Origin of the sequence: Microseira wollei NIES-4236 (assembly GCF_020521235.1) — a bacterium.
Taxonomy (GTDB): domain Bacteria; phylum Cyanobacteriota; class Cyanobacteriia; order Cyanobacteriales; family Aerosakkonemataceae; genus Microseira; species Microseira wollei.
Map to the genome: position 1 here is coordinate 1 of NZ_BLAY01000010.1, position 57,671 is coordinate 57,671.

Consider the following 57,671-nt stretch of genomic DNA (forward strand, 5'->3'; position numbering starts at 1 on the left):
ATGGCTGTGGTGGTATAGAGACAGGAGGGAGCATGTATATCAACTCTGGGGCGGGAAGCCAATCAGAAAACCCTTCTGAGTTTGATGTCTATCAGTTTCCCCTGAGTGGCTACAGTCGATCCAATCTCCCCAATCAGCCAGGAATTACCACGATTTTCTCAGACGACAAGACACCAATGCGGGATTCTCATGGCATGATTGCTGTTGGGGAATACCTGTGGGTAGCGGATCGGGGTTTGAATCTGATTGAGGTGTTTGATGTTACTTCAAATAATCGAGTCAATACTATCGATCTCATAGGCGAGACTCCCGATTTGATCGATATTTCTCCTGATGGTAATCAAGTCTATATCTCTCTCAGAGGGCCTAATCCCCTCAGCGGATCTGCCCATGTTGCTGCTGGGACTACTCCTGGACTGATGGTGATTGATGTCCTAGAAGGGGGTAAAACAGGACTGATAAAAGGAGTCATTCCTATTAGCAACATAGATCGAGGTATTGAACGAGCAGATGGACATGGAATCCGTGTCCGGCAGATGCAGCGCGTTCCCGAATCCATTTCTACCCTCAGTCTCCTCGCTCTCGGCTCTCTAGGCGCAGGTTCAGTTTTGCAGCGCCAACAGAAGCAGAAATCAGCTATCAGCGTTACGGACAAAGTTTAAACGGAAGTTGCCCCTTTAGATCCTATTCCCGTGGCTGATAATAGGGACAACCTTGGCATGGCCCATCGGGGTTAACCGCGCAACGCAGGTAGGCGGAACGGGCATTAAATTGACAGGTAATATCGCCGATTAACTCACCTACGCCTTCGACGTATTGTACCTCTGGCGGCTGATGAGGCATTCGCAATGGCATCATGCTTGCTCGTTCCATCGCCAATCTTAGCTGTTCTCGCGCCCGTGTTTCTGCTTGACGCATGAACCACACGGACAACACTGGTGGGATTAAGCCAATGGTAAAAACAACGATCGTTTCTAACACTTTGCTTGATTGGGTAATTGGTAATTGGTAATTGCTAATTGCTAATTGCTAATGTTTATTTAATTGCGTTTAAACTGGCGATCGCATCATCCATAATTTATGATTTTCTGGTTTAAGTTTTGATTAAATTTCTGCATATAGATAGATAGACAATTTTAAAAATATGTGCTAGATTCTGTGGGAATTTTTGGGCAAGCTAGGCGCAATTGAGAAACAGGGAAGAAACGTTTCGCACTGGCGTTGAAAATATGGTGGATGTGTTGGGGATCCCATGGTCGAGGAGCGATTGTTTAGCCAAGATTATAGACTTGCAAATCGATGATGTCAATGCTGCGTCTGGCAAAAGTCAGTAGGGACAAGGCACGATCAATATTGTGGATTTTTTTAAGCTATTTGAATTGCCGTGCCACTATGCTGATTCGGACAGTAGGAATTTTCCCATTCTTGGTATGAGCGCGCATTACTCTTCTGGTTCCACCCCCAAGGCGCGTAACTGAGCCGCCAAACGTTCGGCTCGCTGGCGTTCTTGTTCGGCTCGCTGCCGTTGCAGTTCGGCTTGTTGTAGAGCCAATTCTTTCTGCTGTCGCTCTTGTTCTGCTCGTTCTTCCCCAGTTAGTAAAAGATTACCTTGGTCGTCCCACCAACGCAGCCAGGGTAATTCTGCATTCTGATATCTTCCCTGCCAAATACCTAACTCTACTCTCAAGGGAGGGATGGGATAATGACCTCGTTCATTTGCAGGTAATAGCTGATAACGACCTGCGATTAATTGATAAACCTCTACACTGGCGCGCGTCACCTCATAAATGCCGTAAAACGGGACGCGAATTGCTTGCTCGTACACCCAAAACTTACCAGGTTTTCTCGCCTCTTCTTGGTTAGGTGGAGGCGGAGGAGTTCTATCTCGTTCTTCCTCTCCATCCCCAGAAACAAATTCGAGGACAATTAAAGGCGCAACAATTTCTTGCCACATCACATAAGAACGCCGCATTTGACCGTTTAAAGTAGGCGGTACGTTCGGTACGTAGAACCAATCTGGTGCTTCTGCGCCTCTTTCTGGTGGGTCAGTTAAGCGCCAGTATATCCCACTATCTTGACCGATGCAGTATTGTCCATCTGGATGGATTTCCTGCAATTTTGACCCAATAGAATCGGTTAATAAAATACTCTGGGGATGTTCCTGAAAGTTTTTCACAAACCTGCCATCTTCCTCCGGCAACTGGGTATGGTCGGGAAGCGCGATTGATGTGAAGGTAGTGGAAGTCATAAGAACTCCGGGGTTAGGGTGCGTGACAAATTGTTCGAGATGGAACGGCGCTCAAGCGCCTACTACGAACGGAACGGAACTATGCGATCGCATTTTCTCCCATATCTCACGCACCCTACTATTTTAAACCGATTAGCTATTAGCCATTAGCCATTAACCATTAGCCATTAGCCATGAGCGACTAAGACTTAGGTTTATATGTCGATGCTACGTGCAATTCTTTCATTTGTTTTGCATCGACAGAGGAAGGTGCATTTGTTAGCAAACACCTGGCTTGCTGGGTCTTCGGAAATGCAATTACATCCCGAATCGATTCTTCTCCTGCTAATAACATTACCAATCGGTCTAAGCCGTAGGCAATGCCGCCGTGGGGTGGGGTGCCGTATTCAAATGCTTCTAATAAAAAGCCGAATTTGTTGTAAGCTTGCTCTTGGGATAATCCAATAGCTTCAAACACTCGCTCTTGTATTTCTCGCTGGTAAATCCGCAAGCTACCTCCGCCGACTTCTGTGCCGTTATAAACCAAATCGTAAGCTTGGGCGCGTGCGGTTTTGAGGTCGTTGATGTCTGAGGGATTGGGTGCGGTAAAGGGGTGGTGCAACGCTTCGAGGCGCTTTTCTTCGGCGTTCCACTCGAACATGGGAAAATCGGTTACCCAAAGTAAGTTAATTTTATTTTGGTCAACTAATCCCTGTTCGCGTGCGATAACTTGACGCAAGCGGTCTAAGGTTTTATTGACTATATCAGTTGGGCCTGCACCAAATAGTAATAAGTGACCTGCCGTCGCACCCGTGCGTTTGAGGATTTCTTGTTTTTGTGATTCGCTTAGGTTATCTTTAATCGCACCAATTGTGTCGATTTCGCCACCTTCGCGCACGCGGATATAGGCGAGTCCTTTTGCACCTGCTTCGCTGGCTTCTTTGAATAAGTCGCCGTCTGGTTTTATCCGCACGTTGGAGATAGTATCGTTCCCGCCGGGAATGGGTAAAATTTTGACAATCCCGCCGGAAGAAATCGCTCCCGAAAATACCTTGAACCCCGAATCTTTCAACAAGTCGGAAACGTTGACCAATTCTAACCCATACCGCGTATCCGGTTTATCGCAACCGTACCTTTCCATTGCTTCTGCATAAGTTATGCGCGGGAAAGGTCGAGGAATGTCAATCCCTTTGACTTGTTTGAAGATATAACTGACTAATTCTTCGTTGAGTTGGAGTACTTCTTCCTGAGACATGAAGCTCATTTCCATGTCCAGTTGAGTAAATTCTGGCTGTCTGTCGGCGCGCAAGTCTTCATCGCGGAAGCAACGGGCAATCTGATAGTATCTGTCTAAACCAGAAACCATTAACAACTGCTTGAATAATTGCGGTGATTGTGGTAATGCATACCACTCGCCCGGATTGGCTCGCGACGGAACGAGGTAGTCGCGCGCGCCTTCGGGTGTAGATTTGGTGAGGACGGGGGTTTCGACTTCGATAAAGCCTTTTTCGTCTTCCAGGAAGCGGCGCATCGCTTTGACGACTTGGTGGCGCAGTTGTAAGTTGGAATTCATCCGATCGCGCCGCAAATCCAAATACCGATATTTCAGCCGCAAGTCTTCCCGTACTGTTTCTGTCTCTGCCGTCGATACTTGGAAAGGCAATTGCTTGCCAACTGTATTTAGCAGTTCGATTTGATCTGCGTATATTTCGATCTCGCCCGTGGCTAACTTGGGATTGAGGGATTCTTCTGGACGTTGAGTGACGCGCCCGGTAATTTTTACGACATATTCGTTACGCAGATTTTCGGCTTTGGCGTAGGAGTCGGGGGTGCGTTGCGGATCGCTGACAATTTGGACAATACCTTCGCGATCGCGCAGATCCAAGAAAATCACGCCCCCATGATCGCGGCGACGATCCACCCATCCGCAAAGGGTAACGGTTTTTCCAATATCTTCGCTTCGGACTGTACCGCAATAATGGGTTCGCATAAGTAATGTATTTGGGTAGTAGGTAGTGGGTAGTTGGTAGTGGGATGGACTCCCTACAGTGAGAGTCGGATCTAGGATCCTAAAGCAAAACCTTTTGATTATCTAACATTATTGACATTGTTTTAATCACCAAAAAGGGGTGCGGCGTACCGCACCCCGACAAATTTGGGCTGGTGAGCAGGTGTGCAGGTGAGAAGGTGAGCAGGTGTGCAGAGGGGCAAGAGGAGAATTTGAATATACAATCTCACTGGCTCACCCACCGGGGCCCGAAGAGTTAAATTGTCTGTTTTTCTGACAGGTTATTGGTAAAACCCGCCCCTACATTTCTCACCCGCTCACCTGCTCACTCGCTCCCCTGCTTACCTACTTGCGGGGTGCTGTCAGCTTTTCCCAGGCGGCTTTGGCAGCCTCGCTTAAGCGATCGCCCCATTCTTTAACTTCATTTAAGATCGATTCCCAGTTTTTCTCGGCTTCCATCTGGATCAGTTTCATCGAGTATTCTACGCGATCGCGCTCCAGCAACAGTTGATTTTGTTCGAGGGTTTCCCTTGCTTTCCGCACCGCATCCAGATACGCATCCCGCGTCATCGTACCAACTGATTGCGCCGTTTCCGTCGCGGCGGCAGCTTCTGCTTGTGCCCGTTTTTTAATCGCGTCGATTAGTGCTTTGGTTTCGCGCTTGAGATCGTCGGATTCCCCCGCCATTTCTTTTTCTACCAGGGCGTCTGTCTGGGGGCTGATTTCTACAATCGCGGATTCTGTGTTAGGAGTTGGTTCTGTCATACTTTTTTCTCACCACTTAAAGAACTAATATCGAGAGCCAGACATTTGTTGCTCCAGTTTCAGCAATGCTTGAATGCGTGCTTCTGTGGAGGGATGGGTAGAGAACAATTGGAAAATAGATTCCCCTGAGAAGGGATTGATAATCAGAAGCGGCTCAAATGCTGGGTTTGCTTCGATTGGCATTTCCCTGGCACCGCTTTCTAAGCGTTGCAGCGCTCTAGCTAAGGCGCGCGGGTTACCAGTGAGTTTAGCAGCACCAGCGTCAGCAGCGAACTCTCTCGTGCGAGAGATTCCCATTTGAATCACGGTTGCCGCAATCGGTGCGAGGATGAAAGTCAACAGCAATCCGATGGGATTGGCACCTTGATTGCGATCTCGTCCTCCGGAAAACCACATGCCGTAGCTAGCCATTTGAGCCAAAATTGACACTCTCAGCTCTAAAGAGACTGAGATTCTGCGGACAGAGAAGGCAAGAGCCAAAGCCTAACTCTCGCTGCGGTCGTCAAACACCGCCTACCCAGTAAGCCTAAGTCTAAGCCTAGATTGCTGGCTACTTTACGCAAAATATTTGCAGAAGCATTCAGATCGGCATTAACAATCGAGCCGTTGGAAGAGCAATACAAGCCACGATATATACGCTTACCAGATGCTTTCCACCCTTCTGGCTTTTCGCCATACTTGGGCAGGGAGTCACCATCAAGAAAGCTGGCCTGAGAAGTGTAGGCTTCTTCAGTTTCTACAAATTTAATATCGTGCAAGCTACAAAGTTGCTTAAGTCGTTCCTTTAGTTTTCCCAAAGGCATTTGAACAAATTTCTGATTCTCGATTCGACCAAGATTACCGCTTTCCTTAAAGCCTTCGTTCCAGCCAATAACTAAAGTGCCGATCTGGTACTTCAAGCAGTGTTGAATAACAATCTTAGCCGCCTTATTGATCCCATCGCGCATTTGATGGTTGCGCTTGCGAGTAATCCTATCGAGCCATTTATCCCAATATCCCTCTGGCTTACCTTCTTTGCGAGTTGATACCTTTTTGTTCCACAATTGATTCATCGCCTTCATAGCACGAGCATCAATTAAAAAGGAGTTACCTAGATTATCGACACAGGCAGCGAGATTGTCGGCGGTTCCTAAGTCTATAGACAAAGCACGATTGATATCCAAATCGTGCTTTTCTTTTTTGATCTCGTAGGATAGCTCAAGATAAAATGCACCATTCTTGGGTAAGATGGTGAACTCTTTAACCGTTGAAACCTCGATATTAGAAGGCATGGGCAAGTAGAATTCCGATAACCCAAACCACCTTCTCACGGTTAATCCCAGAGAAAACTTCAAGCTACCATCAATAAGAACTGGCTTTTGACCACCAGAATTAGGATAGGTAACTTTGAACAGTTTTGAGCCTTTGAGATAGTTGGGCGGGCGTGGTCTAAAGTGCAGTTCGCCTTTAAAATATAAATCCCTCAACCCCTTAAAAGACTTGAATGCTTCTGCAACTGACATCAACGTTTGTTGCATGGGGGTTGAGGGTATTGATTGGGCAACCATTGATTTTGATACCGACGGTTCATAAATTAAATCAAATTTTCCAGATAGTAGTTTTCCTGTTTTGAAAAATATCTGTCTGGCGAAGTATACGCCGTTGTTGTACAACTTTCCCGATTGTTGGCACAAGTATTCAAGTATTGTCTTGGTTTGTTTGTCGGGATGGAGTAATATTTGTTGCACTCCAATTGCGTTTTTAGCTTTAGCCATCGTTGTTACTTTGGCGTTAGTTTGTTGGTTTTAATAATAATCGATCGCTGTAGTTATGTCAATTGGTTGAATTCGATAAATGTTGCAAAAAGTTGTCACTTTTGTAGAGCTAACAGTTTTGCTGTACTGAAAATCATCTCAGATAAATTCTGAGATACCACGGCGGTTAAAACCGCTCGTGTCGCTTTCCTCTCAGCTCTAAAGAGACTGAGTTTCCCGCTTCCCGTGTTTCTTATGAAATTGCACCGGCGATGGTAGCAGCAACGGCTTGGGTGAGCGTATCTCGATTGTAAATATGGCTGAGTTCGTGGGCAATGACGGCTTCGAGTTCATCCTCTGGCAGGATCTGCATAATGCCTTCAGTGACAGCAACGGCTGCGTGTTCCGGATCTCTTCCCGTGGCAAAGGCGTTAGCGGCTCTTGTGGGAACGATGTAAACTGCGGGCATGGGGAGGTTGGCGCGATCGCACAGTCTTTCCACCATTTGGTACAATCCGGGCGCTGCCCTTGGACTTACCGGCTGCGCCCCATAGGCAGCGATTGCTATTTTATCGCAGAAATACCAAGACCCCAGATTCGTCACCGCTGCCAGGACGATTCCCATGACGATACCTGTTGTCCCGCCAACGATCCAGTAGCTAATAGTAATCAGTAGCGCACTTAACAGACCCAATAAGGCAACGGTTTTAAATTGATTCATTCCAAAAACCTCCTTTTAATATCGTCGGCTTGACAGCCTCATCTATTCCACCGACGGGAGAGTATTTTGTTTAATTTTAAAACCTACTATTTTACTTTACACGGCGGAGAACTTCAACTCGCCGGTACGGATTTTCACACTTGTTACACAAAGCGTGGGTTATTAAGAAACATTTATGAAGCTAGATAAAATCTGATTGACAGGTCAATTCAGTGAAATTACGATTGCATCAATCGGCTTGGTGTGAAAATCAGTAAAACTGCGGTTTAATCGATCGCCAAGTCGCCAGGGTGCAGCAAATTAGATTCATTCACGCTCGCGCAGGGGCGAAACTGAGCATCGCGCGGCGCGAGACACTTTAACTCAACGATCTGGTAGAAAAATGAAATCTTGATTCAGAATCTACCCAGAAAATTTGATTCGGCGGTATGAAAAATTAACTAGACAAAAAAATTGCGTGAAATTACGATAGGCGCAAGCCGAGCGGAAAAAATAAGTATAAATACGGAGAAAACGCTGTCTGATTCCGAGCGATCGCAGAAGTTGCTTCGTAAAGAACAAGTTAGGAATTAAAGCTTCAACCTTGACTGGCATTGATACACAAGTTTTGAGAGGAGGTTTACCAATGAGCAATAGAACCGAATTTGCGCCCACAGAAAACCTGGGGCTGTTAAAACAAGAACTCGAGCGAGCTACGCAAGCTAAATATGCCCCCCTCTCCTTGGCTCAAGAGCGATTGTGGTTCCACGAGCAATCAGTACCTGGCAGTTCGATATACAACATTCCAGTCGCTTATACCTTGACGGGTAGGCTCAACTTGACAGCACTGGAGCAGAGCTTGCGGGAAATTGTGCAACGCCATGAAGTTCTGCGAACAACTTTTTCGATAGTAAATGGGCAACCGATTCAGCTCATCTCCCCAGAGGTAGAGGTAACGCTGCCACTGGTAGACCTGCAAAAACTGCCGCCCCAACAGCGACAGGCGCAAGCGCAGCAGTTGGCACAAGAGGAAGCGCAGCAACCCTTTGACCTGATAAGTGGGCCGTTATGCCGCTTCAAACTGCTGCGAAAGGAGGAAGGGGAACACTTATTGCTGGTGACAGTACACCACATAATTTCTGACCGCTGGTCTTTGGTTATATTTATGCAGGAACTGGCGACACTTTACGAAGCATTTTTGAGCCAAAAGTCCTCGCCACTTGCCGATCTACCCAAACAGTATGCAGATTTTGCGATTTCCCAGCGAGAGTGGATAGAAGGTAAAAAGTGGGAGTCGCAGCTAGCTTACTGGCAGCAGCAGTTGACAGGGAACGTCCCCCCGTTAGAGTTACCGATTGATCAAGAGCGACCTTTAATACCAACTTACCGAGGGGCGCGTCAATCTGTGACGATCGGCAAGAAGGTAACAGAAGAACTGAAGAAATTGAGCGCGAGGGAAGAAACGACTCTGTTCATGACCCTGCTGGCTGCATTTCAAATGCTGCTCTACCAATATACAAAGCAGGAAGACATGCTGATATGTTCCCCGATTGCCGGTCGTCATCGCTTCCAGACTAAAGATTTGATCGGCTATTTCATTAATATAGTGCCGCTGCGTACAAACCTGGGAGGCGACCCAAATTTTGGCGAGATATTGGGTCAAGTGCGCCAAGTTGTATTGGGAGCATATAGAAACCTGGATCTGCCTTTTCAAGCGATCGCAGATTTGCCAAATTTAGCACGCACCCCCCTAACTCGCGGTTTTTTTGCCCTGCAACCTGCTGCAAGTCAAACTCCCGATCTGCCTGGTGTAAAAGTTAGTTTCCAGGATATCCCCAACGGGACAGCCAATTTTGATTTTTCCCTATGTTTGGAAGAGACGGGAGAAACTCTGACTGGGTTTGTAGATTACAAAATTGACCTGTTCGATGGGACTACCATCACCCAGATGTTAGAGCATTTTCAGAGGTTGTTGGAAAGCTTGGTTGCCGATCGGGAGCAACGCCTCTCGTCCCTGCCGTCCTTGAGAGAAACACAACTCGTACCGCCCAAGAAAACAGAGTTGGAAGCCACATATGTAGCGCCTCAGAAAGAGATAGAGCGCACCATTGCTATTGTCTGGCAAGAAGTACTGCAAATAGAAAAAGTTGGGATTCACCACAACTTTTTCGACCTCGGCGGTCAGTCACTGGCAATAGCGCGAGTCGTCGGCAAACTGCAAGAAATTTTTCACAGAAAAATATCGGTGGTGGACTTATTTCAATATCCCACCATCAGCGCCATGTCCCAATATCTCAGCCAGGAAGATCGGGGGACAACAGCTTTGAAGCAGATCCAGAACAATGCTCAACGGCAAAAACAAGCGATCGCACGGCGCAAACAACTGATGCAGCAAAGGACATCGACCCATTAACTATGAAAAAATTACTGACGGGTTTGGCTAGTTTAACCTTAGTCGTTGGTAGTCTCGAACCTGTGAAAGCAGCCGTAATCGTTCTCGAACCCACAGCCGGACCTCTTTCTATCTACGATACTGGTGGCATCCTCAACTACAGCCCTCCAGGTCTCGACTGCACGCGTGCTAGCCTACCCAACATCCCAACTGATAGACCCTTCTACATGGGAGGACTGGAAGTAGCCCCCGACGGCAGCGGCGTTTTCGTCACTCAGTCGAATAATATTCCTTGTAATGACTTTTTTGACCATCCCAGTACCCTGAACCGATTGATTAAATCCACGGGTCTTGGCACTGCCAGTCAGGTTGGACCAATCCTGGAAGCCGGAAATAATGGCACCTGGGGAAATGACTTAACGTTGGGTCCTGAAGGGCTGTATTACATTGCAACAAACAAGGGCGTTTGGGGTTTCGACCCGGCAGGAGGGTCACCAAGGCAATTTGCTGGCGGGGAAACCATCTGGACAGCCAGTGGTTTGACCTTCACTCCAGACGGAAACACAGCTATTTTATCTTCCGATTGGCCGAAAGGTCTGTGGAGCGTTCCCAAGGGTGGCAGTATCAATAATCTTGGGCGGCTGATTCCGGTAGTACCCCAAGAAGCCTGGGACGATCACGTGGTGACAAAAGACGGCAAGCTCTTGATGATGGGTGATAACGCGAGTGAGCTGATTGAAGTATTGCCTGACGGTCGCCTCGAAGATGTTTTCAGGTTCCGCGACTATATAGATGTGCGTTCATACTTTAGAGGTAATAGTTATGGTTCGAGAGGGACTGTCGATCCCATAACAGGTGACATCTTCTATGCAGTAAGTTTTGAGAGTCCTTCATCGTCAATTATCCGCATCAAGTCGGATTTTAGCGGTGCCACCCCCTTCGCTACCGGATTTGCCGAAGACCTACGAGATTTGGATTTCGGGCCATCCAGTTCGGGTGGAACAGGTGCAATCAGTCTCTACGTATCAGAAAATAACCGAGCGACAGGTGTTGGTACTATCTATGAAATCGGCGTGGGGACAACTGCAGTCCCCGAACCATCTGAGACTATTCTGGGGTCAATTATGGTTCTGGGATTTGGAGTTTTGTTTAAACGAAAGCTCTCTAAAAAACAGAAGAAATTAAAAAAATAATCATAATTAAAAATATTAATACAAAAGAAATAGTGCCTAGATAGCAAAATAAGTAAAAAAAATAAGCTTCACTCAACAAGACAATAAAAAAGGAAAAATAATGGATAACTTAGAAACATTTGAATCAATAGAACCTATAGCTATTATCGGGATGTCGGGTCGCTTTCCAGGGGCGAAAAATGTTGAGGAGTTTTGGCAGAATCTCTGCAACAGTGTCGAGTCTATTTCATTTTTTAGCGATGAAGAGTTAGCAGCGGCAGGTGTAGACCGAGCTTTGCTGAACAACCCCAACTATGTCAAAGCGAATGCGGTTTTAGAAGACATCGAGATGTTTGACGCTGCGTTCTTTGGTTTTACGCCAAGGGAAGCGCAAGCGATGGACCCGCAACAGCGTCTTTTACTAGAGTGTGCGTGGAATGCTCTAGAAAATGCTGGCTACGACTCGCAAACATACCCAGGTCGGATCGGCATCTATGCGGGTAGCTCTATGAGTAGTTACTTGTATAGAAACCTTAGTTCCAATCCGGATCTGCTCAAGTTGGTAGATTTCGATTGGCTCCAGCAACAAGACCCAATTTCGCTAGGTAACGATCGCGATTACCTCACAACGCGCATTTCCTATAAGCTGGGCTTAACTGGGCCGAGCATGAGCATCAATACCGCCTGCTCTACCTCATTGGTCGCCGTGCATATAGCCTGTCAAAGCTTGCTGAATTATCAATGCGAGATGGCATTGGCAGGTGGGGTTTCGATCCAAGTTCCCCAAAAAGCGGGTTATTTGTACAGAGAAGGCGGCATCGCTTCCCCCGACGGACACTGCCGCACTTTTGATGCTAAAGCACAAGGCACGCTGTTCTGTAGTGGTTTGGGTCTGGTTTTGCTGAAGCGATTAGAAGATGCTCTGGCAGACGGGGACTATATTTATGCCGTTATCAAGGGTTCGGCGATTAATAACGACGGGACGCAGAAAGTAAGCTACACGGCTCCCAGCGTAGATGGGCAAGTAGGGGTAATTACTGAGGCGCTAGCAGTTGCCGGTGTCTCGCCGGAAACTATTTCTTATATGGAAGCCCACGGAACTGGTACTGCTTTGGGCGATCCGATTGAAGTAGCGGCAATGACGCAAGCGTTTCGCGCCAGTACCGATAAAAAAGGCTTCTGTGCAATTGGTTCGGTTAAACCCAACGTGGGTCACCTAAATCGCGCCGCCGGTATCGCCAGTCTGATCAAAACGGTAATGGCGCTCAAACACCAGCTGATTCCACCAAGTTTGAACTACGAGCAGCCTAATCCAAATCTCGACTTTGCCAACAGTCCCTTTTTCGTCAATACAACCCTGCGCCAATGGCAAGCTAATGGCACACCTCGCCGTGCTGGGGTAACTTCCTTGGGATTTGGTGGCACAAATGCCCATGCTGTTCTAGAAGAAGCTCCAGTGACGGAACCTTCCGATGCTTTTAGAACTTGGCAATTACTGCTGCTTTCGGCTAAAACCGATTCTGCCTTGGAAGCGGCGACGAAAAATTTAGCCGCACACCTGAAGCAGCATCCGGATCTGAATTTGGCTGATGTCGCTTATACCTTGCAAGTGGGGCGTCGGGGTTTTAATCATCGGCGGATGTTGGTTTGCCGCGATTTGGCAGATGCTGTAACTACCCTGGAAACTTTAGATCCGAAACGGATTGTTACACAGTTGCAGGAGCCGAAGGAACGATCTGTCGCCTTCATGTTTTCCGGGCAGGGGTCGCAGTATGTCAATATGGCTCTGGAACTGTACCAACTTGAGCCGACTTTCCGCGAACAAATCGATCTCTGTGCGGAAATTCTCCAACCTTATTTAGGTTCACACCGGAGATTAGGGGAGGCAGAGCCTCCCGGATGTCGTTCCCAGGTTGAACCTGGGAACGAGAGGAACGAGATGATCGATTTGCGGGATCTGCTCTATCCCGCCGAAGAAAAAGCCCAGGAGGCGGCTGAGCTACTCAAACAAACTTCTATGACTCAGCCAGCGCTGTTTGCGATCGAGTACGCTTTGGCTAAGTTGTGGATGTCGTGGGGAATACATCCCGCCGCGACGATCGGGCATAGTATCGGCGAATACGTCGCCGCTTGTATTGCAGGCGTGTTCTCCCTGGAAGATGCTTTATCTCTGGTTGCGGCACGGGGGAAGATGATGCAGCAGATGCCTCCAGGGTCGATGATCGCCGTTCCTCTTTCAGAACGGGAATTGCAACCTTATCTGGGTAACAATCTTTCCCTCGCTTTAATTAACGGCCCATCTCGCTGCGTGGTTTCGGGTACTGGGGAAGCTATCGATGGGTTAGAGAAGCAACTAGCCGCCCAAGGCGTGGAAGGTCGCCGCCTCCATACTTCCCATGCTTTCCATTCCGAAATGATGGAACCAGTGCTGGATTCTTTCGCAGAACTGGTTAAAAAAGTAACTCTTAATCCCCCGGAAATTCCTTACGTTTCCAACGTTACGGGGACTTGGATTACAGATGAACAGGCAACCGATCCGAATTATTGGGCAAAACACCTGCGCCAAACTGTGCGCTTTGCTGAAGGTCTGCAACAGTTGTTCCAAGATGCGGATCAAATCCTGCTGGAAGTTGGCCCTGGGCGGACTTTGTCTACGTTAGCGCTACAGCATCCAGAGAAGCCATCTGAGCAAGTGGTGCTGACTTCGGTGCGCCATCCGCAAGATAGTCAATCGGATCAGGGTTTCTTGCTCAATACCTTGGGTAAACTTTGGCTGGCTGGGGTACAGGTGGATTGGTCGGGATTTTACGAACGCGAACGTCGTCACCGCTTGCCCTTGCCGACTTATGCCTTCGATTTCAAACGCCATTGGATTGAAGCGAATGAAGTTTCGATTCATAAAACCCAAGTTTTGTCAAGGGCGATAGGCAAAAATCTTCACCCGCTTTTGGGTCAAAAGTTGTCCCTCGCGGGGACTGAGGATATTAGTTTCGAGGCGCTTCTTAGCCTTGATTGGCAAGCTTTTCTGAAGCACCATCGCTTCTTTGAGACTGCGATCCTGCCAGCTTCGGGTTATCTGGAAATGGCTTTGGCTGCTGGCGCGGCGGCGTTAAAGTCCGATCGGCTATTGGTAGAAGACTTGGTGATTCACCAAGCACTGGTGCTACCAGAAGATGAGGTTAAAACTGTGCAGTTAATTTTGTCCCCAATTGGGGATAAAATGTACTCATTCCGCATTTTTAGCTTTACTGAGGATGAAAGTGAGAATCCTGGGTGGATGCTTCATGCTTGCGGGCGAGTTTTGGTGGCAGATGAAGATGCGTCTAGGGTTGACTTAGCTGGTTTACAAGCGCAGTGCGGTGAAGAGTTAGCGATCGCATCCTACTACCAAAACCTACAAGCGCGTGGCCTCAATTACGATCGCTTGTTCCAAGGGATTGAAAAACTCATGGTTTCCCATTCCACCAACGGTAACGGTGGGGGCAGTATAAGTGCCTTAGCTCAAATCCGATTACCAGAAGAATTAGTTGCCACAGCTTCTGACTACCAGATTCACCCTATCTTATTAGATGCTTCGTTCCAGCTTTTAGGCGTTGCTTTCCCCGATGACAAGCAATTTACCTATTCCCTAGTTGGGTTAGAACGCCTGCAAGTTTACCACCGTCCCGGCACTAGCTTGTGGAGTCAAGTTGTAGTGCATCCGGCGAAAGATTCGCAAACTATCAGCGCCGACTTGCATCTATTTTCCCCAGATGGACAGATAATCGCCAAAATCGAGGGAATCAAGCTGAAACGCCAGCGTTGCGAAGCCTGGCGCGAAGCTTGGCAGGATTGGTTATATGAAGTGGAATGGCGTCCTGTGGCTCAAACTGCGGAGGTTGCATGGGATTTAACGGCATCAAATCCGAGAAATTGGCTAATTTTGGCGGATAGTCAAGGAATCGGGCAGCAATTGGCGACCAAGCTGCGGTCGAAAGGAGAGATTTGTACCCTTGTCTTTGCAGGGAAACAGTACCAACAGTTATCTGAGCAAGAATTTAGCATCGATCCAACTAATAAAGCCGACTTTCAGCAACTGCTAGCAGCAGTGGGTAAAGAGGACAGGGAGACGCGGGGACATGGGGACACGGGGAGTGTCTCTCCACAACTCGACCCGTCTCCCCATCTCCGCGTCTTTGCGTCTCCCTTACACGGGGTGGTGCATTTGTGGAGTTTGGATGCAGTAGATGCAGAATCTTTAACGAGTGCAGACTTAGGGGTAGCTTCCCATCAAGGATGCGGTAGTACGCTTTCTTTAGTTCAATCTCTCGTTTGTGGATTGTCGGAATTGCCTTCGCTGTGGTTGGTGACGCGGGGTGCAGTACCGGCGGGGTGTAATATGCCGGGAGTGGCGCAATCTGCTTTGTGGGGAATGGGTAAGGTTATTGCTTTGGAACACCCAGAACTGCATTGCGTGCGGGTGGATTTAGATCCGAATTCACAGGGGAATGAGGCGCAAGAGTTATTTGAGGAAGTTTGGTTAAAGACTGCTGAAGATGAAATAGCTTGGCGCGATCGCATTCGTCAAGTATCCAGGTTAGTCCACAGTCACCAAACTAAAAATCCTCCCAAAAACATTACTTTCCGCGAGGATAGTACCTATCTAATTACCGGCGGTACGGGTGGTCTAGGTTTGCTGGTGGCTCGTTGGATGGTAGAAAAGGGAGCGAAGCATTTAGTACTGGTGGGCCGCAGCGGAAGCGGTCAAATTGAAGAGTTAGAGCAAATGGGTGCTGAAGTAGTTGTGGCAAAAGCCGATGTTACTCAGCCAGAAGAAGTTGCTCGGATAATCAGGGAAATTGAGCAGTCGCAACGACCTTTACGCGGAGTAATTCACGCCGCCGGGGTTGTGGATAACGGCACCCTGGCACAGCTAGACTGGCAACGCTTTGCCAAGGTATTGAATCCCAAGGTAGCAGGTGCTTGGAACCTCCACCTCTTGACTCAGAACCTGCCTTTAGACTTCTTTGTCATGTTCTCTTCTGTTGCCTCGCTGGTGGGTCATGCAGGTCAAGCCAACCATTCGGCTGCCAATGGGTTTCTCGATGCCTTAGCCTACCATCGTCGGTCTAAAAAGCTACCGGGATTGAGCATTAACTGGGGCAGTTGGTCGGAAGTCGGGGCAGTCGCCACGTCTCAAGCTGCCACCGATTATATGAAAGCACGGGGAATGGAAGCGATCGCTCCCCAACAAGGATTGCAGGTACTGGAAGAATTGTTGGGACAAAATGCGGCTCAAATTGGAGTGGTATCGGCGAATTGGTCGAAGTTCCTGGAGCAATTCCCCGCAGATGCTTACCCGCCTTTATTCTCCGACTTAGCTAAGGAGGCAAGGCAACAAGCAAAAGGCCAGCCAACGCGATTGCAAACTGCGGACTTGATGAATCAATTGCAGACAGCAACACCAGAAAAACAGCGGGAACTTTTGGTTGTTTATCTGCAAATTCAAGTCACAAAAGTTCTCGGAATCGATGCATCCAATCCGCCAGAAGCTCATTATTCATTGAACGAACTGGGACTTGATTCTCTAACTAATATCCAGTTACGGAATTGGATCAGGACTGACCTTAAGGTAGATTTGCCGATGAATAAGTTCGTTGTCGAAGCCAGCATCGATCAATTAGCAACTGCTTTGTGCGAGCAATTAGCTTTGGCGAACATCACCTTAACAGAAGCACCATCTGCTGACCTTAATGATGAAGAAGAAGAGGAAGTAATCAGACTATGAAACCGACTGAACTTTTGGTGGAATTATCCCAACGGGGTGTAAAGTTGTGGGTTGAAGATGACCAGCTTTGCATCAAGGCTCCCAAGGGTGTATTGACTGGGGAATTGCGCGATTCTCTAGTCGAACACAAACCAGAAATCCTGGCGTTGCTGCAAAAGTCTCTGAATGCCAACACCTCCAATCAAACTATATTGCCCATCTCGCGAGATGCAGATCTGCCCCTGTCCTTGGCTCAACAACGGCTGTGGTCGCTAGATCGCTTGGTTCCCGATACTTCGGTTTATAATCTCCCTCTAGCTTTTCGCCTTGAGGGTTCCCTCGATGTGGCGGCGATGGAAAAGAGCGTGGGAGAAATTGCCCGACGCCATGAAATCCTGCGAACCAAGTTTCCAGGAGTAGATGGAAAACCCGTGCAAAAGATTTCCTCGGCAACAACCTTTCACCTGCCAGTAATAGACCTGCAAAATCTCCCCCAAAATCAACGGGAAGTCCAAGCCACACAGATGGCTTCTAAAGAGGCTCAGCAGCCGTTTAATTTGGCAGAGGGGCCATTGTGGCGCGTCAAACTTCTGCGCCTAGCCGAAGAGGAACATTGGTTGTTGGTGACCCTGCACCACATTGTTGCCGATGGCTGGTCTTTAACTTTGTTCTTGCGAGAACTTTCAGCACACTACAAAGCATCACCCTTGCCCGAATTACCCATCCAATATGCTGACTTTGCCTCCTGGCATCGGCAGTGGGTGCAAGGTGAAGCTATCAAGTCTCAGCTAAACTACTGGCAGCAGCATCTGGGAGACAGCATTGCCCCACTCCACCTACCTGCCGACCGACCTGCATCAATTATCCAGACTTACCGAGGGGCAATTCAACGTTTAGTACTAGCCAAAAATCTCACCGATGACTTGAAGTCTCTCAGTCAGCGGGAAGGGGTGAGCTTATTCGTCACCCTGTTGATGGCGTTTAAAACATTGCTCAACCGATATACGGGGCAAGAAGACATCGTTGTCTGTTCTCCCGTTCTCGGTCGCAACCAATCGGAAATCGAGGGTTTAATTGGATACTTCAACAATATATTGCCGCTCCGTACCGACTTATCTGGCAACCCAAGTTTTCAGGATTTACTGCGTCGAGGAAGCCAAGTTACTACAGCAGCTTACGAACACCAAGACCTACCTTTTCAGGAATTGGCAGAGTTAGTTCGCACGCCGTTGAATCGAGTCATAGTTGGCTTACAGAAGGCTCCAGATCGGGTTCTAGATTTACCAGGCATCACCGCGAGTCGCCTCGATGTCCACCGAGGGATGGTTGATTTTGATTTGTCCCTATTCGTGGAAGAAAACGGGGACATTCTGACGGTGGTGATGGAGTACAAAACAGATTTATTCGATGGCACTACCATCTGCCAAATGTTGGAGAATTACCAGAATTTGCTGCAAAGCTTTGTTGTCGATACTCAACAGCAGATCTTGTCGCTTCCCCGCTTAAAGGGAACACAAACCGAGCGGCTAATTGATGAAAATGGTGTTTCAGATAGCTGCGATCAAGCGCAAAAACAAATCTTTGTTGCTCCCCGAAATGGGTTAGAAATTCAACTCATAAAAATTTGGGAGAAAGTTTTAGACATCCAGCCAATTGGTATTCGGGATAATTTTTTCTCCGATTTAGGAGGAACCTCGTTACTAGCGGTAAAACTGTTTGCGGAAATCGAGAAAGCCTTTAACAAAAACCTGCCCTTGTCAACCCTGCTTCAAGCACCAACCGTCGAGCAATTCGCTAACTTAATTAGCCAAGAAGAATGGTCGGGTTCGTGGTCTTCATTGGTACCGATTCAAACAGGTGGTTCTAAACCACCGCTGTTCTGCATTCATGCGGTAGGGGGTAACGTCCTTACCTACGTAGCTTTAGCGCGCCATTTGGGGTCGGATCAACCAGTTTATGGAATACAGGCGCAAGGGATTGATGGCAAAGGAACCTTCCACAATTCCCTGGAAGAAATGGCAGATCATTACATCAAAGCAATCCCTACTGTGCAACCCGAAGGCCCTTATTTTTTGGCAGGTCTTTCCGGTGGGGGCATCATTGCATTTGAGATGTCCCAGCAACTGGTCGCGCAAGGTGAGAAGGTAGCCTTGCTTGCTTTGTTTGATTCCTACAATCCCGAATACTTAAGAGCGCGTTGCATAGCCGATGACAAATACAGGACAGAGAATTTTTCAATTACAAGGTCTATCCTCGAAAGATTGGGCTGGTACTGGCAACTTCAAGCTCAGTTGAAGCGCGGTTTAAGAGTTTTGAGTCATTTTTCACAACTCGAACCTCAAGAAAAGTTGTCATATCTTCTGGAAAAGGCCAACAAGTTCAAGGAGAAAACTCAGCTGATGCTGGAGTTGATTGCCTACAAATTAGACCCGCGTCCGGGACGTTCCTTGCCTTACCTGATGCGAGAAGCAGCGATTACAAACACCTATAATAAGGTGGTGTTTAGCTACACGCCAAAAGTCTATCCAGGCAAAGTAACCCTCTTCCGCGCCAGTGAAAGCGTCTTTATTTCCAGCGAGGGAGGCGATAGCGACGAATTAGGCTGGGACAAAGTTGCTGCCGGTGGATTGGAGATTCATAAGGTTCCCGGCGATCACACTAGCCTAGTTGCAGAACCTCATGTCCGGGTATTAGCCCCAAAATTGAAGGCTTGTATAGATCGCTCTGTTAACCCAGCACACCAGTCTAGCTGTTTGATCTGATCAACTACCAGTTGAATGCTTGCCCAGTCGTTGCAGCATTTGGTATAAAGAGGGCGCAATGCTTGCGCCCTCTTTATTAACGCAAGTTGCTAGTTAATAGTTGTGACATTGGTAATTGGTAATTGGTAATTGGTAATTGGATTCATGGCTCAGTCTACTCTTGACAATTACCCATTACTCCAGAAACCCGGTTTCTTCGTAGAGAGAAACCAGGTTTCTTTAGCGTCAAACCCACGATTTTTCCGAAAAACCGGGTTTCTTTGCCAAGGGAGGTAACTAGCAACTTGAGTTAATAAATCAAGTTGCTAGTTACCTCTCTGGGAGCGGCTAATGGCTAATAGCTAATGGCGAGATTGGTAAAAATCCTTTATTAGCAAGCTTGCAAGCTTGCAAGCTTGCAACGCCAAAGTTTATAACTAGCAACTTGAGTTATTACTCAATTCCCTTAGCGATTAGATCGAACATTTGATAAGTTTTTAGTTGAATCAAATCGAGGGATTGCTTTTGCGCTTGGGTCCATTGCTGGTTAGAAAGTTGCAAAAGTTCAACGGCTAACGCAATGTTATGCAAGTTAGTTAATAAATCGTTCGTTACCGTATTGAGCAAACCTGTTTTGCTCTGGCTGATTTTTGTAATACTCGCGTTTTCCATGTCACATTGTTCCCAGTATATGCACAAGAGGAGCTTTTTCTACAATAAAAGCTTCATGGATGATATCGAGTTTGAGTAAAAGTTTTATTTAGGTATGATTTGTATTATTTATAAAATAATTATAGAATTACGATCAAAATAGCGGCGAAGCATAAGTTATGGCAAAGCGATCGCTCCAAGTATCCCCAGAAGGCATCAAACAAGCAAAGCAGGCATTTACTAGCAAGGGATGGACGCAAGCAGATTTAGCCAGAGAAGTTGGTATAAAAACTCGCCAACCAATTGGGCGATTTTTCGCAGGTCAACCTGTAGATCGCCAAGTCTTTATTGAACTGTGTTTCTTGCTGGGCTTGAATTGGCAAGAAATTGCCGATATACCCAAAAGTGCTGTAACCTCTGAGGAAAGTAACGATTGGGACATCGATGCCAAGGTAGAAGGGGCGCGAGGGCAATACGGCGAGAAAATTGAACACCAGTGCGGCACTCTCCGCCTATTGGACGTTGCCCACCCAGTGAATTTAGACGATATTTACGTTGAAGTTAAGATTCTAGAACAGCCGGTCCCTCGAAAGTGGTTAGAATTATCTGACTGGCAAACCGACTGGGAAAAACTGCTCCCAGAAAGAGTAGCGGCACTTGAGGCCGTGGCAAAGTACGGCAAATTAACCGTACTGGGAAAACCAGGAGCGGGTAAAACGATATTTTTGCAATATCTTGCGCGCGCTTGTCAGCGAGGCGAGTTGCCAGATTCCCTTCTCCCTATTTTTATGCGACTGAAGGACTTTGGAGAAGATACCAGCAACGGAATGTCTCTTCTAGAATACATCAGCCAAGAGTTAGAAATTTGCGGCATAGGGGCAAAAGAAGTCGAAAAATTGTTGGAAAGTGGCAGAATGCTGATCTTGCTCGATGGGTTAGATGAAGTTCCCCAAAAAGACAGCGATGCTATATGGCAAGAAATTCGAGCCTTTTCCCAGAGATATTACAAAAATAAGTATGCAATCGCAACGAGAACAGCCGCTTGTAACTACCAGTTGGAAGGCTTCGCAGAAGTCGAAATTGCCGATTTTAACCAAGAGCAAATCGAAGCTTTTGCGAAAAAGTGGTTTGTCGCAGTAGCTAAAAATAACCAACAAGCAGGAATAGCCAAAGCATCTGCATTTATTGACAAGTTGCACCTCCCAGAAAATCGCTTAATTCGAGAACTTGCCGCCACCCCGCTATTACTCCATCTCGTCTGCTTGGCGTTTGATAGCAAGGCCAACTTTCCCCGCCAACGCTCTAAAATTTATCGGGAAGCTTTGGATATTCTGTTATTCCGATGGGATGCAGCTAGGGGAATTGAACGAGATGAAATTTATCCTAATTTGTCTTTAGCAGGCAAAATTAAGCTGTTGAGTTATTTGGCAGCGATTACGTTTGAGCGGGGCGATTATGTTTTTGAAATCTCGAAAATTCAGCCGTATATTGCCGACTATTTGCGTCAGTTACCCGACGGGGATACCGCTTCGGAAGCATTGGAATTAGCAAGCGTTGCCCTGCTGAAATCGATTGAGGCGCAACATGGGTTATTAGTTTTGCGATCCCACAATATTTATGCTTTTTCTCACCTAACTTTTCAAGTATATTTAACCGCCAAACAAATTGCCAATGCCGGTTTTACCGTCAGGGCGGGTTTTACCAATCAATCGCCAGCAGATGGGAAATATCTGGTTAAATCCGCCCCTACCCATATTACCGAGAAACCCTGGCACTCAGTCTTTTTAACCGTAGCTGAAATGTTGCCAAATGCTGCGCCTTTATTGCAGATGATGAAAGAACAAATTGATGGTATTTTAGCAAGCGATGAAAAATTGCAGCAATTCTTAAAATGGGTGAGTCAAAAATCTTGGTCATTCCAAGAAAATCGCCAACTCGCTGCCGTGCGAGCCTTTTATTTTTCCCTTGCCTATGTCCTAGATAGTTATTTAGCTTTGGCTTTAAACATGGGCAAACTTGACGTTCAATTTCCCCCCTTGCCTGACTTTACCCTACCGCTTTACCTCAACTTTGCTCAGACGCTTGACTCCAACCTTGCCCTCACACCCAACTTTAATTTTGCCATCGAATTTGACCGAAAATTGAGAGCAACTGATTATACACTTGACCCAGCTTTGAGACGTTTATGCGAGCTTGAATTAATTCTAAGTTGTGTCCTTAACTTTGACTTGGCACTTGAACGCGACTTAGCCTTAGAATTGCATAACTCCCTACAACAACTTAAAGCAAAACTTCCTCAAGAAGCCGAAAATTCCGAAAGCTTTCAAACCTGGTGGCAAGCAAACGGTCAAGCTTGGATCGAGGATTTAAAAGCCTTGCTGATTGCCCATCGTCATGCCGGACACCATTGGCAATTTAGCCATCCACAAAAGCAATTGCTCAAACAATATTATGAGGCGAATCAATTACTGGTAGATTGCCTCAATAGCGGCTGTGAAGTAACTGACGGTGCGCGACAGCAAATTGAAGAGACTTTGTTGTTGGTAATTGGTAATTGCCAAAAAATCAGCAGCCATGACCAAGTTTGATATTAGTTAAGATCGGGTTTGAAAATCTGGTCTATTTGAATTGGACAACTTTCTGTCGATTGACAGTTCAAAATGGATAAAAATGTGGGTTTATACTGTTGAATGCGAACCCCTTGTATTTGTTCTCCCTTATGTTCTATAGCTTCCATGTAACTTGGTTGCGCAATTCCAGCTTCTTTGGCGCTAATAAAGGGGCCAAAATAGTAGTTGCGCGGGTTAGTTGTGGTAATTTCCACCCACCAAGCTTTTCCAAAACGATCTAACCGAGACTTTAAGTCTGCTTCATTTGGATTGATGAGTATCGTTTTAGCTTTTATGAATTCAACCATTTGAATCGCATATTTTTTGATAAACTCTAGATAGTATTCTTCCGCTTCTGTCCAGATATAATCAGAACATTTCAGGAGTTCAACCGCTAAGATAATGCTATCCATCTGATTGGAAAAAAGCTCAGTTAACCTGTCTAAAAAATTAGACTTTATCCCATCGAGTTCTTGCTTGTGACTGTCTTCCATGACTGACTCCCCCTTCGGTTAGACAAACAAAGCCCCTAAAGGGGCTTTTTGAGACTAAAGGATCTGTGGCTGAAATAAAATTTTCGTCTTAAAATTCTAGAGTCAAAAACGAACTAGACGCCGTTTGTATAATTTTTTTTTAATGTCTATATTTTTTTTAAATTTTCTCATCTAAAAGCTAAGCATAAATTGTATATTTTGTTAAAAAAAGATATATTAATTTAAGAAGTTTGAAGTGAAACAGAAAGATGTGATAAAAAAGTTAAGTATTCGGGACTTACGCTCAAAGGAGGCCAGAAACCGGGTTTAGACCTAGATCTGTAGTTTCCTGGCTCAAGGATTTTTCAGAGAAACCCGGTTTCTTGGCGTAAGTCCTAGTATTTTCAGCTGAGACTGCCAGACCCGACCCCCGATTTTGAGACGAGATGCTGCAAGATCCTGCCATTCGCCATCCAATTGCTATAAGTTTAGGAGCGATCGCTGGTGCCCTGAGTCGCTACTATCTCACGGTGTGGTTTGTCCAACGCTGCGGTACGGGGTTTCCTTACGGAACTTTTTTTATCAATGTTACCGGCTGTTTTGGGATGGGTTTTTTCGCTACCTTAGCTTTAGATCGGGTAGCGGTTATTTCCCCAGAAGTGCGCCTGTTGGTAGCGACGGGATTTTTGGGCGCTTATACCACATTTTCTACCTATGGGTTAGAAACGCTAAACTTGCTGCGGGATCGCTCATATTCAGCTGCAGCGCTTTATTGGGCAGGGAGTGCCATACTGGGAATTATCAGCGTTCAGCTGGGCGCGATTCTAGCCCGTTTGGCAAAATGATTTGGCAACAACTGACAATCTATATTGGTGAATCTGATCGTTGGCATCACCAACCTTTATATACCGCTTTAATTGAACTGGCGCGAAAACAAGGACTCCCAGGCGCAACTGCAACTAGAGCGATCGCCGGATTTGGCAAGCACAGTACGATTCACACCACCCATCTATTAGAATTATCCTCCGACTTGCCGGTCGTGGTGACAATTATCGACCGAGGGGAAGCGATCTCCCAATTTCTGCCTTTGGTGCGGGAAATGGTTAAGGATGGGTTAGTCACCCTACATACAGTAGAAGTTTTGCACCACGCCCCAACTTCTTAACCAATTTTTACTGTGAAATAGCAACATCAGGCATTACAATAGCCCCCAACACCTTATGCCAGCTGGAAAAATGGCGACCGTCAAAACAGCCACTGAAAGCTTGATCGCGCTAGAAAACGTCAACAAATCCTACCAGCAACCCAACGGTCAAAAAATCACCATTCTGGAGAATATCAATTTAGAATTACGCGCGGGGGAGATTGTCGCTTTACTTGGGCCTTCGGGTTCGGGAAAATCTACCTTAATGCGGATGATTGCCGGATTAATTTCGCCTACATCTGGTCAAATCCTCTATCGCCAGCGTCCCCTGATTGGTTTAAATCCAGGCGTGGCGATTGTGTTTCAAAACTTTGCGCTTTATCCTTGGTTAACCGTCCTAGAAAATGTAGAAATCGGATTAAAAGCCAAGGGAGAACCCCGCGATACCCGCCGTCAAAAAGCATTGCGGATGATTGATATTATCGGTTTGGATGGGTTTGAAACTGCTTACCCAAAAGAACTTTCTGGGGGAATGCGCCAGCGGGTTGGATTTGCCAGAGCATTGGCGGTAGAACCAGAATTATTATGTATGGATGAGCCTTTTTCGGCTTTAGATGTGCTGACAGCAGAAAACTTGCGGTTTGAGTTATTAGATTTGTGGTTAGAGCGTCGAATTCCCACTGAATCTATTTTAATTGTCACCCACGGGATTGAAGAAGCAGTCATTTTAGCAGACAGAATTATTGTGTTAGGTCGCAATCCGGGGCGGGTGCGAGCCAATCTAGCTGTTACTTTACCCCATTACCGCGAGCGCAAAAGTCCTGAATTTCAAGCTTTGGTAGACCAAGTTTATACAATTATCACTCACCCGGAGTTGAGTTGCGAAGCTATTGCTCCAGCTACTCTTGTTCAAACACCCGCTGCTTCCCCACCGCCAAAATATCAATCTCTGCCATCGGTTCGCATTGGTTCAATTGCTGGTTTAGTCGAACTTTTAGAAGACCGTCAAGAAAAAGACCTCTATCGTCTGGCGCAAGAATTATTGTTAGAAACTGATGAAATTATCCCCATTGTTGAAGCGGCAAAATTAATGGATTTAGTCACTCTAACAGAAGGGGATATTCAACTCACTCCCCTCGGTCATCAATTCATCGCCAGCAGAATCGACGAACGCAAACAAATTTTCAGAACGCAACTACAAACTCATAGCCGTCTGGTTCAACAAATTTGTCAGCTTTTGCAAGCAAAACGCAATCAACGCATTCCAGAAGAATTAGTGTTAGATATTCTAGAAAATCACTTTAGCCCTCAAGCAGCTCAGCAACAATTAAAAACAGCCATAGATTGGGGGCGCTATGCAGAAATTTACGGTTACGATGAACCCGCCGGAGAAATTTTTCTCGAACAACCTTCCCCAAGCCAACCAGATTGAAACAGGCAGGTGAGCAATTAGCAATTAGCAATTAGCAATTACCCATTACCAATTACCCATTACAATGTACCCACCCGAACGCAATTCAAAAATTAAATTTCGCTCCCAATGGGATTTAGGAGATCTGACTTTACTGTTGGCGTTGCTAGTAGTTATTTTTGGAATTATTCGCACGGCTTCTAAGTTTAGCGGTGCTTACCATGCCAATTTGGAAATTTCAACCAGCTTAACAGTTTTACCCGGATATACGGCTCAAACTCTATTGAGGATGGTGGCTGCTTATTTTTTATCTTTAATATTTACCTTAATTTACGCTTATACCGCCTATCGCTCTAAATTGGCTGCAAAGATTTTACTGCCTTTATTGGATATTTTGCAATCAATTCCGGTATTATCGTTTTTACCGGGAGTGGTTCTGGCTTTAATTGCCCTATTTCCAGGACAGCGGATCGGGGTAGAATTGGCAGCGATTTTGCTAATTTTTACCGGCATGACTTGGAATATGACATTTAGTTTTTACCAATCTTTGATTACCATACCCAAAGAATTGCAAGAAGCGGCGCGGGTATATCGCCTCAATTTATGGCAACAATTTTGGACTTTAGAATTACCCGCTGGCGCAATTGGTTTGGTCTGGAATAGCGTCATGTCCGTAGCGGGGGGATGGTTTTTTTTGATAGCAATTGAATCGTTTACCTTAGGAGAACGCAGCTTTAAATTACCAGGTTTGGGGTCGTATTTAGCCACCGCAGCAGAGCGAGGAAATTTGGGAGCGCTCGCTGGCGGTATAGCTGTTTTAATCGCCGTCATTATCGGGATTGATTTCTTTATTTGGCGTCCCTTAATTGCTTGGGCAGAAAAGTTTAAATACGAAACCGTAGAAGCGCAAAACTCCCCCCAATCATTTGTATTAGATTTCTTACGTCGCTCCCCCACTTTACGGCTATTTAGAAATCAAGTATGGTCGCCAGTGGGAGAAAGTTTCGCTCTCGGTTTAACCAGAACATTCCCTAGATATTCCCAACCGAGAAATCTAGAAGAAAATTATCAATTAATCAAGTGGTTAAATTGGCTATTTATCAGCGGATTTGCTTGGCTCGTTTTGTGGGGGACTTGGGAAGCAGCTATGCTATTGCAAAAGCTAACTTTATCCGATTGGCAGCGCGTAATTACGGGAGCAATTTTTACAGCCTTGCGGGTAATTGCTGCTTTAATATTATCGCTGTTGTGGACGGTTCCCGTAGGCGTGGCAATTGGTCGAAATCCTCGGTTAGCTCAGATTTTACAACCCATTGTTCAAATTGCAGCATCCGTCCCTGCCACGGCTTTATTTCCTGTTATGTTGCTATTTTTAGCGCGTCTGGGCGGAGGATTGCAAATCGGATCTGTCGCACTGATGATGTTAGGAACCATGTGGTATATTCTGTTTAATGTCATTGCCGGCTCCCAGTCGATTCCATCAGAATTATTTGAAGCGGCTGCAGTATATAAACTATCGTTAATAGAACGCTGGAAAACCTTAATTATACCGGGAATTTTTCCCTATCTGGTAACGGGAATCATTACGGCGGTGGGCGGTGCTTGGAATGCTAGTATTGTCAGCGAGTACGTGCAATTCCAAGGGAAGACCCTGACTACGGCGGGTTTGGGAGAAACAATTTCAACTGCGACGGAAACGGGGAATTTCTCTTTACTATTAGCGGCGACGGCGGTAATGTCTGCCTTAGTAGTTCTGACAAATCGTTTAGTTTGGCGTCCGCTGTATAAATTGGCGCAAGACAAATATCAGCTACTGGCGTGAAACGGTAAGATCATGTCGCTTCGCAACGGTTGTGTAACTGCTAATAGCTAATCGCTAATGGCTGCTCTTGGAGGCAATTGACAAGCGAGCAATTAGCCAGCGAGCAATTAGCTATTAGCCATCCATACACTACCGATACCTAAGGACATGATATAATTGGTAATTGGTAATAGATCTATCATAAAAATAAAGTCAAGGACAGGCAGGATGCCCACCCCACAAGAGTTGTGGCAAAAGTCTAATAACTCAAGTTGCTAGTTAAATCGAGCCAAAGAAACTTTGGTGAGCGGAAAAATCGTGGGTTTGACACTAAAGAAACTTTGGTGAGCGGAAAAATCGTGGGTTTGACAGGGAGAAATCGACGCAGAAACCCGGTTTCTGACTACTGACGGCAAAAACCTGTCAATCCAATTACCAATTACCAATTACCAATTACCCATTACCAAGCAACTTGAGTTAATATATCTTTCTCACCTGCTGACCTGCTATGATTCAAGCACGATAGCTTTTGCCAGTGTTGCAATGTCGAACAAGCTTGACCGCCTGGAAATCGCAGAATTTGTATTCCTAGTAGGCTTAATTATTGGCTTGATAGTCGCGGCGATCGCTAAACAGGTCATCTACGCGATCGTACCGCTTTCGGTGTTGGTATGTCTCAACCTGATCAACCGTCGTCGCTTTCAACTACTGATGCAGCAGGAAACTAGCGCCATCGTTGAGCAAGTTGAGCGAGAAGTTTCAGACCAACTCAAATCTTTTGCCACTTACCACACCAGCATCACCCCATCTGGCGGCGCTAGCTGGGCGCCAGCACCAGACTATCTTGCCTCGTTAATTCAGAGTAATATAAAGCCAATTTATGAAGATATTGGTCAAGTTGAGCAGCAGTGCGCCAACTTGCACGAGTCTATAGCCAGTATCGCCAATTATCTCAACCGATCTTCCCTAACCACAAGGATAGAGGATTTAGAGCAAGGATTGGCACGTATATCGCGAGGACTTGCTGGTATTTCGGATCAAGTCGATAATGCGGTGCAACGTCAGATCGAGGATTTGAAACAGCAGGTGAAAGCAATTCAACGCAAAGCAGGAAGTAGGGATAGGGATAGGGAAGAAAAACCCAGACCTAAAGTAGAGTATTTGGAGCGGGCGTTAGGACAGCTCTCCGATCATATTGCCGCAATTTCTCAGCAGGTGGAAGCATTGCAACGCCAAGCAGAAAGGATGGCGACGCCCCCACAATATGCTTCTGGTGGTGGAATGACAGGCGGGACGCCTGTGCCACAATATGCTTCTGGTGGAATGACAGGCGGGACGCCTGTGCCACAATATGCTGTATCCTCCAGGGCATCTCAAAGCGAACCTCCGCAACAGACTTGGCGTTGCGTCCATACCCTACCGGCGCATGGTGATTGGGTAAGCGATTTGGCAATTGCTAACGATGGACAAACGCTAATTAGCTGTAGTTTTGACCAAACAATTAAACTTTGGAATTTGAGAACTGGACAGCTAATTCGCCCCTTGTGCGAAAGAGGGGGAGAGATATATGCGATCGCATTAGGACAAGATGACAAAACCCTTGTCAGCGGTAGTTCAGATCAAACAATTAAGCTATGGGACCTCCAAAGCAGCAAATCAATTTATACTTTTTGGGAATATTCCGGATCGGTTCGCTCCGTTGCTATCAGTCCAATTTCCCCCAACTCACACAACAAAGGATCGATTCTCGCTTCCGGTAATTTTGACCAAACTGTTAAACTATGGCATTTAGAAACCAGAGAATTAATTGAAACTTTAGAAGGACATGCGGGGGCGGTAGGCGCAGTTGCTTTTAGTTTGATCCCCCCTAACCCCCCTTCCCAAGGGGGGTTAGGGGGGATCTCCCAAGGGGGGTTAGGGGGGATCCTTGCTTCTGGTAGTGCTGATGGAACGATTAAAATTTGGGATTGGGAACGCAGAAATTTACTGCAAACCTTTAGCGGCGACTTGGGGGCGATCGGCGATCTCGCATTCTCTCCCAACGGGCAAATTCTCGCCTCCGGTAGCAGCGACAAAACCGTCAAGTTGTGGCATATTCCCACAGGAAACCGCATTGCGGTGCTAAAAGGGCATCAAGGTGCAGTAACTTCAATTGTTATTAGTCCAGATGGAGAAACACTCATTAGCGGTAGCGCCGACGGTACGATTCAGATTTGGCATTTAACAACCAACAAACAACTGGGCATTTTGATAGCAGATACCCCAGAGTCGGTAATATCCCTTGCCCTGAGTCCCGATGGACAAATTCTTGTCAGCGGCAGTGCCTACGGTACGATTAACATTTGGCGGCGAGATTGAGCGGCGGATTTTAGATTTTATTTGGTTTTAGCCACCTAACTCGCCCTACTGCTGATAAATACAATGTTCTGAGTAGTCGCATCATACTTTCTCGATGCCCTAACGCCCAAATATTCAAGCACAAACATACACTTCCCAATGACAGCAAAATGTATGTAGGCGGCATGACGACGCCGATGGCAAACCAAGTGTAGACGTGCAGTACCATTGCTAAAGCGCAGGTAATTGCCATTACCGTTGCGCGTTGCACCTGGTATTGAGGTCGATTCAATCCTACTAGAATCAGCGTTTGCAAGGTTGCGAGTAAGTTAGCTGGTACTAAAAACCCACAAATGGCAAGGCAGTGGGTGCGCGAGAATTCAAATATGCTATTGAGGTCGATCATGCAGTTTACTCTTGTTGGATTATTCGCGATCGCTCTTGGACTTGACTTTATTTGGTTTTTTTGGTCGTCCAAATATTGGTGAACATCATCAACACCCCGCTGATAAAAATAGCGCTCGCTAGACCGCCCGCTATCCAATTCATCAAATCTGCTGATTGCATTCTTTTATTTTTCAGTTATTTACCTTGATTTTACCTTTATTATCTTATCTCATATTGCCTATTCTAAAACTGCTTATTATTTACATTTTTATGATATTTTAAACAAATTCCCCCAGCAGCTAAGCGCCTGGCATGAGCGGATAAAATTTAATTTTTAATTACACTATTATAACACTCGTTGCGCTGCCCATAGTAGGGGCGGGTTTGACCAACCAATTCGCGCAAACACCAAAGTTTCTCTGAAAAATCGTTGAGCAAGGAAAGAGAGCTTGGTCGAAACAAAGGTGATGGCATTGTTAAAGTAGCCCCTACTAATTGTTTTTTAAAGCTCGGATGGGGTATCGGGAGCAATTTCAATTCCCCCGTAGTTTATCATCATTTGCTGGTCGGTAATCAAGTCGCCCAGTTCGTTATATTTTACGCCAATACGATCGCAAGCTTGTTTGAGTTCTAGCTCAAAGGTATTGATATCCTTGCCGTAGCCACACAGATAGGCAGCGGTTTCAATTCCTTCTTTAGCATTGGCTTTGGCGCAATCTATTAAATCGGTGTCGTGTAAAGGTGTAGGTGATGCCATAATTAGTTGTTTGTTGTGTTATATCATGTCCGCCTGATTACTATCAATATCTGCTAATTGCTAATTGCTAATTGCTTTTTTACTATTAACCATTAGCCAGCCCAGACTATAATCAGAGGATGTGATATTATGGTTTAGTTATTAGCAATCTGAATAATGGGTTAATTTAACAACAAGTTCTTAGCAAGAGCATCTCTCTTAGGAAAGGGTTTATAGCATTTTCGGTTCATGGGTAGGGACACGGCATCTTTTAGGTTATCGGACGCGCCTGATAGATTAGACCTCTGGCAAAAATATTTGAGGCGGGCGGGACGCCCACCCCACAAGAATTTTTCTGGTTTTGTGGGGTGGGCGTCCCGCCCGCGCTTCAAATCTTCTGAAAAGGACTTTTGCCAGAGGTCTATTGATATGGCGTCCCTACTACTTTTGCCGTGCATTATCGATGACCGTAAGTTTCTTGCCAATACTTATATGCAGCATAAGCTAAAGTAACGACGCCGGTGACGATGGCAGATTCATCGACTTCAAATTGGGGATGGTGTAAGGGGTAATTGGGTTGCTCGGCGCGTCCGACGCCGAGGCGAAACATCGAACCGGGGGCGTAATCTAAATAGCAGGAAAAGTCTTCAGCGCCGAGGGAAGGTTCGGTGATAATTTGAACGCGATCGCTTCCCCATGCTTCCCGCGCCGCTTCTTCCAATAGTTGCGTCAGTGCGGGATTATTTTGCACTGAAGGCACTCCCCGCTTATAGTTAAATTCGTAGCGGGCGCCGTAAGTTTTACAGATATTAGCGACAATTTGTTCGATCCATTGGGGTAAAGCGGCGCGGGTTTCTGGGTGAAGCGATCGCACCGTTCCCAATAACTTTACTTGATCCGCAATCACGTTGGGCGCTCGTCCTCCCGCAATTGTACCAATCGTCAATACCACCGGACGCAGGGGATTTTGCGTGCGACTGATCGCTTGCTGAAGCGCCGTAATTACCTGCGCCGCAATCCAAATCGCATCAATCGCTTCGTGGGGACGCGCCCCGTGACCCGATTCCCCGATAATAATAATTTCTAACTCATCTGCCGCAGCGGTTAAAGCACCGTACCGAATCCCCACCGAACCCCCTGGAATCGAAGGAAAAACGTGCAACGATAAAATCCCCGTCACATTTTCCATCGCCCCATCAGCGACCATCCAACTTGCGCCTTGAGCAATTTCTTCAGCGGGTTGAAAAATAAAACGCACAGAACCCGGCAATTGTTCTCCCAACTCAGCCAAAACCATTGCCGTGCCTAAACCAACTGTGGTATGGACATCGTGACCGCAGGCGTGCATCACTCCAGATTCGCGGGAAGCATATTCTAAATTTGTGCGTTCGATAATCGGCAAAGCATCCATATCCGTCCGTATCGCTAGCAGTCTATCATCGCTACCTGCCCCATTCAGGTGGGCGATGACGCCGGTTTTACCAACTTGTTCGCGCACCTGAAGACCGTAGGAAGACAAAACACCAGCGACGTAAGCTGAAGTTTGGTATTCTTGACCGCTTAATTCTGGATGCGCGTGGATGTGGCGGCGAATTTCAATCAAGCGAGGTGCGAGTTTGGTGGCTAAGTGTTTAATCCGGGTAAGCATGGATGAATTGGTTGATGCGGCTTTTTATCATGATAGGGGTTGTTACAAACGTTGAAGTGGAAGCGATCGCAACAGAAACCCGGTTTTTCCAAAAAACTGGGTTTCTGCGTCTATCAACAGAAACCCGGTTTCTCGCAGAAAGATTTCTGGGTTTCTTCATCCCTAGCGTGACTTACTTAAAGCCTTTGGATTTTGCCTTGAACGAACCGGATTTTAGCTTGCCGCTAAACTTCTTAAGCGCTCCAGTACTCGCACCCTTGATCTTACCCAGGTCAACCAGAGTTGAACTGTTAATTGAACCAGGAAGATTACCCAAACCAACCGAAATATTATTAGCCGTCAGGGCAGAATTACCAAAGACAGCGATGCGGAACTGCTGAGACAGCGCGATGACGTTGTAAGTTACACCCGTACTCGTCGTACCCGTAGTCACCGACTTAAGTACGTCATTGGCGTTACCAAAACCAAAATCGCCAGCTATCTGTAGCTTGTCTTCCGACGCATTGAAATCGTAAATCACATCATAGCCAGATTTTGCCCCGCCGCCTGTCACGGTGTCGCCAGCTTTGCCAGATCCTAGCGCTATAGAATCTACGACGAATATATCCTTACCAGCGCCGCCGACGAGGGTATCTTTCCCTGCACCTCCATACATGTAGTCGTCCCCGTCGCCGCCGAACAGCAAGTCCTCGCCTTCGCCGCCAAACAGACTATCGTTACCTTCACCACCCGCAATGATATCTTTACCTGGCCCGCCCACGAGGATGTCATTCGCTTCGCCGCCGTAAAGAAAGTCATTGCCTTCGCTGCCAAGGCAGAGGTCGTCACCTGCTTCGCCGATGATGATGTCGTCACCGGCACCGCCTTCAACAACGTCTTCCCCGGTGCCGCCGAACACTAAATCGTTGCCGTCATCACCCTTGACGAGATCGTCACCACCATCGCCGAATACGTAGTCATTTCCGGCACCACCTTTGAGGATGTCATCTCCCTTACTGCCGGAGATGATATCCATGCCAGCTTTGCCATCAAAGAAATCGGCGATCGCAGTACCTAAAAGCAAATCATCTTTGTTGGTGCCGAAGGATTCCGTAGTGGCGATGAAACCTTGCTCTTTTCCTTTTGCAAGGTATTGCTCGAAGGCGCTGCTATAGGCACCGCCGGTAATTTCGTCTTTGGCCTCCAGATTGAGGGCAAGATAGAATTTGGTGTCAAACTTAGAACTGGGATTGCGACCTTCTCCAGCGCCATATAAAATGAAGTGTTCTGCGGCACTTTTTTGGGTTCCCTTTTCGATTGCCGCTTTTACATCCTGATTGACGTTGAGATATTCGGTTTCATCGTACAGGGGGTTGAATCCACGACCTTTTTCATAAATTCCATACTCGAGGAAGTGTTCGTAAGCGCTGCCAATTTTCCCCTCTTCAATTGCCTTCGCGACGTCTTTGTTTCGCTCTAAGTAAAATTCTTTATCGAATATGGCGGTGGGAATATCCCCCGCTCCTGCACCCTTTGTAACGAAGTATTCTAATGAAGTGTTGACTTGCCCGTTCGAGATCGCTTGCTGCACCTCTTTAGTCTGGGCATAGAATTTGTTATCGTACAGCGTGCTGATTTGGCGACCTTCTTTGGAGCCAAACATCAGCGCGTGTTCCAGCGCACCTGTTTTACCATTAGCAACAGCCTTACCTACATCTTCGTATCTTGCTAGATAGCTGCCAGCATTGAAGAAATCCCGGTTACCGCTACGACCTTCTCGGTCGCCCCATGAGAGGTAGTGGTCGATCGCAGTGAATTTACCACCGCTTTTTTGCACTGCCTCAAAAACATCCTTGTTTTCGTTCAAGTATTGGTTGGCATCAAAAGCAATACTGGGGTTGCGGTTCTCGTATTTACCAACTTTCTCGTAGTGTTCCCTGCCGCTTTTGAATTTGCCTTCTTTGACTGCCTTCGCAACGTCATCGTTTCCCTTGATGTAAAACTGTTCGTCGAAGCAGGTGTCTAAATTCAAAGTCATGCAATCTATCTCCTGAAATGGGTCAATAACTCGTGTATCTCTGATCTAGAAAAGAGACAGGGTAAATACCTTTGGCCTTTTGACGGTATTTTTTCAGACGTGGTTCCCGACAAAAATTATTAATTTTTATGCCGGATGGGAACTTTTATGCTTTGATGGACAATCATACCAGCCATTACTCAAATTTTGAATCTGACCGGAATATACGCAAGATAGCAGTATATAGAGTGACGGAAAACCGAATTTATACCGAAATATAGACGCTCGGTTTGACATCAAAGCTAGTAAATTTCTTTACCTCTCCCTATGACCTATTGCTTCAATCCAGCTTGCGAAAATCCCCAAAACCCAGAGGTGGTCGAGTTTTGCCTTGCCTGCAACTCGGCGCTGTGGTTGAGAAACCGCTATCGAGTCATCCAGGTAATTGAAGAAGGGAACTTTGGGCGCACGTTATTGGGTGAAGATGCAGATAGACTGAGCGATCGCTGCGTCATCAAGCAACTTTTTAAATGGCGGAAAGTGCAAGACCAAGCTGAAGCAATGGCAAAGGTAAGCCGCGCTTTTGAGCAAGAAGCCGCTTTACTGCTAAAGTTGGGAACCCACCCCCAAATCCCAACGCTATTAGCTTGCTTTGAGCAAGATAGACGCCTTTATATCGTCCAAGAATATATCCAAGGGCAGAATTTGTTAGAAGAATTGTTAGAGCAAGGGGTATTCAGCGAACAAAAAATCCGGGATTTGTTAAACGATCTGTTACCCGTCCTGAAATTTATTCACGAGCATAATGTAATTCATCGGGATATCAAACCGATGAATATTATTCGCCGCCATTGCGACGGCAAATTAGTGCTAATTGACTTTGGACTTGCCAAGCAATTGCATCCAACCGCCTTCGGTAAAACCGGATCGAGATACGGCACAGAAGGATATGCACCCATCGAACAAACCCGTGGCAAAGTTTATCCCGCCAGCGACCTTTACAGTTTAGGTATGACCTGCATTCAGTTACTTGCAGGGGCAGCATTGGCAGAACTTTACGATGCAGAACAAGGAATTTGGATATGGCGAGAATATCTCAGAAACAAAGGAACCGATGTCAGCGACCATCTGGGTCAAATATTGGATAAATTAATTAAGGACTCGCTCAAAGAACGCTACCAATCTGCTGCTCTTGTTCTCAAAGACCTGGAAGACAGCATCCCCAGATGGCGATGCGTGCATACCTTCAGCGGACTTGGCAAAATCGAGCAAGTCACCTTTAGTCCCGATGGAGAAACAATCGCCAGTAGCAGCGATGATAAAACTTTAAAAATCTGGCATTTAAGCAGCCGTCAGTTAGTACAATCGGTAAGCTCCCAGTCGCAAGCGGTCAAATTCGCCGTTATCAGTGCCGACGGAAAAACCCTCGCCTCCGGGACTGGCGATAGCAAGATTTCCATCTGGAATACAGTAACTGAACAACTGCTGCATACCCTAGACGCAGGTGCGGGTGCAGTTCACCAAGTCGCGTTTAGTCCAGACGGAGAAACCCTAGTTAGCGGTAACTCTGATAGTACGGTTAAGCTTTGGCATCCAGGTACGGGGAAACTGCTAGATACCATACGCGGACATTCTGGGGCAGTTTTTGCCGTCGCCCTGAGTCCGGATGGCAAGATTTTAGCTAGCGGCGGCGCAGACAAGACGATTAGAATTTGGCATTTGGGTAGTGGGGTACTGTTGCACGTCCTGACTCAACATTCAGCAGCAGTTAATGCCCTCTGTATCAGCCCAGATGGTGAGATGCTAGTCAGTGGTAGCGCAGATTGCCAGATTGTGGTTTGGCATCCCGGTAGCGGCAAGCTGATGGATATTCTCTGGGGACATAAAGGGTCAGTTCGTTCGGTGGCGTTTAGTCCAGATGGACATGCGCTTGCCAGCGGTAGCGACGACAGGACAATCAAACTTTGGCGCTGCGCGGGGTAATCGGCGATCGGAAAGAATCCACCAACGCTGCGATCGGAAAAGGGGGAAAGGGGGAAAGGGGGAAAGGGGCCCACAACTTGGTAGACTGACCCATTATCCTCGTTCTCCGGGCTCCTGCCTGGGAACGCCATCCCCCCAAATTGTCAAGTTCTTTAAAGTTTTGCAGACTTTTGCACGAGTAATTTAAGCCACTGCGGTAAACTAAGCGTTGATCCGGAAAAGCTCGCCTTTATCTGCTTTTGGCAGATATTTTAGTTGTTCAGCTTTCATTTGGAGTCCTTATACCATGTCTCATGCCGTAAAAATCTACGACACCTGTATTGGCTGCACCCAATGCGTCCGCGCTTGTCCTCTTGACGTACTGGAGATGGTTCCCTGGGATGGCTGCAAAGCCGGTCAGATTGCCTCTTCTCCTCGCACGGAAGACTGCGTTGGCTGCAAGCGGTGCGAAACTGCATGTCCTACTGACTTTTTGAGCATCCGGGTCTACCTGGGCGCTGAAACTACCCGCAGTATGGGTCTGGCTTACTAAGCGAGTCCAGCGTCAGCAGTCACTGGGGGCGAAGCATGGCGGCAATTAAACTCTGCTGCGATTGCTAGGGTCTTTTTTCCGCAATGCTTCGCCTTTACACAATTAATTGGTAATGGGTCATGGGTCATTGGTAATGGTGAGAATTTCCCTAAGTCCTCCCTCTTCCTCTGTATTTTTGCTCAGCCGCCCCGATTTCAGTTGTGTTATCCTACCTTGGCAAGCTGGTTGTTAGTTCTGGAGTGAAGGACTAAGAACCAATAAATCATCACTAATAGCTAGGCAGGAGACTTCGCTAAATGTGCGGAATCGTTGGCTATATCGGCACCCAATCGGCAAGCGAAATTTTGCTTTCTGGGTTAGAGAAACTGGAATACCGGGGCTATGATTCCGCCGGAATCGCCACGGTGTGGGAAGGTGAAGTTCATTGCGTCCGTGCTAAGGGAAAACTCGATAACCTGCGCGATAAACTAGCAGGGATGGAAAATCCAGCCTCTGTCGGCATCGGACACACGCGCTGGGCTACCCACGGTAAACCAGAAGAGTATAATGCCCATCCCCACATGGATACGGCAATGCGCGTGGCGGTGGTGCAAAATGGCATTGTGGAAAATTATCGCGAGTTGCGGGAAGAATTAAAGCAACGAGGACACAAGTTTCGTTCGGATACGGATACGGAAGTTATACCCCACTTAATTGCTGAATTTTTGGCTAAAATTAAACTTGCGGATGCCCATCACCCTTCACCGCTACTAGAAGCAGTCCGACAAGCTGTACATAAACTAGAGGGGGCATTTGCAATCGCAGTCGTCAGCGCCGACTACCCCGATGAAATCGTTGCCGTCAGGCAACAAGCGCCCCTCGTGGTGGGATTTGGTCAAGGGGAATTTTTCTGCGCTTCGGATACGCCGGCGATCGTCACCCATACCCGCGCCGTACTACCCTTGGAAAATGGGGAAATGGCGCTGCTAACCCATTTGGGAGTAGAAATTTACAACTTTGCAGGCACTCGCCTCAAAAAAACCCCCAAGTTACTTTCTTTGAACCCAATTTTGGTGGAAAAACAGGGATTCCGCCACTTTATGGTCAAAGAAATTTACGAACAACCCGCCGTGGTACGGGCTTGCTTAGAAGCATACATTAATCCAGATTGGAATGCCGCAACCAAAGAACTACCCATCAATCTAAAACTGGCAGAATCTCTGTACGAAAATTTAGAACAAATTGAAATCGTCGCCTGCGGTACGTCTTGGCACGCCGGATTAGTTGGAAAATACCTGTTAGAACAGTTAGCCGGAATTCCCACCTCGGTGCAATATGCGTCGGAATACCGCTACGCACCCCCGCCTTTGACTCCCAATACCCTCACCATCGGCATTACCCAATCGGGAGAAACTGCCGATACTCTAGCCGCGTTGGCGATGGATAAGCAACGTCGGGCGGAAAAAGGCGGTAAATTTGAGTCAAGGTTGTTGGGAATTACCAATCGTCCCGAAAGTTCCTTGGCGGGAATTGTCCCCAATCTGATCGATACCCACGCGGGGATTGAAATTGGGGTAGCCGCGACTAAATCTTTTGTCGCCCAATTAATGGCATTTTACTGTTTGGCGTTGGATTTGGCCTATCGGCGTCAGACGCTGCCCCTATCAAGAATAGAAGAAATACTTGCCGGATTGCACATGCTACCGGCGCAGATTGAAATGCTGTTGGGTAATCTTGAAAAGTACCTCGAAGAGTTAGCCCACGATTTTACCGAAACCCAAGATTTTATTTTCGTGGGACGGGGAATTAATTTCCCGATTGCGTTGGAAGGAGCGCTGAAATTGAAGGAAATTAGCTATATTCATGCGGAAGGATATGCCGCTGGGGAGATGAAACACGGCCCAATTGCGCTGTTAGATTCTAAAGTGCCAGTTGTAGCGATCGCAGTCAAAGGTAGCGTCTACGAAAAAGTCCTCTCTAACGCCCAAGAAGCAAAGGCGCGAGATTCCAGATTGATTGGGGTGACTCAAATCAACGACACCGAAGCGGCGGAAATCTTTAATGACTTGTTACCTGTCCCGCCAGTTGATGAGTTACTTTCCCCGATTGTCACCGTGATTCCGCTGCAATTATTGGCGTATCATATCGCCGCCCGTCGCGGGTTGGATGTGGATCAGCCCCGGAATTTGGCAAAATCGGTGACGGTGGAGTAAGCGAAAAGGGGATTTTTAGCAGAAGTAGGGGCACGGCATCCTGAATTCGTTGTGCCAATATATATTTTTGATGCCGTGCCCCTATTACAGCGGATTGCTTTTCGTGTGAGGTACAGCCCTTCGGCTTCGTTTGTCAAGCGCGCAGCAAAAATGGCAGCGCGCTTGACAAACTCTCGGTGTACCTCATACGGCTGCAATCGGCTGTAAAACATTGGTTTTTGCGAGGTTGTTTATACTGGGGGACTTCTGCCGACATTTTTGTCACCCAGTAGATGCACATAACTGCGAAAAGTGCGATCGCTACCTGAATTTGGCATCAGACTTGTGCGCGCTAGCTTTGGGTTGCTTAACTCAGTAATTATACTGAATCCGCTTCTACAACAACCTACTCGCTCTTGCAGCGGATTTACAAGCGAATCAGACTTTTGGCGGATTTGCAATTCCGTAATCTTACTGAAAAAATAACAGGACTTACGCAAAGAAACAAAGGGCGCTCCGAAAAATCCTTGGGAAAGGGAACCAGAGATCGACGTAGAAACCGGGTTTCTGGCAACGCCCTGGCGTAAGTCCTGAATAAGTTATCAATGAATAATTATTATATGAGGAAAACACGTAAAAAACCGGATTGATGCGTCAGTACTTTCACGACTTGGAAAAAAATTGAATAAAAATTGATTCGCGGTTTCGCTGAAGAATCATGTATAATCCAAGTAAAAATAGCTAAACAAAATCTACTAAAGGTTAACCAAGAAGCTGGCGCTACGCTATAAATACTGATAAATCAACGGATAAGTCCAGATGTTTAAGGTTTCAAACACAAGAATATAAACTTAAAAAAATATGCCACGCTGGAAACTGGTGACTGAATTTTCTATTGATAGCGCCCACTATATCAACGACTACAAAGGCCCTTGCGGTAGGTTACACGGTCATACCTACCGCATCAAAATTGAGGCAACTGCCAATCAACTTTACTCGTCGGAATTCGTTCCCCACAAGGTGATGGTGGCGGATTTTAGGACGTTGCGCTGGGCGAAGCAGGATGTGACCAAAGGGGGATTGGATCACTGCGTTTTGAATGAGGTGCTACCGCCCGAATACGAGACGACGGCAGAGATGATTGCCCAGTATATTTACGACAAGACGAAGAAGCTTCTACCGTCAGGGGTAAAGCTGAAAGTTGCTGTATCTGAAACGCCGAGTAGTTGGGTGGAATATGAGGATGATTAAGTTATAGATAGTGCTAATTGCTAATTGCTAATTGCTAATTGCTAAGTTGATAATATAGCATTTTTTCTGACATTAGCCCCTGGTTAGAGTAGGGGCGAGTTTAACATTGTGACAATTACCCATTACCCCAGTCAGAAACCTGGTTTCAGAGTTAATTTCTCCCTGTCAAACGCCAGATTTTTCCGTTCACCTTTGTTTCTTTGCTCAGAAACCTGGTTTCAGAGTTAATTTGTCCCTGTCAAACGCCAGATTTTTCCGTTCACCTTTGTTTCTTTGCTCAGAAACCCGGTTTCTTCGCCGATTTCTCCCTGTCAAACGCCAGATTTTTCAGATCACCTTTGTTTCTTTTCAGTTTGGATGTAACTAGCAACTTGAGTTAATTAGGTGAATTTACTACCCCATTAAAATACTCAGGACTCTCAGCAACTTGCTCGTTGATGGGGTCTTTTGAGGGTAACAAAAGTTCTGAACGGAAGGAATGGCGGATATGAGAATTGAGATACCGCATTTGTAGGAGTTGCCACTCCTGCCACATTTCGTAGCGAGTTTCGGCGAGTTGTTTAGCTAGGGTTGGCAGGTTTTTGGTGGTTTCAGAATCTAAGGCATCTGCGAGAAATTCGGCTAAAACGAAGCTGTCTTGAATTTGCCCCAGTATTTCTTGAATGCTCTTGATATCTTCGATAAAATCTGTATAATTCGGGCTATAGAAGTCGGTAAATAGTTCCATTTGATAGCGCACGCGCTTGGTTTCTTTCCGCAAGTCGTGCAGAACTTCTCCGTGGATTGCGATTTGTTCTTCTACCGCTTCGTGACTTAAATTTTTCATGGGTTTAATTTCTGTTTCCTCAGCTTGAGTTCCCACCAACCAAGCTTGATGAAGTAACAAATCGCTGACTGAGGGTAAGAGTAAATCTGGCAATACTTCCTGAATTGGCATCTGAGCCATTGCCTGATATTTTGGCGACTCCAACCACGCTTTCAAAGATTGTTTAAATTGCTTATAACTTTTGTGGTGGAGGGTTTCCCGTACCTGTTCTAAAACCTTTTCCCGCCGTTTCTCTAGGTAAGCCAAAGCTTTTTCCAAAACTTTCTGTTCTTCGCGGGGCAAATTGGGTTTATAGCGCTTTTCCAGTGCTTCTTTTAATACATCTAAATCCCGCAGTTTCCCCAAAGTCCGAGCAATTTTACCAATCTGTTTTTCTGGCGCCGACTCAGGCAGATCTAATGCGGGTGCAAAACCCGTGACCGCCGATCGCAGGCGACGCATCCCGACGCGTATTTGGTGCAAGGCTTCGGGATCGCGGTCTTCTAGAACATCGGCTTCGTGCTTGAGAATTTTTTTCAGGTGTTTCTCGATTCCGAGGTAAGCCCAGTCTCCAAGGGTTTTCGCCGTTGATGTCGTTGGTAATTTCATAAGAAATTCGTATTGGGTAATGGGTAATGGGTAATGGGGGAATGGGACCTGGGTGAGGCAGATTTGGCAGAAATATCTTCCCCATCTTCCCCATCTTCCCTATTACCCATTACCTATTACATTATTTAAGGTATTCCTGAATCGCTTTTACCTCCAGTCGTTCTGACTGCAAGCGCGCGATCGCCGCCGTAGTTGCTTGCGCCCCGGCGATGGTGGTAATCACCGGAATTTTGTAAGCTAAAGCCGTGCGACGCAGCAGGCGTCCGTCGCTTTGCGCTTCTTCCCCAGAAGGCGTATTCAGAATCAGGTTGATTTTCTCGTTTTTAATCGAGTCCATGATGTGGGGACGCCCTTCGTGGATTTTTAGCACCAATTCGACTTTCTTGAGGCCGTGTTCTTGCAATACGCGACGCGTACCGTCGGTTGCTACCACGTTAAAACCTAACTCTAACAGCTGTTTGACCACGGGGACGATCGCTTGTTTGTCGCGATCGCTCATCGACACAAACACCGTCCCTGCCAGGGGTAAGCGCTGATTTGCCGCCAGTTCTGCCTTGGCAAAGGCTTTGCCAAAATCGCTGTCTATCCCCATTACTTCTCCCGTAGAGCGCATTTCTGGCCCTAATAGAGTATCCGTACCGGGGAATTTATCAAACGGCAATACGGCTTCTTTAACCGCGATGTGACGGGGCAGAATTTCTTGGGTGAATCCCAATTCTTCTAATGTTTTCCCCGACATAATTAATGATGCCAGTTTCGCCAACGGCACGCCTATCGCTTTGGATACAAATGGCACCGTGCGCGACGCGCGGGGGTTCGCTTCCAAGATATAAACTTGGGGCATGTATCCGTGGGCACCAACCACAGCAAACTGGATATTCATCAACCCAACTACGTTCAGTGCCTTGGCTAGCCCGATCGTCCAATTCCTTATTGTTTCTAGGGTTGCGGGTGGCAGGGAAGTCGTGGGCAAGGTGCAGGCGCTGTCTCCTGAGTGAATTCCCGCTTGCTCTATGTGTTCCATGATACCGCCTATCACTACATTTCCCGTAGAGTCGGCGATCGCATCCACATCGACTTCGACGGCATTTTCCAGGAATTTATCGACCAAGACGGGTTTTTCTGGTTCCACCTGCACCGCCATTGTCATGTAGCGCTGCAAGTCTTCATCCGAGTAGACAATTTCCATCGCGCGTCCGCCGAGGACGTAGCTGGGGCGCACCACGACGGGATAGCCAATCCGCCGCGCCACGGCGAGTGCTTCTCCCTCGCTGCGGGCAATACCGTTGGGGGCGGTTTTCATCTGCAACTGCTGCAACAAGACTTCAAACCGTTCTCGGTCTTCGGCGATATCGATAGAATCAGGGCTAGTTCCCCAGATTTTGGGCAGGTGGGCAGGTGGGCGGGTGGGCAGGTGGGAGGAGGAATCTACATTCTCACCTGCTCCCTTGCTCACCTGCTCACCTGCTATTTTTTCCAGATATTCTTGCAAAGGTACTGCCAATTTTAGGGGTGTTTGACCGCCGAATTGGATGATAATGCCTGCCGGGTTTTCTGTCTCAATAATATTGAGAACGTCTTCTTTGGTGAGGGGTTCAAAATACAAGCGATCGCTCGTATCGTAGTCAGTCGAAACCGTTTCCGGGTTCGAGTTGACCATAATAGTTTCAAACCCGGCATTAGACAGGGCATAGCTAGCATGACAGCAGCAGTAGTCAAATTCTATTCCCTGACCGATGCGGTTGGGGCCGCCGCCCAAAATCATCACCTTTTGTTTATCCGAAGGCAGCACTTCGGATTCGCAAATGCCAGTGGTCAGTTGTTCTTGTTCGGATGACTGACGGAGGACTGACATACTACCCATTTCATACACTGAATAGTGGTAGGGAGTGAACGCTTCAAACTCTGCCGCACAGGTATCGACGGTTTTGTAGATGGGAACTACACCCAATTGTTTGCGGTAAGTGCGGACTTCGTCTTCGGTGGTTTTGGTGGCGAAGGCGATTTGGCGATCGCTAAATCCCAGCTGCTTAATTGCTAATAGCTGTTCCTGGATCAAATCTTGCAGTTTGGTGCGTTTGAGGAACTTTTCTGTTTCCAGAATTTGCGCCATTTTATCTAAGAACCAAGGGTCGATGCCGGTGAGTTCGTAGATTTCTTCTACCGACATGCCCATCATCATGGCGTGGCGGACTGTAAAAATCCGCTCTGGATTGGGGGTGCGTAACAGGGCGCGAATCTGTTCTAAACTGGGGAGTTTTTCATTGCGATCGCATCCCCATCCTGCACGTCCTGTTTCCAAACTCCGCAGCGCTTTTTGGAACGACTCGCAGAACGTGCGCCCAATTGCCATTGCTTCTCCTACCGACTTCATTTGGGTAGTCAAAAATGGCTGAGTTCCGGGAAACTTTTCAAAGGCAAACCGGGGGATTTTGGTCACCACATAATCAATTGTCGGCTCAAACGAAGCGGGGGTTTTCTTGGTAATGTCGTTGCTGATTTCATCCAGGGTATAACCCACCGCCAACTTCGCCGCAAACTTAGCAATTGGGAACCCAGTCGCCTTAGAAGCAAGTGCCGAGGAACGAGACACACGCGGGTTCATTTCAATGACGATTAATTCCCCATCTACCGGATTAACCGCAAATTGAATATTCGAGCCGCCGGTTTCTACCCCAATTTCGCGGATAATTTTAATCGACGCATCCCGCAGGCGCTGATATTCTTTATCCGTCAGGGTTTGCGCCGGGGCGACGGTAATCGAGTCCCCCGTGTGAATCCCCATCGGGTCTAAGTTTTCAATCGAGCAGATAATTACTACGTTATCTGCCAGATCCCGCATCACCTCTAATTCGTATTCTTTCCATCCCAGGAGGGATTTTTCAATCAAAATTTGCGACACGGGGGAAGCTTCTATACCTCCCTGCGCCATTTCTTCAAATTCTTCTTGGTTGTAAGAAATGCCGCCTCCCGTACCGCCCATCGTAAAAGCAGGTCGGATAATTAGCGGGTAAGTGCCAATTAACGAAGCGACTTCTTTTGCTTCGGTAATATTTGAGGCAATCCCAGAAGGACAGACAGGCACCCCAATGCGCGCCATCGCCTGTTTAAACAATTGCCGGTCTTCGGCTTTTTCAATTGCTTCCAGCTTCGCCCCGATCAGTTCTACACCGTATTTTTCCAAGACGCCATTTTTTGACAAAGCGACTGCCAAATTCAGTGCCGTTTGCCCGCCCATCGTTGGTAGCATGGCGTCTGGTCGCTCCTTGGCGATCACTTTTTCTACCATTTCCGGCGTCAGCGGTTCAATATAAGTCCGGTCTGCTGTTTCCGGGTCGGTCATGATGGTAGCGGGGTTGGAGTTGACCAGCACCACCTCGTAACCTTCGCTGCGGAGGGCTTTGCACGCCTGAGTGCCGGAATAGTCAAACTCGCAGGCTTGACCGATGATAATGGGGCCGGAACCCAACAGCAGGATTTTTTTGAGGTCGTTACGGCGGGGCATATTTGTTTCTATAACACTGACAGTATTTGAACCCAGACCATTGTAAGCTTGCTGTGCGTGAGTTGGTCTGCGTTTAACAAATTTCACGGAATTCCCCATCCGTCACTTGCGGTGGGGATGGATAGCAACCAAAAAATAAACTGAGCGATCGCGAATCCACAGAATCTCCGCTATTATGTTATCACCAACTGCTGATGATGATAAATGCTCAAGGCGTATAAATACCGCATTTACCCCGATCGAGACTTTGCAAGTATCCCTTGCAAAGTCTTTTGGGTGCTGTCGTTGGTACTGGAATTACGCCCTTTCTTTGTGCCAAGAAACCTATAAGGTTACAGGAAAAGGATTGTCACGAGGGTATATTCAAGGACTGTTGCCCGGTCTCAAAAAAGAATATCCTTGGCTAACAGATGCTTATTCTCAATGCTTACAGGTTGTGGCGCTAAACCTATCCACTGCCTACAAAAACTTTTTCGACAAGAGGTCGGGATTACCTAACTTCAAATCAAAGCACGGTCGGCAGTCTATTAGTTATCCCCAGAATGTTTCCTTTGACGGTGATTACATCAAGCTGCCAAAGATTGGTTTAGTGTATTGCCGTCGTCATCGGGACTTTTCTGGGACAATCAAAACAGTTACTGTCTCTAAAAATCCAGATGGTAAACATTATGTCTCTGTTTTAGTGGATGACTCAAAAGAGTTACCTAAGACAAGGGAGGGTAAGGCAATTGGGATTGACGTAGGATTAACCCATTTTGCTATTACAAGCGAAGGTTCCAAGTTTGATAATCCTCGTTATTTTGCCAAGCACCAAAGGAATCTCAAGCGTCTTCAACAAAGCTTATGCCGTAAACAAAAGGGAAGTCAAAATAGAGCCAAGACTAGATTAAAGGTTGCCTTGGTACACTCTAAAATCAATAGATGCCGTGAAGACTTTCTACACAAGCTATCTCGCAGGATAGTCAACGAAAACCAAGTGATTGCTGTAGAAAATCTTAATATCAAAGGCATGGTCAAAAACCACAATCTTGCTAAGGCGATTAGCGATGTGGGCTGGGGAATGTTTACCACAATGCTCAAATACAAGGCAGAATCAGAGGGGAAAATTTACATTGAAATTGATAGGTTTTTCCCATCTTCTAAGACTTGTAGTGTCTGTCTAAACAAAGTGGGTAGTTTATCTCTCGATGTTAGAAGTTGGACTTGTAAGCATTGTTCTACCACCCATGACCGTGACATAAATGCGGCTGTCAACATCAAAAATGAAGCCCTGGGAATATTGTCGTTAGGAACTAGCGATACTGCCCTTGGAGGGGATGTAAGTCGGACTGGCAAAATTTCGGTTTTGTTGGACGCTATCCCCGTTGAATAGGGAAGCCCCATCCGCCATGCGGTGGGGTAGTTCACTCTGAGTTTTATCAGTTTTGAGCGCAAAAGCAGGACGACTTGTCGAGTCGCCCTGGCTTTGCCATATATGCTAGCTAAGCTTTACCAGTAAATTGGTCCGGGATCGCATCCTGTTTCAGACCAACATTGGGTAATAATATCCGCCTTCTTCGCCTATAGCGTCTGTGCTTGCACACCCACCGTCTTCACATAAAGCGTCTGTGATGCCGCCCTCTTCGCCTATAGCTTCTGTGCTTGCACACCCACCACCGTCTTCACATAGAGCTTTTGTGATGCCGCCCTCTTCACCTAAAGCTTTAGTCGTGATGGGAGGATCGATGGGAATCGGTTTGGGCCAAGGCTTAGGCCAACAACCACCTTCTTCACCAATAGCCCGAGTTGTGGCAATTGATAGCCCCCCTCCCACTTGTGCCGCTTCCTCGTGGGTGAGTTGCTCTGCAAAATCTAAGTCGATCGCTTCTAATTCGGCCGGATCCAAATCAAACGGATGACGCATAAAACTCTCCTAATTTATAGGAACGAATTAATTAATCGCTGCGCGAGCCGAGGTTTCAACCTTGGTTGTATCGCTTTAAATATAAACGAGCCTACCAGGGGATAGTTGTCATTTTGGCAAGTATTAAATTTGCATCTGATATCTTGTATGTTTGGGTTTAAGTCTAGTTAATATTATCTTGATTACATGGCTAATAGCTGGCTTTAAAACTAGCTCTTAGCCGCGACAGTATTTGAACCCAGACCGTTGTAAGCCTGCTGTGGGTGAGTTGGTCTGGGTTTAATCTGAGTTTTGCAGGACGACTTGTCGAGTCGCCCTGGCTTTGCCATATAGGTTAGAGAAGCTCTAACAGTAAATTGGTCCGGGATCGCATCCTGTTTCAGCACAAGATTGGGTAATATATCCGCCTTCTTCCCCTAGAGCGAGTGTGGTTACATCTCCACCGTCTTCACATAGAGCTTTTGTGATGCCGCCCTCTTCACCTAAAGCTTTAGTCGTGATCGGAGGATCGATGGGAATCGGTTTGGGCCCAGGCTTAGGCCAACAACCACCTTCTTCACCAAGAGCCAGAGTTGTGGCAAATAGCCCCCCTGCCACTTGTGCCGCTTCCTCGTCGGTGAGTTGCTCTGCAAAATCTAAGTCGATCGCTTCTAATTCGGCCGGATCCAAATCAAACGGATGACGCATAAAACTCTCCTAATTTCTAGGAACGAATTAATTAATCGATGCGCGAGCCTCGCTTTCAACCTTGGTTGTATGGCTTTAAATATAAACCAGCCTACCTGGGGATAGTTGCCATTTTGGCAAGTATTAAATTTAGCTCTGAGATATTCTAGTATTTGGGTTTAAGTCTAGTATATAGAATCACGATTACATGGCTAATAGCTGGCTGGAAAACTAGCTCTTAGCCATGATTTTTAACTATTTATATATTTTTAATTAAAAAATATTGCTCTGCCAAAATGGCAACAGGTGATGGGAAGTGATAGCTAGAATCGCTGTCAATCCCATCACGAGATTAACCCAAGGAAAAAAATCATGTTGAAGCAAGCAAATGAGTTTGACAAGAAACGCAATAGACTAGGATTGGTGAATCGTTTATTTTTGAGCCTGATTCCGATAGCCACTGGTTATGGGATCGCATCTGCACCTGCTCAGGCTGCCACTTTAGCCTATTCTGGAGCCGACTTCCTATTAAATAACTTTAGTCATAAGCCCACTGCAACTTCTACTAAAGCCGAAGGCCATGTTTCTACGAATGCAGCCCCAGGCAGTTCAATAGTTGACTATGGTTTAGCTTATGCAGTTTTTCTTCAGCAGAACCCCTTGGCCTACAATACAACCTTAAGTCTGGGTCTAGGTGCAGGGAATAAATACTTAGGGACATCAGACAGTAATGCTAAAGTTGTCGGCAACTTCTTGGTCGGACAAAACGAGTCTTTCAAATTTGATTTCTTCGGTAAGTTAGACCTGAAAACTTCAATTGATACTTGGTTTACAGAAAGTGCTAAGGCGGCTGGAAATATCTACTTTTTGGTGTTGGATACGACTAACAGCCAGAATATAGGGTTCTTAGATTACTTTCTTCTCTCCGGAAACTTGTCAACTCCAATGTTCCCGGATTATCTATTCGCTCAAAAGAGTCGCAACGTCCAAATAAATAGCTTTTCAAAAAAACAAGATTTTATCGGAAATGAAGAATCGGCTTCGGGATCTGTTACAGGGGCGTATCGGCGTAATTTCAGTAAGCCTACCAATCTAACTGTATTAGAAGTTAAACAGAATAGTACTAAACAGCAAGCTAAAAGTCTGTTTAGCAAATTAAGTGGATTAGACAGCACATTACAAGCAAATACAACCGACTCAATGCTGTTATCGGGTGCAACGGATTTAAGCAAATTAGACACCTCGGTAGAAACAGTCGCAAGCGGTCCAATCTTTACCGATCCCATCGTTGCAGCAATCACAGCAGGAACAAACACATTAAACACCGCTTTTACATTAGACACCGCAAGTGGATTAGAAAGCTCGGTACAAACAGTCGGAACCAAGACAATGCTTACCGATTCTAACGTTGCAGCAACGGCAACAGAAACAAGTGTATTAGACACCGCAGTCCCGACTTTATCCCAGAACATAATCGTTTCAGGAATGGGAAATAAACCCTTGGACACTCAGGGGTCATACGACTCATCAAAAATGTCTTCAGGAGGAGATATGAAGACTGCGATCGCAAATAGCACTAAGGCGCAGACTTGGCTAGCAGGACAAACCCAATACACGTCATTACTTCCCGATACAACTGTTAAAGACTTGCAACGTTTCTCGAATGTATCCAGCGGTACTTGGGTTGACCCACCAACAACTTACGGGATAGAATATAAGGTAGAGGGGGATTCTGTAATTACGAATATTCTCGACTTCTTCACCGACGATGCTGACGACTTATTTACCGTTGCAGCAGAAGGCAAAATTCTGGGTCAATTCAAATCCGGTGACAATATTGACTTCGTTTCTCTACTCGGTAAGGGCGTCTCTAGCTTGACTATCACTGACATCGATCCCGCGCCTGGAAAGACGGTAGCTGAGTTTAATTTCCAGCCTTTATTCAATACCTATACAGCAAATTTACAGGCAAGATCCTTCGATAAGTCTGGTAGTAAGTCAATCCCAGAACCAGGCTCAGTTTTGAGTTTACTAGCCTTGGGTGTCATTGGTGTTGTCTCAAGGTTGTTCGGCAAGCGTTGATTTTTGACAAAATTCAGGACTTACGCAAACACCAAAGTTTCTCTGAAAAATCGTCGCAAGAGAACTAGAGATATGCCTCCCAACGCTGGCGCGAACGCAGCAAAAAACTTTGGTGATAAGATCGTCGTGCGTAAGTCCTGAAAATTTTCAACCAGTCGGACGATTTCATCGGGGTGGGGAAAATGCTAACCTACGAATGCTGCAAATGACGAGACCAGAAACCCGGTTTCGACCGTCGATCTCTTCCAAAGCAACAATTTTTCGGAGAAACCGGGAACTTGCGCGTAAGTCCTGAAGTAGTTGTTGCTCTATCCCTACCCGATGAAAAGATTTAAACTACTCATAACTTTGCTAGGAGTTGGTATTCTCTTGCTATGGGGATTGTTTTTACCAGAACTTCCCACTAGAGGAGAACCGCCAGCTAAAATTTTTGGTGAAGTTTGGCAAACTGTCAACGATAACTTTTACGATTCCAAGTTTAATGGCGTTGATTGGAAAGCGCTGAAACAAAAATACGAATCGCAAGTCATAAAAGCGCATTCCCAGGAAGAAGCGGCTGATATTATCAATCAAATGCTTGCCGAATTAAAAACCTCTCATACCCGCTTCTACACGCCTCTGGAGCCAGCTTACTATCAAGTTTTAGGCATATTTGCACCAAGAATTCCCGACTTACAACAGCAGCTAAAAAAGATATTCCCGCAAGGTAAGATTGAATACAGCGGCATTGGTATATTTACTAAAGACATCAATGGCAAGACATTTGTTAGTGGTGTTTTAGATGGTTCTCCCGCAGCTAATGCAGGACTGCTGGCGGGAGATAGAATAATTAGCGTAGAAGGTCGCCCATTTAAACCAGTTCAATCTTTTGAGGGTAAAGCGGGGCAAAATGTCAAGATGAAAATTGAGCGTTCGCGTAGCGGCGACCCAGGAGAATCGCTCAACACTCAGCAAGAAATAACCGTCACCCCAAAAATGCTGGATGCAACTACGATGTTTCTCGATGCGATGCAAGCTAGCACCCAAATAATAGAACGGGACGGGAAAAAAATTGGCTACGTTCACATCTGGTCTTATGCTGGCGACCAATATCAGGAACAATTAGAATCAGATTTATTTTACGGTCGTTTAAGAGAAGCGGACGGGTTAGTTTTAGACCTCAGAGATGGATGGGGAGGCGCACCACTGGGTGCTTTAAATATCTATACAGCAAGAGGGCCAAGCGTGACAAATATTCGCCGCGACGGCAGGCGAGGGACAGACATCGCACATTGGAATAAACCCGTAGTAATGATAGTAAATGAAGGCAGTCGCAGCGCTAAAGAAATTTTAGCTTATGGCTTTCAACAATATGATATCGGCCCGGTTGTCGGGACTAAAACAGCAGGTGCAGTCGTTGCAGGTTTTCCGTTTTTGATGTCAGATAATAGCTTGCTTTACGTAGCAGTTGCCGATGTGTATGTTGACGGAAACAAAAGAATAGAAGGAGTTGGCGTCACACCCGATGTTGTAGTGCCATTTTCTCCAGAATATACCCAAGGTGCCGATCCGCAAAAAGAACGAGGGATACAAGTTGCGATCGCAGCCATAAAAAAGCTAATGGCTAATAGCTAATGGCTAATGGCTAATAGGTAATGGCTAATAGCTAATGGCTAATAGCTAATGGCTAATGGCTAATAGGTAATGGCTAATGGTAGAGCAACAAAATATTCCCATGAGCAATGAACAATGAGCAATGAGCAATGAGCAATGAGCAATGAGCAATGAGCAATGAGCAATGAGCAATGAGCAATTAGCAATTAGCAATGAGCAATGAGCAATTAGCAATGAGCAATTAGCAATTAGCAATTAGCAATTTGGCTACTAAAAACCTGCAAACTTATCCGTCGCCTCAATTAATGCACTGCGAATTCCCGGTTCGCTCATCGAATGTCCGGCATCGGGAACTACAATAAATTCAGCTTCTTCCCAAGCACGATGCAGTTCCCAAGCCGACATCATCGGACAAACAACATCGTAACGTCCCTGAACGATAACCGCCGGAATATGGCGAATGCGATTAACATTTAAAATCAGTTGGTCTTCCGGTTGAAGAAATCCCTTATTGATAAAGTAATGGCACTCAATTCTGGCAAACGCTTCGGCGAATGTATCAACCCCAAACCTTTGCTTTAAATCGAAATCGGGAAATAATCTACTCGTACTCGCTTCCCAAATTGACCAAGCACGAGCCGCTTCTAATCTAATTTGAGCATCAGGGCTAGTCAACCGTTTATAATAAGCGGTTAGCATATCATCCCTTTCATTTATTGGAATGGGTTTAACATATTCCTCCCAAGCATCCGGGAAAATATAACTCGCTCCTTCTTGATAAAACCAGCGTATTTCTTTTTGTCTCAACATAAAAATGCCGCGCAAGATTAAACCCTTGCATCGGTCGGGATGAGTTTGACTGTAAGCTAAGGATAGAGTACTTCCCCAACTGCCACCAAAAACAACCCATTGCTCGATATTTAAATGTTCTCTAAGTTTTTCAATGTCATTAACTAAATCCCAAGTTGTATTTTCTGGCAATTCCGCATGGGGTTGACTTTGACCGCAACCGCGTTGGTCAAACATTACCAACCGCCATTTTTCCGGGTCAAAATATTGTCGATAAAAAGGCGGACATCCACCCCCTGGCCCCCCGTGCAATAATACAATCGGTTTTCCCTGGGGGTTGCCAGATTCTTCAAAATGAATCCTATGAAGGTCAGAAACTTTTAGATATCCTGAGTTATAAGGTTCTCTAGGTGGGTAAAGTTCTCGCATTTTTAAAGGATTTATACTGTGATGATGTTTATTTTACATCAGTGAGAAACCCGGTTTGTTAAACAACACCTTCGCCAATGTTCTGAAACGCCCCCCAGCCCCCCAGGCTAAAGCCTGGGGCTACACAAACAAAGCCCGCCTGCGCGGGCTGTAAGAATTTCAGCCCGCGCAGGCGGGCTTTGTTTGTATAGAGACACCCTTAAGGGTGTCGGATTTTGGCGAAGGTATTGTTAAAAAAACCCGGTTTCTGCTAGCGATCGCTCAAACTTCCGGCAGTTTCATTAATCAGCGATCCTGCGGTTTTTTCAATGATTTCTGCACCTGGTTGTTCCTGTGGTTTTCTAGTATACCAATATGCCCAAGCAATCAAAACTGCTTGAAATGGAAGTCTAACCCAGTACAGTACTTGATTGTGGGGAATTCCTTCAATCGGAATATTATTGACTGCCATATTGATATTAGCGGGAAACACGGCGATAAATAAAGCAATCAATCCCCACGCCGCTGCGACGCTGACAAAGGGAATCATTAACCCAATTCCGCCTAAAATCTCAAAAAAGCCGCTAATGTAAACCAACGCAACCGGGTTAGGCAATTCGGGTGGCACAATTCTAGCGTATTGTTCGGGTCTGATAAAGTGGGTAATTCCCACGATGATGATACACACCGCAAAGATACCGCGCAGTATTTCTTTACGACGATGGGAGTTGCTATGGTGTAGTTTCATAAGGGTAGCGATAACTCTACCCAAACCCTAGCAAGAGAGGATAGGAATTTTTTCTATCTCAAGTCTGAAAGCAATTCGTTTGGGGATGCGAGAGCTTCGCGTGCGGTCGGCATATCGCTCACCCTACACAAATCCAAGGGAATTATCTTTCTTACTGCACCATGATACAATTTTTACTGACTAGATTAAAGTAGCGATTGCATTACTATCTGAAGTCTAAAATTTTATGATTTATTTGCCTTACATTTCCGATGATGACCTAGAAAGTGCCGTTCAATCTGTTGTTAATTGTATTTTCCAAGTTCAAGCAGAACGATCCGATATATATAGAAATGTTATATATCCTTTTTCAGCTATATTTGATGGTGTGGTTAATCGCATCATTCTCGATGATTTGCTTCTCAAAGAAACAGTTAGACAAGAGCAAAAAACTGTTCAAAATGCCATCGGGGAATTTCATCAAAAAATTCTAGGTAGTATACCTGGCTGGCAAAATCTTGGTACGGGTCAACTAATAGATGTTTGTAATCCTATCACAAAAATTATTGCGTATATAAAAAATAAGCATAACACTGTCAAAGGAAGTGACAGAACATCTATCTATGAGAATTTATTATACGCAATGCCAACCCCAACGTATCAAGACTTTACAGCCTACTATGTAGAAATAATTCCAAAAAAAGCTAGAAAAAATTTAATTTATAATCGACCCTTTACTCGTATATATAATAATACTAAAAAGAGACGATATCCCAATTTGAAAAGATTAATTATTAACCGTAAAAAGTTTTACTATCGCTCATTGAGTATGCTGTTCGAAATTTTACCGGACGCGATTAGTAAGGTTGCAGGAGTGAATCAATTGAGTCAAGCAGAAAAGGAAAGATTTAGAACTTTGTTCGATAGAGCTTATTGAATTAATAGCTTAGATTTAGCTAGATAATAAAGCATTAACTATTGCCCGTCCTAAGTGATACGCAAAACTCACAGGAACCGCATTGCCAATTTGCTTATACTTAGAACCCATTCCACCTATAAATTCCCAATCATCAGGAAATGTTTGAATTCTGGCATACTCTCTTACCGTAAAAGGTCTAGTCTCCTCTGGGTGACAGCGCTCAGTCTGTTTTTGTGAAGGTGAAGTCGTCAGGGTTAGACTGGGTTCATCCCAAGAAATTCGACGCGCCATACCAGTACGTCCACCTGTGAGATAGTAGCTTTTCATCATGAAGCTTTTCTGAATTTCTTCAGGCAAATCTCGCCAACATCCACCAGGAGGAACTAGCGCTAAAACAGCAGATCTTTTTGGGCTATATTTCATTCCCTCAGAAGGCGGAACATCTTTTAGTGCATCTCTTAAGGTAAGTATCTTGGGTGAGGGTGCAGGATACTGAAACCGAATACCCGGACGAGTTCCAACAATTATGATTCTTTCTCGCTTTTGTGGAACGTCATAATTCACTGCATTTAGTAAACGATATTGAATGTTATAACCAAGAGATTCTAAAACTGATAAAACTGTTTTAAGTGTTTGGCTTTTTTGATGGCTGATTAATCCTTTGACATTTTCAGCTAAAAATAGTTTAGGCTGTACTTCTTTAATGCAGCGGGCAAATTCATAAAATAAAGTACCGCGAGTGTCTTCAAACCCTAAACCTTTGCCTGCATAGCTGAAGGATTGGCAATTGTGAACTACAACTTGTTGTACACAATAGGAGTTATCATCAGCTACTTCAAAGTTGAAAACCTCTTGATTTTCCACAGGTAATAAATTTACTCGTTTAATCTTAAACCAGGCATATCCATCTTTAAAAATGACCGCATGATTACCAGAGTTAAAGCCTCTAAGCATATATGTTTTCGTTTTGACAAGCCTTCCCTCTATAATTTTTTCTACTGGCTGATGAGAAATAATGATATGCGTACTTTTGCCTAACTTCAAAAACAACCGCTGAAGTCCAGCTATGACGTTATAAGAAACAGATGTAATTGAATTTGTGCATCCGTCAGCTGCTATAAACCCATCTAAAAATTCCTCAATATATTCCTTAGGAGCATTTTGTACCCACTCTGGAATCTTTTTGCCCTGTGCATACTTACCAAAGGACTTTAGTAGGTGATACCACATAGCACTAGAACAACCAAACTTTTCACTAGCTCCCGTTCTGCACTGTTTAGACGTTAGCGGTAAAACAGCTTGAAGTTTCCCAAGAACAACTTCTCTGTTTTTGTCTGCAACTGCAAATCTAATTTTATAAGTAGGTCTACCATCAGGCTTAAGCGTATCCTCAATCCAACCATCACCTAAAAAGTATCCCATTAAGAACCATAGGTTTTTGTCGCCAAAATCAGGAGACACTTCAATAGCAGTGTCAGAATTCTGCTTGAGCAAAAAGCTGAAGCAAGGTAAAACAGATTCTTCGTTGACTTTAATTCCTACATAATGGTGTTGTGTTAATTGATCTGCATTCACCCATGCAGGATTGGACAATATAAACCCATATCTTCTGACAGAGTTATTCCAGACTCTTTTTCTCTCAAGTGCAAAAAATGGATGTTCTGGCGTGCAGGTAATCTCTTCTCCAAGATACATTACTTTTAAGCGGTAGAGATTTCCTGAGAAGTTCTTTCTTTGAATATTGACTATGGGTCTAAATGTACCAGTATGGGTCAACAGCAAATCCTCAAAATCTACTGATTCAATTTCTTTGTACCCAGAATCAGTTAGTACCTGAGTTCCTGAGACAAAACAAGGAAATCCACCTGTTACAATATCCGCAGTCATGCCTTGAAAAGAAACTTTGGATACATCGCCATGAATCACATTCCACTCGGGACGATTATGTCGCAGCGTTGCTACAGCATCTTTGTCAATTTCAATTAGCGCTTTGGCTCCTAATCCGGCTTTTTCTAATCCCAGCGCTAAGCCACCAGCTCCGGCAAATAGCTCAATCACAGTCGCTGTAGCTGCGCTCGGCTCCTGAACGTTAGGCTCTGTGTATGGCAGTTCAAACAAACTTAGCTGTCGGTACATGGTCAGGCATCGCTCAACCCTCTGCTAATTATTAAATTAGCTAATTAGCCAATTGTCAATACAGCTACTTAGCTAAGGTATACTAACAGAAACTGTTCATCTTTCATAAGGCAGATGGCTCAAACACAAAGAAAGCCTGTATACATACAGCCAAAACACCACGATATCTTAAGGCGCATCGCCTACGAGCAGCGTTGCAATATATCGGACGTGTTGGATGCAGTGTTAGAGCAGGTAAATTGGGAAAAAGTTGCTAAGGATGCGGGGGATAAACCTTTACAGAGAGCGATGGAACGGGCAGGAAGCTATAAAGTTTAAAGTAAGCTAACTCTATCGTTAGAACTACATCGATTCCAAACGCTGGCGCAATTTGCTACTGATAGTATCGATTAAAGTTACAACAACTAACAGCACGAGCATAATCGTTGCTGCTTTTGTCCGCTCAAAACTATCAATATAGGTTTTCAATTGAAACCCGATCCCACCCGCACCTACTGCACCTAAAACCGAAGCGGCGCGAATATTATATTCAAACATATATAATGTGTAACCCAATCCCAAGGGCAACACTTGCGGTAAAATTCCGTATTGAGCTATTTGTATCCAAGAAGCTCCACCTACTCTTAAGGATTCTATCGAACGCGCATCAACTGATTCAATTGCTTCTTGATAAAACTTCGCCAAATATCCAATTGTGTAAATTCCTAAAGCTAAAGTACCTGCGGGTGCGCCGAGTCCAATTGCTGCGACAAATATCAATCCCAATACAATCGAAGGCACGGAACGAACTGCATTTTGCAGCAAGTTCGCTATCCATTGCAACCAACGCGGCGCGAGATTTCTGGCGCTTAAAATTGCAATGGGTAGGGATATAATTGCGCCGATTGTAGTTCCCCAGATCGACATCTGGATGGT

Annotated in this window: 39 protein-coding genes and 5 pseudogenes (1 of these 44 running past the window's edge); 20 read left to right on the forward strand and 24 right to left on the reverse strand. The window is 45.9% G+C overall.

What is annotated here, in order from left to right; translation table 11 throughout:
• Window positions 1-662: YncE family protein (locus tag MiSe_RS04770; RefSeq protein ID WP_226575453.1), on the forward strand; the 662-nt coding region annotated here is incomplete at its 5' end.
• Between the two features lie 22 nt (window positions 663-684).
• Here MiSe_RS04770 and MiSe_RS04775 read toward each other — a convergent pair.
• From MiSe_RS04775 to MiSe_RS04805, 7 genes and pseudogenes are all read right to left on the reverse strand, one after another.
• The gene (locus tag MiSe_RS04775) at window positions 685-981 is read right to left on the reverse strand and encodes a DUF6464 family protein (protein WP_226575456.1); all 297 of its coding nucleotides are present in this window, start codon (window positions 979-981) and stop codon (window positions 685-687) included.
• A 460-nt stretch (window positions 982-1,441) separates the two neighbouring features.
• Window positions 1,442-2,248, reverse strand: a complete 807-nt coding sequence (locus MiSe_RS04780) for a Uma2 family endonuclease (protein WP_226575458.1) — start codon at window positions 2,246-2,248, stop codon at window positions 1,442-1,444.
• A gap of 181 nt (window positions 2,249-2,429) precedes the next feature.
• On the reverse strand, window positions 2,430-4,217 hold the full coding sequence (gene aspS, locus MiSe_RS04785; RefSeq protein WP_226575466.1) for an aspartate--tRNA ligase: 1,788 nt from the start codon (window positions 4,215-4,217) through the stop codon (window positions 2,430-2,432).
• A 363-nt stretch (window positions 4,218-4,580) separates the two neighbouring features.
• A complete protein-coding gene (locus tag MiSe_RS04790) occupies window positions 4,581-5,000 on the reverse strand; it encodes a hypothetical protein (RefSeq protein WP_226575468.1) in 420 nt (139 codons plus the stop codon).
• A 24-nt stretch (window positions 5,001-5,024) separates the two neighbouring features.
• Window positions 5,025-5,429: pseudogene (locus MiSe_RS04795) on the reverse strand (M48 family metalloprotease); the annotation flags it as partial.
• A gap of 8 nt (window positions 5,430-5,437) precedes the next feature.
• Window positions 5,438-6,754, reverse strand: coding sequence for an RNA-guided endonuclease InsQ/TnpB family protein (locus MiSe_RS04800; RefSeq protein WP_226575472.1), 1,317 nt, complete (start codon window positions 6,752-6,754; stop codon window positions 5,438-5,440).
• A gap of 235 nt (window positions 6,755-6,989) precedes the next feature.
• A pseudogene (locus tag MiSe_RS04805) lies at window positions 6,990-7,454 on the reverse strand (M48 family metalloprotease); the annotation flags it as partial.
• A gap of 625 nt (window positions 7,455-8,079) precedes the next feature.
• Here MiSe_RS04805 and MiSe_RS04810 point away from each other — a divergent pair.
• The 4 genes from MiSe_RS04810 (at window position 8,080) to MiSe_RS04825 (ending at window position 19,505) form a co-directional block, all read left to right on the forward strand.
• Window positions 8,080-9,846: a condensation domain-containing protein gene (locus MiSe_RS04810; protein WP_226575476.1), complete on the forward strand. Its 1,767-nt coding sequence runs from the start codon at window positions 8,080-8,082 to the stop codon at window positions 9,844-9,846.
• Window positions 9,847-9,848: 2 nt separating this feature from the next.
• Window positions 9,849-11,018 (forward strand): PEP-CTERM sorting domain-containing protein, encoded by a 1,170-nt coding sequence (locus MiSe_RS04815; RefSeq protein WP_226575478.1) that lies wholly within the window; start codon window positions 9,849-9,851, stop codon window positions 11,016-11,018.
• A 100-nt stretch (window positions 11,019-11,118) separates the two neighbouring features.
• On the forward strand, window positions 11,119-16,764 hold the full coding sequence (locus tag MiSe_RS04820) for a type I polyketide synthase (protein WP_226575480.1): 5,646 nt from the start codon (window positions 11,119-11,121) through the stop codon (window positions 16,762-16,764).
• Complete coding sequence (locus MiSe_RS04825) at window positions 16,761-19,505, forward strand: condensation domain-containing protein (RefSeq protein ID WP_226575482.1); 2,745 nt, start codon at window positions 16,761-16,763, stop codon at window positions 19,503-19,505. The genes MiSe_RS04820 and MiSe_RS04825 overlap by 4 nt, the downstream gene beginning before the upstream one ends.
• 432 nt (window positions 19,506-19,937) lie before the next feature.
• Here the strand turns inward: MiSe_RS04825 and MiSe_RS04830 are convergent, their stop codons facing one another.
• Entirely contained in the window at window positions 19,938-20,156 is a 219-nt protein-coding gene (locus MiSe_RS04830) for a hypothetical protein (RefSeq protein ID WP_226575484.1), read from the reverse strand.
• 158 nt (window positions 20,157-20,314) lie between these two features.
• On the opposite strand from MiSe_RS04830, the gene MiSe_RS04835 reads away from it, so the two are divergent.
• Window positions 20,315-22,723 (forward strand): NACHT domain-containing protein, encoded by a 2,409-nt coding sequence (locus MiSe_RS04835; RefSeq protein ID WP_226575486.1) that lies wholly within the window; start codon window positions 20,315-20,317, stop codon window positions 22,721-22,723.
• Between the two features lie 2 nt (window positions 22,724-22,725).
• On the opposite strand, the gene MiSe_RS04840 is transcribed toward MiSe_RS04835, so the two are convergent.
• Window positions 22,726-23,238: a DUF1816 domain-containing protein gene (locus tag MiSe_RS04840; RefSeq protein ID WP_226575488.1), complete on the reverse strand. Its 513-nt coding sequence runs from the start codon at window positions 23,236-23,238 to the stop codon at window positions 22,726-22,728.
• A gap of 425 nt (window positions 23,239-23,663) precedes the next feature.
• On the opposite strand from MiSe_RS04840, the gene crcB reads away from it, so the two are divergent.
• The 5 genes from crcB (at window position 23,664) to MiSe_RS04865 (ending at window position 29,931) form a co-directional block, all read left to right on the forward strand.
• Window positions 23,664-24,062, forward strand: coding sequence for a fluoride efflux transporter CrcB (gene crcB, locus MiSe_RS04845; RefSeq protein ID WP_226575490.1), 399 nt, complete (start codon window positions 23,664-23,666; stop codon window positions 24,060-24,062).
• Complete coding sequence (locus MiSe_RS04850) at window positions 24,059-24,382, forward strand: DUF190 domain-containing protein (protein WP_226575491.1); 324 nt, start codon at window positions 24,059-24,061, stop codon at window positions 24,380-24,382. Before crcB ends, MiSe_RS04850 begins: the two co-directional genes overlap by 4 nt.
• 55 nt (window positions 24,383-24,437) lie before the next feature.
• Entirely contained in the window at window positions 24,438-25,793 is a 1,356-nt protein-coding gene (locus MiSe_RS04855; protein WP_226575493.1) for an ABC transporter ATP-binding protein, read from the forward strand.
• Between the two features lie 64 nt (window positions 25,794-25,857).
• On the forward strand, window positions 25,858-27,594 hold the full coding sequence (locus MiSe_RS04860; protein WP_226575494.1) for an ABC transporter permease: 1,737 nt from the start codon (window positions 25,858-25,860) through the stop codon (window positions 27,592-27,594).
• Window positions 27,595-28,116: 522 nt separating this feature from the next.
• Entirely contained in the window at window positions 28,117-29,931 is a 1,815-nt protein-coding gene (locus MiSe_RS04865; protein ID WP_226575496.1) for a WD40 repeat domain-containing protein, read from the forward strand.
• Window positions 29,932-29,941: 10 nt separating this feature from the next.
• Here the strand turns inward: MiSe_RS04865 and MiSe_RS04870 are convergent, their stop codons facing one another.
• The 5 genes from MiSe_RS04870 to MiSe_RS04890 form a co-directional block, all read right to left on the reverse strand.
• Complete coding sequence (locus MiSe_RS04870) at window positions 29,942-30,454, reverse strand: hypothetical protein (protein ID WP_226575498.1); 513 nt, start codon at window positions 30,452-30,454, stop codon at window positions 29,942-29,944.
• 345 nt (window positions 30,455-30,799) lie between these two features.
• Window positions 30,800-31,054: a hypothetical protein gene (locus MiSe_RS04875; protein ID WP_226575500.1), complete on the reverse strand. Its 255-nt coding sequence runs from the start codon at window positions 31,052-31,054 to the stop codon at window positions 30,800-30,802.
• Between the two features lie 161 nt (window positions 31,055-31,215).
• The gene (locus tag MiSe_RS04880) at window positions 31,216-31,491 is read right to left on the reverse strand and encodes a hypothetical protein (RefSeq protein WP_226575501.1); all 276 of its coding nucleotides are present in this window, start codon (window positions 31,489-31,491) and stop codon (window positions 31,216-31,218) included.
• Window positions 31,491-32,681, reverse strand: a complete 1,191-nt coding sequence (locus tag MiSe_RS04885) for a M20 family metallopeptidase (protein WP_226575503.1) — start codon at window positions 32,679-32,681, stop codon at window positions 31,491-31,493. Before MiSe_RS04885 ends, MiSe_RS04880 begins: the two co-directional genes overlap by 1 nt.
• Before the next feature lie 172 nt (window positions 32,682-32,853).
• Window positions 32,854-34,698 (reverse strand): calcium-binding protein, encoded by a 1,845-nt coding sequence (locus MiSe_RS04890; protein ID WP_226575505.1) that lies wholly within the window; start codon window positions 34,696-34,698, stop codon window positions 32,854-32,856.
• A 306-nt stretch (window positions 34,699-35,004) separates the two neighbouring features.
• Between MiSe_RS04890 and MiSe_RS04895 the strand changes: the two genes are divergently transcribed.
• From MiSe_RS04895 to glmS, 3 genes are all read left to right on the forward strand, one after another.
• Window positions 35,005-36,660 (forward strand): serine/threonine-protein kinase, encoded by a 1,656-nt coding sequence (locus MiSe_RS04895; RefSeq protein WP_226575507.1) that lies wholly within the window; start codon window positions 35,005-35,007, stop codon window positions 36,658-36,660.
• A gap of 286 nt (window positions 36,661-36,946) precedes the next feature.
• The gene (gene psaC, locus MiSe_RS04900; RefSeq protein ID WP_007355303.1) at window positions 36,947-37,192 is read left to right on the forward strand and encodes a photosystem I iron-sulfur center protein PsaC; all 246 of its coding nucleotides are present in this window, start codon (window positions 36,947-36,949) and stop codon (window positions 37,190-37,192) included.
• Between the two features lie 296 nt (window positions 37,193-37,488).
• Complete coding sequence (gene glmS, locus MiSe_RS04905; protein ID WP_226575509.1) at window positions 37,489-39,384, forward strand: glutamine--fructose-6-phosphate transaminase (isomerizing); 1,896 nt, start codon at window positions 37,489-37,491, stop codon at window positions 39,382-39,384.
• Here the strand turns inward: glmS and MiSe_RS04910 are convergent.
• Window positions 39,345-39,596 carry a hypothetical protein gene (locus tag MiSe_RS04910; protein ID WP_226575511.1) on the reverse strand — a complete coding sequence of 84 codons (252 nt, stop codon included), beginning with the start codon at window positions 39,594-39,596 and terminating at the stop codon, window positions 39,345-39,347. The genes glmS and MiSe_RS04910 overlap by 40 nt on opposite strands.
• Window positions 39,597-40,224: 628 nt before the next feature.
• On the opposite strand from MiSe_RS04910, the gene MiSe_RS04915 reads away from it, so the two are divergent.
• The gene (locus tag MiSe_RS04915; protein WP_226575513.1) at window positions 40,225-40,614 is read left to right on the forward strand and encodes a 6-pyruvoyl trahydropterin synthase family protein; all 390 of its coding nucleotides are present in this window, start codon (window positions 40,225-40,227) and stop codon (window positions 40,612-40,614) included.
• A 376-nt stretch (window positions 40,615-40,990) separates the two neighbouring features.
• Here the strand turns inward: MiSe_RS04915 and MiSe_RS04920 are convergent, their stop codons facing one another.
• Complete coding sequence (locus tag MiSe_RS04920; protein ID WP_226575514.1) at window positions 40,991-42,028, reverse strand: CHAD domain-containing protein; 1,038 nt, start codon at window positions 42,026-42,028, stop codon at window positions 40,991-40,993.
• Window positions 42,029-42,149: 121 nt separating this feature from the next.
• Entirely contained in the window at window positions 42,150-45,533 is a 3,384-nt protein-coding gene (gene carB, locus MiSe_RS04925; RefSeq protein WP_226575586.1) for a carbamoyl-phosphate synthase large subunit, read from the reverse strand.
• A 204-nt stretch (window positions 45,534-45,737) separates the two neighbouring features.
• Here carB and MiSe_RS04930 point away from each other — a divergent pair.
• Window positions 45,738-46,905, forward strand: a pseudogene (locus MiSe_RS04930) (RNA-guided endonuclease InsQ/TnpB family protein).
• Window positions 46,906-47,055: 150 nt separating this feature from the next.
• On the opposite strand, the gene MiSe_RS04935 reads toward MiSe_RS04930, so the two are convergent.
• Window positions 47,056-47,436: a hypothetical protein gene (locus tag MiSe_RS04935; RefSeq protein ID WP_226575516.1), complete on the reverse strand. Its 381-nt coding sequence runs from the start codon at window positions 47,434-47,436 to the stop codon at window positions 47,056-47,058.
• Window positions 47,437-47,781: 345 nt separating this feature from the next.
• Complete coding sequence (locus tag MiSe_RS04940; RefSeq protein ID WP_226575524.1) at window positions 47,782-48,123, reverse strand: hypothetical protein; 342 nt, start codon at window positions 48,121-48,123, stop codon at window positions 47,782-47,784.
• A gap of 351 nt (window positions 48,124-48,474) precedes the next feature.
• Here MiSe_RS04940 and MiSe_RS04945 point away from each other — a divergent pair, with 351 nt between their 5' ends.
• Together MiSe_RS04945 and MiSe_RS04950 are read left to right on the forward strand one after the other, a co-directional pair.
• Window positions 48,475-50,184, forward strand: a complete 1,710-nt coding sequence (locus MiSe_RS04945) for a PEP-CTERM sorting domain-containing protein (protein WP_226575525.1) — start codon at window positions 48,475-48,477, stop codon at window positions 50,182-50,184.
• A gap of 321 nt (window positions 50,185-50,505) precedes the next feature.
• Window positions 50,506-51,798 carry a S41 family peptidase gene (locus MiSe_RS04950; protein WP_444980459.1) on the forward strand — a complete coding sequence of 431 codons (1,293 nt, stop codon included), beginning with the start codon at window positions 50,506-50,508 and terminating at the stop codon, window positions 51,796-51,798.
• Between the two features lie 249 nt (window positions 51,799-52,047).
• Here the strand turns inward: MiSe_RS04950 and pip are convergent, their stop codons facing one another.
• Together pip and MiSe_RS04960 are read right to left on the reverse strand one after the other, a co-directional pair.
• The gene (gene pip / locus MiSe_RS04955) at window positions 52,048-52,995 is read right to left on the reverse strand and encodes a prolyl aminopeptidase (protein WP_226575529.1); all 948 of its coding nucleotides are present in this window, start codon (window positions 52,993-52,995) and stop codon (window positions 52,048-52,050) included.
• A 250-nt stretch (window positions 52,996-53,245) separates the two neighbouring features.
• The gene (locus MiSe_RS04960; protein WP_226575531.1) at window positions 53,246-53,722 is read right to left on the reverse strand and encodes a DoxX family protein; all 477 of its coding nucleotides are present in this window, start codon (window positions 53,720-53,722) and stop codon (window positions 53,246-53,248) included.
• Window positions 53,723-53,948: 226 nt separating this feature from the next.
• Between MiSe_RS04960 and MiSe_RS04965 the strand changes: the two genes are divergently transcribed.
• Complete coding sequence (locus MiSe_RS04965) at window positions 53,949-54,638, forward strand: Eco47II family restriction endonuclease (RefSeq protein ID WP_226575533.1); 690 nt, start codon at window positions 53,949-53,951, stop codon at window positions 54,636-54,638.
• A gap of 15 nt (window positions 54,639-54,653) precedes the next feature.
• On the opposite strand, the pseudogene MiSe_RS53645 reads toward MiSe_RS04965, so the two are convergent.
• Window positions 54,654-55,406: pseudogene (locus MiSe_RS53645) on the reverse strand (DNA cytosine methyltransferase); the annotation flags it as partial.
• Window positions 55,407-56,471: 1,065 nt separating this feature from the next.
• A pseudogene (locus MiSe_RS53650) lies at window positions 56,472-56,756 on the reverse strand (DNA cytosine methyltransferase); the annotation flags it as partial.
• Window positions 56,757-56,870: 114 nt separating this feature from the next.
• Between MiSe_RS53650 and MiSe_RS04975 the strand changes: the two are divergent.
• Entirely contained in the window at window positions 56,871-57,074 is a 204-nt protein-coding gene (locus tag MiSe_RS04975) for a hypothetical protein (RefSeq protein WP_226575536.1), read from the forward strand.
• 24 nt (window positions 57,075-57,098) lie between these two features.
• On the opposite strand, the gene phnE is transcribed toward MiSe_RS04975, so the two are convergent.
• A protein-coding gene (gene phnE / locus MiSe_RS04980) for a phosphonate ABC transporter, permease protein PhnE (protein WP_444980460.1) crosses the window boundary here: on the reverse strand, window positions 57,099-57,671 show its 3' portion. Its footprint extends 198 nt past the window's final position; only the last 573 of its 771 coding nucleotides appear in the window; the start codon falls outside the window, past its right edge; it ends in the stop codon at window positions 57,099-57,101.

Excerpts from the sequence above, each read along its gene's own strand:
- MiSe_RS04780 (WP_226575458.1), bottom strand. The coding sequence starts at position 2,248 with ATGACTTCCACTACCTTCACATCAATCGCGCTTCCCGACCATACCCAG.
- aspS (WP_226575466.1), bottom strand. The coding sequence starts at position 4,217 with ATGCGAACCCATTATTGCGGTACAGTCCGAAGCGAAGATATTGGAAAA.
- MiSe_RS04790 (WP_226575468.1), bottom strand. The coding sequence starts at position 5,000 with ATGACAGAACCAACTCCTAACACAGAATCCGCGATTGTAGAAATCAGC.
- MiSe_RS04800 (WP_226575472.1), bottom strand. The coding sequence starts at position 6,754 with ATGGCTAAAGCTAAAAACGCAATTGGAGTGCAACAAATATTACTCCAT.
- MiSe_RS04810 (WP_226575476.1), top strand. The coding sequence starts at position 8,080 with ATGAGCAATAGAACCGAATTTGCGCCCACAGAAAACCTGGGGCTGTTA.
- MiSe_RS04815 (WP_226575478.1), top strand. The coding sequence starts at position 9,849 with ATGAAAAAATTACTGACGGGTTTGGCTAGTTTAACCTTAGTCGTTGGT.
- MiSe_RS04820 (WP_226575480.1), top strand. The coding sequence starts at position 11,119 with ATGGATAACTTAGAAACATTTGAATCAATAGAACCTATAGCTATTATC.
- MiSe_RS04825 (WP_226575482.1), top strand. The coding sequence starts at position 16,761 with ATGAAACCGACTGAACTTTTGGTGGAATTATCCCAACGGGGTGTAAAG.
- MiSe_RS04830 (WP_226575484.1), bottom strand. The coding sequence starts at position 20,156 with ATGGAAAACGCGAGTATTACAAAAATCAGCCAGAGCAAAACAGGTTTG.
- MiSe_RS04835 (WP_226575486.1), top strand. The coding sequence starts at position 20,315 with ATGGCAAAGCGATCGCTCCAAGTATCCCCAGAAGGCATCAAACAAGCA.
- MiSe_RS04840 (WP_226575488.1), bottom strand. The coding sequence starts at position 23,238 with ATGGAAGACAGTCACAAGCAAGAACTCGATGGGATAAAGTCTAATTTT.
- crcB (WP_226575490.1), top strand. The coding sequence starts at position 23,664 with ATGCTGCAAGATCCTGCCATTCGCCATCCAATTGCTATAAGTTTAGGA.
- MiSe_RS04850 (WP_226575491.1), top strand. The coding sequence starts at position 24,059 with ATGATTTGGCAACAACTGACAATCTATATTGGTGAATCTGATCGTTGG.
- MiSe_RS04855 (WP_226575493.1), top strand. The coding sequence starts at position 24,438 with ATGCCAGCTGGAAAAATGGCGACCGTCAAAACAGCCACTGAAAGCTTG.
- MiSe_RS04860 (WP_226575494.1), top strand. The coding sequence starts at position 25,858 with ATGTACCCACCCGAACGCAATTCAAAAATTAAATTTCGCTCCCAATGG.
- MiSe_RS04865 (WP_226575496.1), top strand. The coding sequence starts at position 28,117 with ATGTCGAACAAGCTTGACCGCCTGGAAATCGCAGAATTTGTATTCCTA.
- MiSe_RS04875 (WP_226575500.1), bottom strand. The coding sequence starts at position 31,054 with ATGGCATCACCTACACCTTTACACGACACCGATTTAATAGATTGCGCC.
- MiSe_RS04880 (WP_226575501.1), bottom strand. The coding sequence starts at position 31,491 with ATGCACGGCAAAAGTAGTAGGGACGCCATATCAATAGACCTCTGGCAA.
- MiSe_RS04885 (WP_226575503.1), bottom strand. The coding sequence starts at position 32,681 with ATGCTTACCCGGATTAAACACTTAGCCACCAAACTCGCACCTCGCTTG.
- MiSe_RS04890 (WP_226575505.1), bottom strand. The coding sequence starts at position 34,698 with ATGACTTTGAATTTAGACACCTGCTTCGACGAACAGTTTTACATCAAG.
- MiSe_RS04895 (WP_226575507.1), top strand. The coding sequence starts at position 35,005 with ATGACCTATTGCTTCAATCCAGCTTGCGAAAATCCCCAAAACCCAGAG.
- psaC (WP_007355303.1), top strand. The coding sequence starts at position 36,947 with ATGTCTCATGCCGTAAAAATCTACGACACCTGTATTGGCTGCACCCAA.
- glmS (WP_226575509.1), top strand. The coding sequence starts at position 37,489 with ATGTGCGGAATCGTTGGCTATATCGGCACCCAATCGGCAAGCGAAATT.
- MiSe_RS04910 (WP_226575511.1), bottom strand. The coding sequence starts at position 39,596 with ATGTTTTACAGCCGATTGCAGCCGTATGAGGTACACCGAGAGTTTGTC.
- MiSe_RS04915 (WP_226575513.1), top strand. The coding sequence starts at position 40,225 with ATGCCACGCTGGAAACTGGTGACTGAATTTTCTATTGATAGCGCCCAC.
- MiSe_RS04920 (WP_226575514.1), bottom strand. The coding sequence starts at position 42,028 with ATGAAATTACCAACGACATCAACGGCGAAAACCCTTGGAGACTGGGCT.
- carB (WP_226575586.1), bottom strand. The coding sequence starts at position 45,533 with ATGCCCCGCCGTAACGACCTCAAAAAAATCCTGCTGTTGGGTTCCGGC.
- MiSe_RS04935 (WP_226575516.1), bottom strand. The coding sequence starts at position 47,436 with ATGCGTCATCCGTTTGATTTGGATCCGGCCGAATTAGAAGCGATCGAC.
- MiSe_RS04940 (WP_226575524.1), bottom strand. The coding sequence starts at position 48,123 with ATGCGTCATCCGTTTGATTTGGATCCGGCCGAATTAGAAGCGATCGAC.
- MiSe_RS04945 (WP_226575525.1), top strand. The coding sequence starts at position 48,475 with ATGTTGAAGCAAGCAAATGAGTTTGACAAGAAACGCAATAGACTAGGA.
- MiSe_RS04950 (WP_444980459.1), top strand. The coding sequence starts at position 50,506 with ATGAAAAGATTTAAACTACTCATAACTTTGCTAGGAGTTGGTATTCTC.
- pip (WP_226575529.1), bottom strand. The coding sequence starts at position 52,995 with ATGCGAGAACTTTACCCACCTAGAGAACCTTATAACTCAGGATATCTA.
- MiSe_RS04960 (WP_226575531.1), bottom strand. The coding sequence starts at position 53,722 with ATGAAACTACACCATAGCAACTCCCATCGTCGTAAAGAAATACTGCGC.
- MiSe_RS04965 (WP_226575533.1), top strand. The coding sequence starts at position 53,949 with ATGATTTATTTGCCTTACATTTCCGATGATGACCTAGAAAGTGCCGTT.
- MiSe_RS04975 (WP_226575536.1), top strand. The coding sequence starts at position 56,871 with ATGGCTCAAACACAAAGAAAGCCTGTATACATACAGCCAAAACACCAC.